Below are 55,647 nucleotides of genomic sequence, written 5' to 3'. Positions count from 1 at the left end.
GAGCGCCACGGTCAGCGAGGAACCCTCCGGACCGTGACCCCCCGAGTACCTTCCAGCACGTCCAAAGGAGCACTCAGTGACGACCCACCGAAAGCCACGAACCAGTGATGCCGGCCGCAGGGCCGCGCGTCTGGGCATCCTGGCCACCGCGTGCATGGCGGGCTTCGCCACCGCGAGCCCGGCCGGCGCGACATCGACCCAGGCGAACATCGCCCACATCGGCATCGCGATCGACGAAGCCAACGCGAAGGCCACCCCCAGGCACCGTGTCGACTACGACGACGAGTTCGCGATCCGCGAGCTCGGATCGGTCATCGGCGCCGGTGCCGTCAACAGGGCGGTCGCCCGCTCCGTCGGCTGCTCGATCGACAACCCGTGCCGGTCGGTCGCCCTGTCCTTCCAGGTCGTCACCACGACCGGCACCCTGGCGCACCTCAACGCCAAGAACACCAGCCGCGCCGTCAACGACCACTGCGAGGGCTGCCAGACGTTCGCCGGCGCCTACCAGTTCGTCGTCTCCACCCCGTACTCGTTCACCCTCAGTCGTTCGACCAGGGACCAGCTGGCCGTACTCGAAGGGCGGCTGGACGAGCTGGAGCGCAGCCGCGACTCGATCGACGTCGTCAAGAGCCGTGCCGACGACCTCGCCGCCGACGTCGTGAGCCTGCTCAAGGACGCGCTGGCAGCCGCACCGCGCGGTGCGGCGGTGGAACCGCTGCAGAGCTTCCGGCCCTCCGTGACCCTGCGGCGTCACATCGACTAGGCCGCGGACACGCCTGTAGCGAACCTTCGCCCGTCTCCCGGCTCGGGGAGCTCCTCCTCTCCCCGGGCCGGGGCGGACCCTTCTCCAGTCCTCACGGAGGGATGAACAGCCATGCGTTACCCACCTGAGCTGCGCCGCCAGGCCCTCGACCTGCTCGCCGTGGGCGAGCCCGTGAAGAAGGTCGCCGTCGATCTCGGCCTCAAGGAGCGGACGATCTACCAGTGGCGGCGCCGATACCTGCCGCACCTGCGGAGGGGACGCTCCATCCCGCATGCCGGGGCAGAACTCAACGCCGCACGCAAACGCATCACCGAGCTGGAGATCGAGCTCGCCGTCCTCAGGCGCGCGACCGATCTGCTGTGTGACGCGGTGTCCCCAAAAGAAGATTCGAGGCAGTACATGTGATCGCTCAGGGCGGTCTGCCCGTGCGGATCGCCACCAGGGTCCTCGGGGTGACCGAGTCCGGGTACTTCACCTGGCGCTCCCGCCCTCCCTCCGCACGGTCCTTCCGCCACGCCTGGCTCACCGAGGTCATCACCGTCATCCACTCCGCCTCGGGCGGCACCTATGGATATCGACGCATTCACGACGAACTGACGCTGACATACGGCATCACGATCAGCCACGGAACAGTGCAACTCCTCATGCGCAGGGCCGGTCTCCAAGGCCTCTCAGGTGATCGGCGGCGCTCGTCCGACGCGTCGTGAGCCCGAACCTTCGAGCTCCGTTACGCGAACGAGAGAGTGATCGGAGCTCAGCCATGGAATTTCCGACGTTTCCCACGCCACCACTGCCCATCGCCGCGTTCCTGCGCCCTTATCTGCGCGTGGGGGAGGACCTGCCGGCGACGCAGGCGCACCAGGTGATGCTGCACTGCGCGCTGGACGCCGCGTGCATCCCCGTGCGGCTGCCCGACACCAACGCCGTCGCCCGGATCGCCGAGCTCGACTACCAGACGGTGAGCGTCGTGATCGGCTGGCTGCGGACCCTGAGGGAGCGGTGAGCGGCGGACGGCGCGGACAAGGCCCCGGTCAGTCGGAGCCGGATCCGGATCCGGCGCCCGAGCCGTTTCCGGGACCGGAGCCGGGGACGGCGTCGGCGTCGCGCAGGAGGGATTCGATGAGCGCGGTGACGTGCCGGCGGTCGGCCACGGACAGCCGCTGAACGCTGGCGATGAGGGTGGCGACCTCGGGGTCGGCGGCGGCGGTGTCGGCCGGCTCCTCGAAGTACAGATGGATCCCGCAGGCCTCGGCTGCGGCCCTGCGCACGGAGTCCAGCGGCAACTCGAGGCCGCGCGCCAGGCCCTCCAGCGTGCTCTGCTGCGGCATACGGGTCACTCGCTCCGCAGTCGCCAGGTGATGGACGGTGGAACGCGGAATACCGCCGCGTCGCGCCACGTCGCCGTAGGACCAGCCCTGCTGCTCCAGCCGGCTCTTCACCAATTCCTGCAGTGCGTTGGCCACGGACGGTTTCTTCCTCGCTAGCGATGCGTTGACGCGTACGGGTGATGCCGAGTCTATGTCGGCGGGCGGGTGGTACTTCCAGACCAATCTTGTGAAAGAGCCTGTATGCCCACTCTGACCGAAGATCTTGCCCTCCTCCTGCTCAACGAGTCCGGCCGGAGCACCGTCGACCTGGGACGCCGCCGCTGTGCGGTGGGCGGCGCGATCCTGCTGGACCTGGTGCGGGCCGACCGGATCGCCATCGAATCTCCCGCGGCCGTGTCACCCGACGTCAGGCCCGTCGTACACGACAGTGCGCCCACCGGGGACCCGGTGCTCGACAAGGCCCTCGAGACACTCGCGGGCCGGCAGACGAGGCTGGCCTGCGTGGCGGAGACGATCGGCCGCGACTGCTGGCCGCCGCTGCTGGAGCGCCTGGTCGGACGCGGGCTGCTGCGGCAGGAGGAGGGACGGCTCCTCGGTCTCGTCCGCACCCATGCCTGGCCCCTCGTCGATCACGCGTACAAGAGCGAGGCGGTAGGGCGCATCCGCGGCGCGGTCATCCAGGGCCGGCAGCAGGACGAGCCGACCCTGCTCCTTGTCATGCTGCTGCACTCGGTCGGCGCGCTCGCGGCGGTGCTGCCGGACGAGGACCGGGGGACGGTGGAGGCGAGGGCCGGGCGGCTCGTCCGCAGCACCGTGACCGACAGCCCGTGGCACGAGGTGTTCCGGGGCCTGGACACGGCCCTCTTCACGGTACTTCTGGCGAGCTGACGCCCGGGCCGGCCCGCGCGGCCGGCCAGGCGCACACGAACCCATGCTTATGCCGTCGTAAGCACATCTCCGCGCCTTTTCAGTCACGGCTGAAACGCGACAATCGCGCGGCCAAACCTGCAAGCTCGGCAGAACAGGGCTCAATGGCCGGTTTCCGGCGCCTTACGACCGCCCGTCCGCCGGGCAAGTGCCTCGTGGGCAGGCCAGTGGCGTGTCGGGTCGGCACTGGTCGCACTCGCGCAGCTTCTCCCCACTGTGTATCAGCATGTGAACAAGATGCTTACCGCATCGCACAGTTGGGATCAAAATGCAACATGTAGTGTTTCAGCCAAAGTCGACAAACGATCTTGGCTGCGATGGGTCGACTTGTGGACCATATTCCCGTCGGCAGCCAGGGGACGGGGAACCACTGCCCGACGATTGATCCCCCGTCCCACCGGACGCGGGGGAAGGCGCGCGGAGAAGGGTTGTCGTGGAACGCTACTTCACCACCGAGAGACACGAGGAGCTACGACAGCGTGTGCGTGACTTCGCCGAACGCGAAGTGCGCCGCCGAATCGAGGAGATGGAGGCCCGGCGCGGGGTCTCCCACGAACTGTCCCGGCTGATAGCACGTCAGGGCTGGATCGGCGCGACCGTGGACGAGGCCTACGGCGGAATGGGTGCCGGGCACCTGGCCAAGACCATCATCATCGAAGAGCTGTCGCGCGTCAGCGGAGCGATGGGAGCGATGGTCCAGGCGTCGCAGCTGGGCACGGCCAAGATCATCCACTTCGGCAACGCCGTCCAACGACAGACCTGGCTGCCCCGCATCGCCGCCGGCGAATGCCTGCCGACGATCGCCGTCACCGAGCCGGAATCGGGCGGCCACGTCCTGGGCATGGGCAGCACCGCGGTCCGCGACGGCGACGACTACATCCTCAACGGCCGCAAGGTCTTCGTCGGCAACTCCCACGTCGGCGACCTGCACGGTGTCGTCGTCCGCACGGGTCCCGGTTCCAAGGGGCTTTCGGCCTTCCTCGTCGAGTCCCACCGCCCCGGCTTCTCGCTCGCCGAGCACCAGCCCGCCATGGGCCTTCACGGGTTCTCGTTCGGCGAGCTGATATTCGACAACTGCCGGGTTCCGGCGGCCAACCTGCTCGGCGCGGAAGGCCAGGGCCTGGCGGTCGCCTACAGTTCGTCGATCCTCTACGGGCGCCCCAACCTCACCGCGGTCAGCCTGGGCATCCACCAGGCCATCCTCGAAGAGACGACCGCCTTCTGCATCGAGCGCGAGAGATACGGCAAGCCGCTCGGCGAGCTCGGCACCATCAAACTCAAGCTGGGCAGGATGCAGTCACGGCTGATGACGGCCCGGCTGGCGGCCTACCACGCCGTGCACTCGCTGGACCACGGGCTTCCCTGCGACCCGGAGCTGATGAATGCCAAACTCCTCAACCACGAGTACGCCATCGAGTCGGCTCGCGACGCCATGGAGATCCACGCTGCGGCGGGCCTGTTCACCAACCGCCCCATCGAGCGGTATCTGCGCGACGCTCAGCACATCTACGCCCCGGCCGGAACCTCCGACGTCCAGCTGCTGAGGCTGGGCGAACTGGCCCTCGGCACGGCCAAGGGGCAGTGGTCCGAGCGCCTGTCCGACCTGGTGCGGACAACACCGGCGGAGCACCGCCAGGAGGAGCAGCTGGCGACGGCCGGCCGTTCCGTGTGAAACGCGAGGGAGCCACGGACACAGCGCCGTGCCCGCGGCTCCCGCAGTGGGATCAGGCGCCCTCCGCACAGGAAGGCACGCCTTCCTCAGTGGCCGTCCTCGATGTCGTGGATCCGGCGGACCAGTTGCTCCGCCATCGCCTTGATCGTCTCCACACCCTCCTGGCCCCACTCCCGGGTCTCCGTGTCCACCACGCAGATCGTTCCCAGCGTGATGCCGGTCCTCGTGTCGATCAGGGGCGTACCCAGGTAGGCGCGGATGCCCAGTTTGTCGATGACCGGGTTGCCCGCGAACCGGGGATAGGCGCAGACATCGCCCAGCGGCATGGCCTTGCGGCGCGTGACGACGTGCGGGCACCAGCCGTGGTCCTTCGGCATCTCCCGGCCGACCGGCTCCTGCTGCTGCGGCAGTTCCACGCCGCCCTGGTCGGGCTCCTGTGAGTAGAGCCCGGCGAAGAACTGGCGGTCCTCGTCGATGAAGTTGACCATGGCATAGGGAGCGCCCGTTATATGGGCCAGGTGCTTGGCGAACTCGTCGAACTCCGGGACCGGGGCGTCACCGATCCCGATCTCCCGCAGCCTGGCCACACGGGCGGCCGCCTGGGGATCCTGCGGGGTTGCGAGCCGATGGCTCGGGTCATAGGGGGCGTACGGTTCAGGGCTGGTCGACATGGGAGCTCCGTTCGACTGGAGTGTTCGGCTGAGCTGAGTCGGGGGGTCAGCGCAGGTAGGGCTCCGCCGCCGGGGTCGCGGGAACGGAGCTGCTGAGCACGTGCTGTACGAGTTCGACCAGCACGCGGGTGCCCGAGCTGGAGATCCGGGCGTCGCACATCACGATGGGCACGTTGCCCCTCAGATCGAGGGCGGCGCGCACCTCGTCGGGGCTGTAGCGGTACGCGTTGTCCCACTCGTTGACCGCCACGACGAACGGTATGGAGCGGCGCTCGAAGTAGTCGACGGCGGCGAAGCACTGGTCCAGCCTGCGGGTGTCGGCGAGCACCACGGCGCCGAGGGCCCCGTTCGACAGCTCGTCCCACATGAACCAGAACCGCTCCTGGCCGGGCGTGCCGAACAGATAGAGGACGGTGTTCTCGAGGGAGATCCGGCCGAAGTCCATCGCCACGGTGGTGGTCGACTTGTCCTCGACGCCGTCAAGGTTGTCGGTCGCCGCGCTGACGGCCGTCAGCAGCTCCTCGGTGCTCAGCGGGGTGATCTCGCTGACCGCTCCGACGAAGGTGGTCTTGCCCACCCCGAAACCACCCGCGATCAGGATCTTCAGGGCTGTGGGGAAGGGGTCAGAGCCGCTTGCGAAGCCCACGCAGCACCGCCTCCAGGGTCTCTCGGTCGGTTGGGATTGCGGCCTCGATGGCATGGGGCGCCTTCGTGATGAGCGCCTTGTGCTCAGCGAGGTCGCTGATCAGGACTTTCGTGATGACGGCCGGCTGCCCGATGTGGGCGGCCAGCTCGGCCACGGAGACGGGGACGGCACGGCACAGGTCGAGGATCTGGTCATGGTCGGGCCCGAGATACATCTTGGGCTTGCTGCCCGTGGCCACCACGAGGGTGAGAAGGTCGAAGTCCGCCGATGGCCGGGTGCGCCCGCCGCTGACGGTGTAGGGCCGTACTAACCGGCCGGCGTCTTCGTCCATCCACATCCCGTCCTGCGCGTCCGCCTCCTCAGAACCCCGCATCGAGAGGCACGTTCGTCGCTCGACGGGCGGGCGTGGCAAGGTGCGGGCGGGCCTTCTTGACCAGCATGCCCATCTCGTATCCCAGAACGTCGGGAAGGGTCTCGGGCCCCGCCAGGACGGCCAGGACGGCGCCGGACCCCGCCGAGGACACGAACAGCAGCGCGGTGTCGACCTCCACGACGACCTGGCGCACCTGGCCGCCGCCGCCGAACCGGCCCGCGACGCCCTTGCCTAGCGAAGACAGCCCGGAAGCGATGGCCGCAAGACTGTCGGCATCGTCATCGGTCAGTCCGACAGCGGCCTTCTTCAGTCCGTCGGAGGACAGCAGCAACGCGTGCCGCGTGCCTGGCACCGCGGTCAGCAGATTCTGCAGGAGCCAGTCGAGTTCCTGGCCGGTGGAACGGATATCGCTCATTGGTGACGATCTTCTCCTGTTAGTGAGGGGTGCCTGCGGCTAGCGAGAGTCGTCCGACGGAATCTCGCCCGCGTCCTCGGCACGGTGGAAGCCCCCCGTAAAAGCGGTCCAGTTGTGCAATGTGGGCTCCACGTCCTGCTCGTCCCCGGTCACAGCGGTGCCGAGATCCTCCCTGAGCTGCGGGACCAGGTGCTGCTGCGCGTGGCGCTTCGGCAGCTGCGGCCGCCCCTCCTGGGCCTCGACGTGGTACGCCGACCCGTAGTCGCGCGGCGGAGGCGGCTCGGCGGCCCGCGAGTGCTGCTGCGGTACGTGCGCCGACATGGTCACGGGCCGCACCTCGGGCAGCGGCTGCGCCATCGTCGCCGGGGGAGCGGGCAGCGGGTACGCCGCAGGCGCCGCCTGGACGGCGGAACGGTGGACGGGAACCGCCGCGGCGGGGCGGGGCACGTCGGCCGGCGCCTGACGCGGCGCCTCGTGCCGCTCGGGGGACTCGTCACCGAGCAGCCGGTGCGGGATCACGACGACGGCCTGGACGCCGCCGTAGATGTTCCGCCGCAGCTGTACCGCGATGCCGTGCCGGCGGGCCAGTTCGGCGACCACGAACAAGCCGATGCGGCCGTCCGCGAGAAGCTTGCTGATGTCGAACTCGTGAGGGTTGGCGAGCAGCGCGTTGAACCGAATCTGGTCCTCCTGCTGCATGCCGAGGCCACGGTCCTCGACCTCCACCGCCAGTCCGGCCGCGACCTTCTGGGAGCTCAGGAGAACGTTCGTGTGCGGCTTGGAGAACACCGTGGCGTTCTCGACGAGTTCGGCCAGCAGGTGGATGACGTCGGCGACGGCGTGACCGTGGACGGTTCCCTCGATCTCCGGCACGAGCTTGACCCGGGAGTACTGCTCGACCTCGGCGATCGAGGACCTGAGCACCTCCATGACGCTCACCGGCTTGCTCCACTGGCGGCGGGAGACGGCGCCGCCGAGCACCGCGAGGTTCTCCGCGTAGCGCCGGTTGCGGGTCAGCAGGTGGTCGACCTGGAACAGGCGCTTGAGCAGCTCGGGGTCCTCGACCTCGTGCTCGAGCTCGTCGATCTCGCCGATCGCGCGATGGACGAGGGACTGCAGCCGTCGGGCGAGATTGGCGAAGACCTCGGCCCTCTCCTTGCCCTCGTTCTCCGAGTGGAGCGCGGGGGGCTGCGCCACCTGTATGAGAGCCGCCGCGGCGTGTCCACGGAGGAGGGCGATCTCGTGCGCGAGACGGTCGACCGCGCTCGCTTCGGAGGAGGTGGGATGGGGGTAAGGAGGCTGCTCGGGCCGCTCACCGTGCTCCAGGCGGCGCACCATGTCCTGGAGGTCCGCCTGGCCACGGGCGGCGGACTGCTGCAGGGCCGCGTACCGGCGCGACGTGGCGCGGGTCTCGGCATTGGCGGCGACCACGGCGCCGGCCAGGCAGCTGCAGCCGAGCACGACGGCGGCGGCCAGCACGCCCCAGGTGGCGGCGTCGGCGGTTCCCTCCTGCAATCGCAGGACGATGACGACGACGGCGATGGAGACCACCGCGAGGGCGGCCACGGGGAGAACGGCAAGGCGAAGGAGACGGGAGCGGGTGGCGGGATCCAGCCCCGGGTCCTGGGCCGGAGACCTGCTGTGTCTCTTGCGTTGCCGTGCCGCGGCCGCGCCCGCCGGCTGACCGGCGGCCGGGCGTGCTGCATAGGTCGGTTCAGGCATCGGAGTCCTCTCGATCAGCCAGTACGGACACACACCGACGCACCGCAGGCTGCCCACCAATAGACGTACGTGGTGGGGCAGTTAAATGCGTCGATACCCTACGCCACTCTCATTCAGGTGGCGTAATCGCACCGACGTACCAGGTGCTTCGGAAATGCGCCGAACAACTGACTAAGCGAGTGCCCGCCGTTGTGTGTCACTGCATACGCAATAACGACCTGCGAGACAAGGTCTCCGGCAGCCTCAGAGGGGCTCGGGCAGCGGTGCCCGGCCGGCGCCGGAATGGATCTGTTGGATGAGGGTGGCGTAGGCGGCGATCATCCTGGTCCGGCTGAACCGCTCCCGGCTGAGGGCCAGGGCGGGGGCGAAGCGGCCGCCGTGCGCTGCCGCTTCGCCCCAGGCCAGGGCGATGGCGTCGGGGTCGGACGGGGTGAGGTACCCGTGCCCGGCCACGAGCGCGGCGCAGTCGCCGACATCGGTCGCGACCGGGACGGCGCCGCACATCATGCCCTCGATAAGACTCAGCGGTGCCGCCTCGCCGGAGGAGGAGGTCAGGGTCACCACGTCGGCGGCGGCGTACACGGCCTCCATGTCGCACCGCACCCCGAGCAGGGACATCCGCTCGGCCAGCCTCGGCTCGTCGCCGAAGGCGGCCGCGATGTCGGTACGCAGGCCGGGGTTGGCCGCGGTCATGCCCGCACCGCACATCAGGACGCGCCCGTCGGGCTCCCGCCGCAGCCAGGACCGGGCCGCACGCAGGAACAGCGGGACGTTCTTCATGGCGGCGTAGCGTGCCGCGAAGACGACGACGGGGGCGTCATCCGATATCCCGAGCGCCGCCCGCAGCCCGGCCCGGCGGTCCGGGTCCGGGCGGAAGCGCAGCAGGTCCACGCCGTTGGGTATGACATGCAGTAGCCCCGCCGGGACGCCTGCGGCCTCGTATGCCGCACGGGTCGACTCCGCGCAGCAGATCGCGGCGGCGATCCTGCCGTCGGCGACCGCCCGCCTGAGTTCGTCGAGGGCCGGCCCCTGGTTCTCCGGGTCGGAGCGGTGCAGGCACACCACGACGGGCCTGCGCGGCAGCCCCGCCTGGTTGAGCAGTTCGAGCGGCTGCTCCTTCAACGACAGGATGACGTCGGCGCCCGCCGTGGCCCTGGCCGTCGCGGCCAGCTCGGGCCCGGTGAACGCCCCCGGGCCGGCGCCGAGGCCCCGCCCCAGCGTGCCGACCTGCACTCCGGCCGCCGTCAGCGACCGATAGCAGGCGTCGTCCTGCATCCGCTGAGTGGTCGCCTCGCGGTGCATTTCGCCGTTGATACTCAGCACCGTATGGCGCTGCCCGCTCTCGTGGAGCCCCATCACGACATCGCTGTGGACGATCCGGGCTCCTCCGGAGAAGAAGCCTTCGTAGACCGACAGCACACGGAGTTCTTCCATCGCGTGCACCTTTTGCCTGTCCCGCATCACGGGAGCTGTTTTACGCCCGTGATCTGCGGGTTGCCCGCTATGAGGAGCCATGAAGCTTGCGCGTTTGTGAACTCGAAGTTTCGATTTCCGGCACGCGCGGTTACGTGACTCGGGGGTAGGCCCGCGTTACCGGGCGCCAGCCCCCAGGGGGTGCCGGCCTCAGCTCACCGGTCCGCGATCAAGCAAAGCGAAAGGGCGTCCTCGGAAACCGAGAACGCCCAGGTCAGCGACCTAATCGCTAGTGCGCCGCCAGGGACTCGAACCCCGGACCCGCTGATTAAGAGTCAGCTGCTCTAACCAACTGAGCTAGCGGCGCTTGCTGACGAAGAAAATACTACCTGGTCCCGAGGGGTGCTCATGACCACCCGCGGCGACGGAGAGCGCGGGCCTTCGGCAGGCCCGGCGCTCTCTTACCCCGACCCCTGGATCGCCGACTAGAGCGCCAGTGACAGCACCACCGGCGCCGCCTCCCGGTTGAGCGTGTCCGCCGCATGGCGCAAGCGGTAGGCGTGCTCGATCGGGAGGGAGAGCGCGAGGCAGCCGACGGCGGAGCCGGCCGTGACCGGGACGGCCGCGCAGACCGTGCCCACGGCGTATTCCTGCAGGTCGAGCACCGGCACCGTGGGCGGCTGGGCGTCGAGCCTGTTGAGCAGGACGCGCTCGTTGGTGATCGTCCGGGAGGTCAGCCGGGCCATCTTGTGACGGGACAGGTGATCGCGGCGGCCGTTCAGGTCGAGCTGGCCGAGCAGACTCTTGCCGATCGCGCTGGCGTGCGCGGCGGAGCGGAAGTCCACCCACTCGTTGACCTTGGGGGTGCGCGGGCCGTCGGCGTACTGCGTGATGCGGATCTCGCCGTCGACGTACCGGCTGAAGTAGACCGCCGCGCCGACGGAGTCGCGCAGCTTGTCCAGGGTGTTCTGGAGCTTGTCACGCAGGGCCTGGTCGCGGCCCTGTGCGGAGCTCAGCCTGGTCAGGGCGTCGCCCGCGGTGTACGCGCCGTCGGCCAGCCGCTCGATGTACCCTTCGCGGCGCAGCATTCGCAGCATCGGGGCGAGCCGCTCGGTGGGCAGCCCCGTGTCCCGTGCGAGCTCGGCGGTGGTCACTCCGCCGCCTCGCCGGGAGATGATCTCCAGGAGACGCAAGGTGTGCTGCACCGAGTGGTGCGGCACGGTCGGTTCGTGCTTCAGCGCCACGGCTTCCCCCTGCTATGGGCCGGTTCCGGACAGCTGGGCCGCATACCACGATAGCCGTCAAAGGGCCCTCGCGGACCGTTTGTTGACGAGATAGGTGGCGCGTTCCATGCCTCTCAGCAGGAACGCGCCACCCTGGCATATGCCAGGGTCATTCCCCGGCGCCACTGCCTCGGAGATTGCCGTTCGCGATCATGAAGCGTCAGAGGACCGCGCTGAGAAATTCCCTCGTCCTCTCCTGCTCCGGATCACCGAAGATCTTTTCGGGTGCCCCGGATTCGACGACTCGCCCGGAGTCGAACATCAACACCTGGTCCGATATATCCCGCGCGAAGTTCATCTCGTGGGTGACGCAGAGCATGGTGATGTCCGTGGTGCGCGCGATGTCGCGCAGGACGTCCAGAACTCCGGCGACGAGCTCCGGGTCGAGGGCGGAGGTCACCTCGTCCAGAAGCAGGATCTCCGGGCGCATCGCCAGGGCGCGGGCGATCGCCACCCGCTGCTGCTGGCCGCCGGAGAGCTGCGTCGGATGCGCGGTGATCTTCTCCTGCAGTCCGACCAGTTCCAGGAGTTCTGTGGCGCGGTCCTCGGCCTCGGCGCGGTCAAGCCCGAGGACGTTGACCGGCGCCTCGGTGATGTTCTGCAGCACGTTCATGTTGGGGAACAGGTTGAACTGCTGGAAGACCATTCCGATCTTCTTGCGGATCTCACGCTGGTACTTCTCGTTGGCGGGCTTGAGCGTGCCGTCCTGGGTGACCATGTGGGAGAGCGGCTGACCGGCCACCCGGATGACGCCCTCACTGGCCTTCTCCAGCGTCATCAGCAGACGCAGGATGGTGGTCTTGCCGGAGCCGCTGGGGCCGATCAGGGTGACGTGCCGTCCGCGCTGCACGGTGAAGTCGAGGTGGTCAAGGACGACGTGGTCGCCGTATCGCTTGACCACCTGGTCGAACTCCACCAGGTGCCCCGGCGGCGCGACGGCCGGGCTCACGCCCGCCGCGCTGTCCTCGGGATTCGTCTTCTGCAGGGGGTCAGTGGCCAAGGCGCTTCTCCAGCTTTCTCATCAGAAGCGAGGTCGGGTAGCTCGCCAGCAGGAAGATCAGGCCCGCGAGCGTGAATGTCTCGGCGTACGCGAAGTGGAACGCTCCGTACTCCCGGGCCTGGGCGACCATCTCCATGACCGTGATGACGGCCAGGAACGGGGTCTCCTTGAACATGGAAATCGCGTAGTTGCCCAGTGCGGGCAGTACATTGCGCACCGCCTGCGGCAGGATCACGGCCCCCCACGTCCGTCGCTGCGACATGGACAGCGCCCGGCATGCCTCCCACTGGCCCTTCGGTACGGCGTCGATGCCCGCCCGGTACACCTCTGCGAGGTACGAGGCGTAGTGGATGCCCAGCACGGCGATGCCGATGGTGAGGGGACTGAATGAGGGGAACACGGCGTAGGCGCCGACGAGCTGCACCAGCATCGGTGTCGACCGTACGAACTCGGTGACCGCCCGCACCGGCATGGTCACCAGCGGGGTCGGTGCACGTCCGGTCATCGCGACGACCAGTCCGAGCACGGCGGCCACCAGGGTGCCGAGAACCGTCGCCAGCAGGGTCGTCCGGAAGCCGTCCCACAGCAGTGGCAGCGACTCGCGGACGGCGTCCCAGTTCCAGTCGTAGTTCATCGGGTGCCTCCGGCCATCTCGGACCGCTGCGCTGTCTCGGCGCTGCGGCTGCGCAGCAGGCTGCGGGCGCCCTCGTGTCGGCCGAGCCGCGACTTGGTGTGGCGTTCCAGCGCGTTCATCAGCAGGGTCAGTGCGTAGGCGAGCACGAAGTACATGAGCAGCAGGGTCAGGTACGCGGCTGACGACGAGCCCGTGCGGTCACGCATCTGCTGGATCACCGTCGTCAGGTCGGCCGCCGAGATCAGCCACAGCAGCGGCGTGCACTTGAGCAGCTGGATCAGCAGATTCGTGAAGGGCGGGATCATCTGCACCCAGGCCTGGGGAAGGATCACCCGGCGCATTCGCTGTAGCGGCGTCATGTTCAGCGCGACGGCCGCCTCCCACTGCGCCCTCGGTACGGCGTTCAGGGCGCCGCGCACGATCTCGGAGCCGTACGCGCCGTAGTTCAGGCCGAACGCAACCACACCGCAGAACAGTGGGGTCAGCTGGTAGCCGGTCATCAGCGGGAACGCGTAGTAGAGCCAGAACAGCTGGACGTACAGCGAGGTGCCGCGGAAGAACTCCACGATCACCCGCGACGCCCCCCGCACGAGCACGGGCCGGCTGTTCGCCATGAAGCCGAACACAAAGGACAGGGCGAGGGCGACGGCCGAACCGAGGAGTGTGGCCGTGAGCGTCACCCCGAGCCCCGACCAGACCTGTGACAGATGGTTGATGAAATAGGAGAAGAAATCACCCATGCGGAGGCGTCCCCGTCAGCCCTTGCACAGGTCGGCGGTCTTCAGGTCCGCCGGCGGGAGCTCGGACTTGCCGAAGCCGTACTTACCGATGAGCTGCACGTAGCGGTCCGGGTCCGAGGTGATCTTCTTCAGCTCCTTGTCGAAGGCGTCCACCAGCTCCTCGTCGCCCTTGCGGAAGACGGCGCCGCCCGGGCTGTACTGCTTCTTGCCGTCGATCACGGGCACGAACGGCTCGGTGACCTCCACACCGGTGTTGGTCTTGGCGAGCCACTTCAGCGAGATGCCGGTCAGCAGGAAGGCCTCGATCCGGCCGGACTTGACCGCGTCCGCGCCGTCCTGTGGCTTCTGCAGCGTCTTGATCTTGCTGCCGGATACCCCGGCTGCGGTGGCGTAGCTCTTCTCCACGGCGCCTGACATCACACCGATCGTGACGCCGGCCTTCATGGCCGATGCCAGGTCGGAGAGGTTCTCGGGGTTGCCCTTCTTCACCATCATCGCGGTGGGCGAGATGAACTCCGGCTCCGAGAACAGCGCGGCCTGGCAGCGCTCCGGAATGATGGCCATACCAGCGCTGATCACGTCGTACTTGCCGGCTTGCAGGCCGGGGATCAGGCCGTCCCACTCGGAGAACGTCGGACGCAGCTCGTCGACGCCCAGGGCTTTGAAGATCTCCTTGTGGAGGGTCGGGGCCTCGCCCTTGAGCTGCCCGTTCTCCTCGTACCCGTAGGGGGCTTCGTTCGCATAGGCCACCTTCACGTAGCCCTGCTTCCTCAGCTGCTGGAGCTTCCCGCCCTTGCTGTTGCTGCCACTGGCGCTCTCCGTCTTGCTGCACGCTGTGAGGAGTCCAGGGACGGTGAGCAGACTGCCGACAGCCGCAGTTCTGGTGAGGAAACCCCTGCGGGACAGGTTCGGGAACTCGGTCATGGGCGTGCAACCTCCATGTAAGCCCTGCCAGATGTAGCCAGTGGAGGCGCCTGCCCGATGTCGGTGTCCTATGCGGCCAGACCAGTTGATGTAATACAACGGTGATCTGACGGTGACCTTTTCGTTTCCCGGTTGCGGGGGAATGGGTCCCCCTGCTGCCGGGGAGTGTGGTGGCATGACCGATCGTTATCTGGAGCTCTCCCTCGCCAAGCGAGGTGTCCGATGCACCGCGAAGCTGCTCGACGACCGGGCCCCGGTCACGTGTGCGGCGGTGTGGGACGCGCTGCCGCTCGGCAGCGACGTCTACCACGCGAAGTACGCCAGGAACGAGATCTACGCCCTCTTTTCGGCCTTCGCCGCCCAGGAACCCCCACTCGAGAACCCGACGGTGACCCCCATCCCCGGCGACCTCTGCTACTTCTCCTTCTCCGGCACGGAACTGGGCACGCAGGCCTACGGGTACGAGCCCGGCGCCGGTGTCCGCCCCGGCTCGACAGTCGTCGACCTGGCTCTGTTCTACGAGCGGAACAATCTGCTGCTCAACGGGGATGTGGGGTGGGTGCCGGGGATTGTCTGGGGTCAGGTCGTGGACGGTCTGGATCGGATGGCGGAGGCGTGCAACGACTTGTGGCGGGCCGGGGCGTTGGGGGAGACGCTCAGCTTTCGGCGGGCGTAGGCCTCCACTGCAGCTCGGCCCACACCGTTTTGCGGGGGATCGGGCCTGGTGTGACGCCCCAGCGGTCGGCGAGGGCTTCGCTCGGCCGTGGGCCGTTCAACAGCGGTGGCGAATGGTCGCCCGGTCTCCGATCCCAGGCAGCTCCGTATCCTTCGTGGCGTACGCGTCGGAAAACTGAGCCCCTCTAAAAGGCGGGCCGCGCCACCCCCGCCGCCCCTGCCTCGTACAGCGCGTGCGCGGCCCGTAGGACGAGGTCGTCCCGGTGGCGGGCCGCCACCAGCTGCAGCCCCACCGGTAGCCCGGCACCGTCCAGGCCCACCGGGACCGACGCCGCGGGCTGCTGCGTCAGATTGAAGGGGTACGTGAACGGAGTCCACCCCGTCCACCGCCGGTGGCCGGACCGCGCCGGTACCTCCGCCCCCGCTTCGAAGGCGGTCAGCGGCAGCGTCGGGGTCACCAGCAGGTCGTGCGTCTCGTGGAAGCGGCCCATCCGGCGGCCCAGGTCCATCCGTACGTCCACTGCCGCCAGATAGTCGAGCGCGCTGTAGCGGGCCCCGTACCCGCAGATCTCCCGCAGCCCAGGATCCAGCAACTCCCGCTCGGCGGCGGAGAGTTTCTGTGCCACCCGTGCCGCCCCGCTGAACCACAGGGTGTGGAACGCCTCCACCGGCTCGGTGAAGTCGGGGTCCGTCTCCTCCACGTACGCCCCCAGTTCCGCGAGCCGCTCCACCGCGCGGCGTACCGCGGCCGCCACGCCCGGCTGGACCGCGACCTGGCCGCCCAGCGACGGGGAGTACGCGATGCGCAGGCCTCGCACCCCGCCGTCCAGCGCGTCCCGGAAGCCGACCGAGGCCGGCCCCAGGTGGGACCAGTCGCGCGCGTCCGGGGCGCCGATCACGTCCATCATCAGCGCCGCGTCCGCCGCGTCCCTGGTCATCGGCCCGACGTGCGACAGCGTCCCGAAGGCGCTCGCCGGGTACAGCGGCACCCGCCCGTATGTCGGCTTCAGCCCGAAGATCCCGCAGAACGCGGCGGGGATACGGACGCTGCCGCCCCCGTCCGTGCCCAGCGACAGCGGCCCCGCGCCGAGCGCCACGGCCACCGCGCTGCCGCCGCTGGAGCCGCCCGCGGTGCGCGAGGTGTCGTACGGGTTGCGGGTGACGCCGGAGAGGGGTGAGTCCGTGACGCCCTTCCAGCCGAACTCGGGGGTGGTCGTCTTGCCCAGGAAGACCGCGCCGTGCTCGCGCAGCCGTGCCACCGACGGTGCGTCCTCGTCCCACGCGCCCTCGGGGCGGACGGTTCGCGAGCCCCGAAGCGTGGGGCCGCCGCGCAGCAGCAGGATGTCCTTCACCGAGACGGGTACGCCGTCCACGAGACCGGCCGGTTCGCCGCGTCCCCAGCGCCCCGCGGACTCCTCGGCCCGTGCGAGCGCGTCGTCCGCGTCCACGCGTACGAAAGCGTTGACCGCCGGCTCCGTCTCCCCGATGCGGCGCAGTGCCGCGCGGGTGGCGTCGACGGGGCTGAATTCCCCCTTGCGGTAACCGTCGATGAGCTGTGTCGCGGTCAGTTCGGTGAGCTCGGTCATTCGCTCTCCCTGGTTGGCGCGTTGGCGACGGGCAGTGCGTGACTGGCGTGACTAGGGGCAGTGCGCGATCAAGCCGGTGCGCGTGATCAGCGCCCCGGTACATACCCACGTTTTTTGTCGACCACGTTGAGCAGCGGCCTCCCCGCCTCCCACCGCTCGTACAGCTCGACGAACTGCGCCCCGAGCTGGTCCCGCCAGCCCACCGTGTCGCCGCTCATGTGCGGCGAGACGATCAGGCCGGGGGCCTCCCACAGCGGGCTGTCCGGCGGCAGGGGCTCGTGTTCGAACACGTCGAGGGCGGCGCCCGCGATCCACCGCTTCGACAGCGCCTGCGCCAGGTCCTTCTCGACGACGAGTGCCCCGCGGCCCACGTTGATGAACCGCGCCGACGGCTGCATCACGCCGAACCGCCGCTCGTCGAACATGCCGCGCGTCTCGTCCGTGAGCGGCGCCGCGCACACCACCCAGTCGGCGCGCGCCATCAGCCGGTCCAGGTCCTCCGGGCCGTGGATACCGGTCCGCGGTGCCCGGCCCACCAGAGCCGTGATCACGCCGAGCGCCTTCAGCGTCCTCTCGATCGTCCGGCCGATCGGGCCGGAGCCGACCACGCACGCGCGCGTGCCCGCCACCCGCTGCGTCTCGCGGTGGCGCCATGTGCGCTCCCGCTGCAGGTCCCACGTCCGCGGCAGATCCTTGGCCATGGCCAGGACGAGAGCTGCCACGTACTCGGCGATCGGCTGGTCGAAGATGCCGCGCGCGTTCGTCACGACGGTGTCGGACGCGACGAGTTCCGGGCAGAGAACGTGGTCCACGCCCGCGCTCGCGGTGTGCACCCAGCGCGGCCGCGGTCCGTCGCCGGGCCAGGCGCGGCGTACCGCGTCCGATGCGAAGTCCCACACCAACAGCACGTCCGCGTCCGGAAGTTGGGCGGCCAGCGAGGCCTCGTCGGCATGGACGACCCGGGCGCGTCCCGTCAGCCGTCCCAGCCGCGGCGGTGGCTCGGCGTCCAGAACAAGAAGGGTTACTTCGGACATCGGGGGGAAACCGTTTCGCAATGCCGGTCCGCTTCTCTCGATGGATTGCCTGTGCCGGTCAGGGCGGTCAGGGCGGTCATGGCGGTCATGGCCGTGACCGGAGTCGGTCGGAGATGTGCGGTCGATGATCGGTCTGTCGTCGGAGACGTACGGTCTGAGGTGTGCGGATTGACCACGCTGGCACCCGAACCTACCGTCGTCAACACAGTCCCGACGTCCCGGCGTGCGCCGGCTCCCGCTTCTCCTCCCGGCCGACGGCCCTCGCGGCCCCCGGCCAGGCGCTTCTTCCGCACAACTGCTCACCTTCAGTGAACAGGGGCCTGGTCATGGACGTCTCCTTCCTCGGTGGACCCCACCCGCAGCGCGGTGTCGGTGTCGTCGCCCCCTTCGACTTCGCACTCGACCGCGAGCTGTGGCGCTGGGTCCCGGACGACGTCTCGCTGCATCTCACCCGCACGCCGTATGTGCCCGTCGAGGTCAGTCTCGACCTGGCGCGACTGGTCAGCGAGCACGAGACGCTCGACGAGGCGGTCCGGGCGCTGAGCGCCGCCGAGCCGGAGGTCCTTGCCTACGCCTGCACGTCGGGCAGTTTCGTGGGCGGCATCGCGGGTGAGCGTGCCATGTGCGAGGCGATGACCCGCGCCACGGCCGACGAGCGGCTCCCCGCGCTGACCACATCGGGTGCGCTGCTCGAGGCCCTGGACGAGCTGGACGCCCGGCGGATCGCCCTGGTCACCCCGTACACGGTGTCGGTCACCAGGGCCTTGGAGGAGTATCTGGCGGAAGCGGGCGTACACGTGACCGGCCGCGCCTGCCTCGGCCTGACCCGGCACATCTGGAAGGTGCCGTACCGCGACGTCGTCGCCATGGCGAGGCATGCTGTACGGGGAGCGGCGGACGCCCTCTTCATCAGCTGTACGAATCTGCCCACGTACGACGTGATCCCTCAGCTGGAGGCCGAGCTCCGGATACCGGTGATCTCGGCCAATCAGGTGACGATGTGGTCGGCGCTGCGCCGTCTGGGTACGCGGGCGGTGGGGCCGTATCAGGCGCTGATCGATCCCGGCGCGAGGCCGGGCGCGGCGCAGCTCGACCCCCCTGCCCTGCCCGACGGACCTCCCCCCTTGCCCTGACGCCAGGGGGCTTCCCAGCGAAGGAGGCTGGACGTGACCGCACTCGGATTCCTGTACCCGGGCCACTCCGCCGAGGACGACTACCCGCGCATCGAGCAGCTGCTGGGCAGCGACATCCGGCTCGCGGTGATCCACACGGACATCGGCGAGGACGCCCACCGCGTCGACGCGCTGCTTGAGATGGGGTCGCCGGAGCGGCTCGCGGCCGGGGTCGAGGAGCTGCGGCTGGCCGGCGCCGAGGCGGTGGTGTGGGCGTGCACCAGCGGCAGCTTCGTGCACGGCTGGGAGGGCGCCCAGGAACAGGTGCGGTCGCTGGCCATGGCGGCGGGCCTGCCCGCGTCCAGCACCTCGTTCGCGTTCGCCCACGCCGTACGGGAGGTGGGTGCGGGGCGCGTCGCGATCGCGGCGACGTACCCGGACGACGTGGCCGCGCTGTTCGCCGCGTTCCTGAAGGCCTCCGGCACGGAGGTCGTCTCCGTGCGGGGGAGCGGCATCATGACGGCGGCCGAGGTCGGCACGTGGGGGCGCGACGAGGTCAGGGAGCTGGCCCGGAGCGGCGACCATCCGGACGCGGAGGCCGTCCTGCTCCCCGACACGGCCCTCCACACGGCGGCCCACATCCACGACCTGGAACAGGAGCTCGGCAAGCCCCTGCTCACCGCCAACCAGGTCACGGTCTGGGAGGCCCTGCGCCTGGTCTCGCGACGCGTGAACGCGCCGCGGCTCGGCGCACTCTTCACGAAGGAGCCGATCGTGCAGGTGAAGGGGTAGGGCTGGAGGGAATAACCGGAGTCCCCCTCCTGTTGGCACATCGCGCGCAATGCGACGTACGAACCAGGAGGCACCCCCACCGTGTCAGTGGACGAACCCAACGAGGGACCCAGCACCGGACCCGACGAGATCCGCGGCAAGGCCCAGGGCACCGCAACCGTGCCCCTGTCCGTACTGGACCTGGTGACCGTCGGTGCGGGCCGCACCGCCACCGACGCCCTGCGCACCAGCGTCGAGATGTCACGCCTCGCGGAGAGCCGCGGATTCCACCGCTACTGGGTGGCCGAGCACCACTCCATGCCCGGCGTCGCCTCGTCGTCGCCCGCCGTGATCCTCGCCCATCTGGCGGCCCACACGGACCGGATCCGCCTCGGCTCGGGCGGTGTCATGCTCCCGAACCACGCGCCTCTCGTCATCGCCGAGCAGTTCGGCACGCTGGAGGCGATGGCCCCGGGCCGCATCGACCTGGGGCTCGGCCGCGCACCAGGCACGGACGGTGCGACCGCCGCCGCCTTGCGCCGCACGGACCGGCCGCACGAGGGCGCCGACGACTTCCCGCAGCAACTCGCGGAGCTGACCCGCTTCCTGGACGACGACTTCCCGGACGGCCACCGGTACACCCGTATCCACGCCGTCCCCGGGCCGGTCCAGTCGACGTCTCCCGGCGGCGTGCAGTCCCCGCACCGGCCGCCGATCTGGCTGCTCGGCTCCTCCGGGTTCAGCGCCCGGCTGGCCGGAGTCCTCGGCCTGCCGTTCGCCTTCGCGCACCACTTCTCGGCCCAGAACACCCTGCCGGCGCTCGATCTGTACCGCGACTCCTTCCAGCCGTCCGAGGTGCTGGACGCCCCGTACGCCCTGATCGGCGTCTCGGCGCTGGCCACGGACGACGAGAAAGAGGCCCGCCGCCAGGTGCTGGCCGCGGCCCTGAACATGGTCCGGCTGCGCACCGGCCGCCCCGGCCTGGTCCCGACCCCGGAGGAGGCCGAGTCGTACCCCTTCAACTCCCTGGAACGCGAGTTCATCGACGGCTGGAACGCGAACGTCGTCCACGGCACCGCCGACCAGGTCCGCGCCGGCCTCGACGACCTCCAGAAGCGCACGGGCGCCGACGAGCTGATGATCACGGCGAACGCGCACGGCGGCGACGTGCGGGTGCGCTCGTACGAACTGATCGCGGACGCGTACGGGATGCCGCGCGCCTGAGCGGACCCTGTGCCCACGTGGCGGGGGCGCCCGCATGGCAGGGTGCCCCCTTCGCCTGTCAGGCCCCGGCGCCGGTCAGCAGCTCCGAGATGCGGTCCGGCGTCACGGGGCGGGAGTACAGCCACCCCTGCCCCGTATCGCACCCGATACGCCGCAACCGGGTCGCCTGACCGGAGGTCTCCACGCACTCCGCGGTGACCGTCAGCCCCAGCCGGTGGGCGAGCTGCACCAGAGCCTCGACGATGACCTCGTCGGCGGGGTTGGGATGCGTCCCGTCCTCGTACCGGAACCCCCGTACGAACGAGCCGTCCAGCTTGAGCACCGACACGGGCAGCCGGCTGAGATACGCGAGGTTCGAGTACCCGGTGCCGAAGTCGTCGATGGCGATCCGCACGCCCATGTCGCTCAGGGCCTGGAGGGCCTGCAGCGGCCGCCCCGCGGAGCCCATCACGGCGGACTCGGTGAGCTCCAGCTGCAGCAGACGCGGGGCGAGGCCCGTGTCCGCGAGGATGGCCGCGACGTCGCCGACCAGGTCGGAGTCCCAGACCTGGCGCACCGCCACATTGACGCTCACGAAGACCGGCTCCACGCCCGGGTGGTCCAGCTGCCACTGCCGGGCCTGGCGGCAGGCGGTGCGCAGCACCCAACGGCCGAGCTGGACGATCGAGCCGTCCTCCTCCGCCAGTCCGATGAACCGATTCGGCGTCAACGTTCCGAACTGCGGGTGATGCCAGCGCACCAGCGCCTCGACTCCGTGCAGCCCCCCGTCCTCCATGCCCACCAACGGCTGGTACTCCAGGGCGAACTCACCGCGGTCGACGGCGGGCCGCAGCGTGGACGACAGCGCCTGGCGGGTCATCCGGTGGGCGTTGCGCTCGGGGTCGAAGAGCGTCCAGCGGGCCTTGCCGTCCGCCTTGGCCCAGTACAGCGTGGTGTCCGCGGCCTGCATCAGCCCCGTCGCGCTGGTGTCCGCGGCCCGCCGCTCGACGACACCGATGGACGCCGACACGGACAGCCGCTGCCCCGACAGGTCGAACGGCTCCTGCAGGGCCTGCAGCACGGACTCGGCCAGCTCCGCGAGCTGTTCCGTGCCCGTCGAGTCCTCCACCAGCAGCGCGAACTCGTCGCCGCCGAGCCGTGCGACGAGGGGAGTGGCGGCCCGGGTGTGACCGGCCTGGTCCGCGCAGCGCGTGAGCCGTTCCGCGACGGCCGCAAGCAGCCGGTCGCCGACCCGGTGGCCCAGTGTGTCGTTGACCGCCTTGAACCCGTCGAGGTCGAGATAGCACAGCCCGATCCGCCCGGTGCCGTCCTCGTACGGCCCCGTATCCAGGGCCGCCGCCAGGCGCTCGAAGAACAGGGTCCGGTTGGGCAGCCTGGTCACCGGGTCGTGCATCTGCAGATGGCGCAGCCGCGCCTGGAGTTCTCGGCGGACGCTGATGTCCCGGACCGAGAGCAGCACCGCGTCCTCGCCGCCGTCGTCCGGCAGCGGAGCGACCGTGATCTGGGCCCATACCGAGTGCCCGTCGGGATGTTTGAGGCGGCGGGTGCAACGCAACTTGGCCTGCCGGCCGCGCAGGACGTCGCGGTACGCATGCCAGGTGCGGGTGTCGGACGCCAGGTCCACCAGGTCCGCGGCGGTCTGCCCGGCCAGTGCCTCGGGGTCCCCGCCGTAGAGGGCGGCGAGTGCTTCGTTGGCGTAGCGGACGAGTCCCTCGCGGTCGACGACGGCCATGGCGAGCGGGGCGGCGGCGAAGGCGGTCTGCACGGCGCCGGGCTCGTCGTGCACGACGTCAGGGCCGGACCCCAGGCCGTCGCGGCCGAGCGGGGTTGCGCGACGCTCCGTGACGGCCGGCCGGATGAGATCCGCCTCGGGCGCCGGGTCTTCGGACGTTCCGCTCACCGTTCGCTCCCGCAGTGCAGTCCATCTCGGTCAGGGCCACGGGGCGCTCCCCAAGCCGTTCCTGCTGCGGGGAAAAGGCGGTCACCGACTGGGGATGGACCGCCTGAGCCCCGTCCGCGCAGGAAATCGTGCCGATCATAGAGGCCGGCCGCCGGCCCGTTCCAGCCTCGATCCGGCGATACGCCGCACCCCTGCACGACGCCAGATCGTTTTTGCCCAGGCCGGGCCAGGGTTCCTTCGACGGATGACCGCTTGTGACATTGCGTGAACATCCGGGGTGTCGTAGGGCTCACCCGAGTGGTTCAGATAAACAGGGCGAACATCAACAAATCAACCCAGTCTGGGTGGGGTCTCCTGAATTCCCACCCGGAGGTCGACTTGCCGCGTCAGCTCCCCCTCGGGGTGCTCCTGCGCCTCCCCGGGGCTCTGGCATCGGCTGCCGCCGCGGGCCCCCGGGCGCTGCGGCGCGGGGGCGACCGAGGTCGGCTGCGCAGCACCACGGCCGCCTTCACCTCGCTGACCGCCCTTGCCGCGACCTCCCTGGTGGCCGGCCCCGTGTCCGCCCAGCCCCTCGGCGGGCCGTGTGCCCTGGAGCGCACGTCGGCGCACCACTCGGAGGGGCTCGACACCTGGAACTCGTCCTATCCGCGCCCGACCGGCACCCTCGACGCGGTGATGATCTTCCTCTCCTTCCCGGACTCCAGACCCCGCGTCACCCCGGCGGCGCTGGCCGCCGACTACTTCCCCGCCACCAGCCGCTTCTTCACCCATGCCTCGTACGGCAAGTTCACGCTGCGCCCGCACCCGCAGCCCACGTGGATCGAGATGCCGCACACCTCCACCTCGTACGCCATAAAGCGCGACTGGAGCGCGTCACGGCGCAGCGCCTATCTGCGCGACGCGGTGAACGCGGCCAATCCGCATGTCGACTTCAGCAAGTACGACATCGTGTACCTGATCGCGGACCCGGATGCGCCGGGCGTCGACTCGGACGCCACGAAGGTGGTGAACTTCGAGCGCCCGCTGAGGGCCGACGGCGCGGACATCAGACGCGTGGTGACGGTCTTCGAGCACCATCCGCCGGACCGCAACGTGCTCGCCCACGAGACGGGACACGTCTTCGACCTGCCGGATCTCTACCACCGCCCGTCCGACGGCAAGGGCGACTGGGACACGTACGTCGGCGACTGGGACGTCATGGGCAGCCAGTTCGGGCTCGACCCGGACCTCTTCGGCTGGCACAAGTGGAAGCTCGGCTGGCTGGAGCCGCGGCAGGTCGCGTGCGTGCAGGGGCTCGGCATCACGCGGCTGACCCTGGAGCCGCTCGGGGAGGGACCAGAACCCAAAGGCGCGCTGCCCGGCCAGCCGTTCGGCTCCGGAGGCGGCACCAAGCTCGCGGTGGTCCGCACCGGCCGCACCAGCGCGCTCGCCTTCGAGGCCCGCGGACCGGCCGGCAACGACGAGGCGAGCTGCACCGAGGGCATCCTCGTCTACCGCGTCCGCAGCACCACGGCGTCCGGCGGCGGCCCGATCGAGGTCGTGGACGCCCATCCGCACTCGGACTCGTGCTGGGGCGACTCGGTCTATCCGGAACTGGCGGACGCGCCGGTGCGGCTGGGGGAGACGTTCACGGTGCCGGGCGCGAAGGTGCGGCTTGCGGCGGAGGGCCGGACGCCGTCGGGGGCGTGGACGGTGGAGATCGCGACGGGCTGAGGCGAGTGGCTACGGGGGTGGCCCGAGTGACCGAGGGGGCATACGTGAAAGGCCCCTCGCTCTCACGAGGGGCCTTTCACCGTCTGTGCGCCGCCAGGGACTCGAACCCCGGACCCGCTGATTAAGAGTCAGCTGCTCTAACCAACTGAGCTAGCGGCGCCTGCTGACGTCGTAGACCTTAGCACCCTGGTCGGCGGGAGGAAAAATCGATAAGCGCGGGGCCGTCCCGGGCCCCCGCCCGTCCCCCGTCGCAACCCCCGGCCGGGCCTTTTCGGGCCGCGCGGCGGTGTCGCGGGCCGCTCGAACAACGGCCCAGAGGACGACCTCCGGTCCGGGCAGCCACGGGTGCAGGGTGTCGGGCGCCACAAGCCAGCGGGAGTCGGGCCGGCCCGAGGCGGCCGGTCCGGGGACCAGCGGTGGCACGGTCACCGCGTCCCCGCGGCCGTGGCACAGCAGCGGCGGGACGGCGCGGCACCGGCCGGCCCACTCCTCCCAGGCCAGCAGCGAGGGAAGCCGCTGGGCCGTCCCCGGCGCGGCGAACAGCAGCATGCGTCCGCGGTACGCGGCGACCGGCCCCGATCCCGGCCCCTCGTCCCACAGCCGGTCCAGCATGCGGCGCCCGAAGATCGCGGGGACGTTCACGACGTCGAACCGGGTACCGCAGGGCACCACGATCGGGACACCGGCCTGCTCCCGCCACAACGCGAGGGTGCCCCGTGGATCGCTGCCCGCTGAGGCGAGCCAGGACGCTCCTTCGAAGGTGACGTCCGAGACGTCGAACTGCTCGTGGACGGACACGGCCAGAGGAAGCTGGTTGCTGCTCATGGCATATGTGTGTACCCGTAGTGAGCGTGATGTTTCGGTTAGTTGCCGGAAACCGGGCCGGGAGCGGGACGAAAGGAGTACCCTGCCCCGGGGCATATGCCGGTAGATCGTGCTCGGGCCTCTTGCCCAACCGGGCGCCCGGGCGGCGGGCTCAGGCCTCGTCGTCAGTGCCGCGCAGCAGATCGCGCCCGTACTCGACCATCTTCTTCGCGTAGTCCTCCGTCCACTCGGCGCGGGCGGCGATGTCGGCGGGCGTCAGGCGGTCGAAGCGGCGCGGGTCCGCGAGCTGCGCGGCGGCTATCGCCTGGTACTCGACGGCCCGGTCCGTCGCGGCACGGAAGGCGAGCGTCAGCTCGGTGGCTCGGGACAGCAGCTCCCGCGGATCCTCGATCGACTCCAGGTCGAAGAAGTGCTCCGGGTCGGCGGCCGCCTCCGCAGGCTCGAAGAGCAGCGGTGCGGGGCGCAGCCGCGGCTCGGTACGGGGCCGCTCGGGCTCCGCCATGGTTCTCCTCCTCGTATCCGTGGCCCATGGGGGCCACGTTCCATTGTCCCGTGCCGCGCAAGTAGGCCTGCGGCCTAGGGCGCGGGGGTCCCTCTCCTGGTGCCCCCCTAGTACGCGACGCCCCGTACGTCGCGGGCTGTGCTTACCCTCCCGAGCTACCGCTGGAAGGTGCCCCAGCCCTGCGGAACGATTGCCCACAACGGTGCGGCCGAGGCGCGCACCCCCTACGGCCGCCACGCCACCCGATGTTCGGCCAGGTGGCCCAGCACCGCATGGTTCGCCTCCCACCCGTCCGGAAACTTCACCGTCACGCCCAGCTGCACCGGCTCCGTGGACGGATGGTCGTCGAGCAGCTCGGCAACCCCCGCCCGGCACACCACGATGCACGCGTGCCGATGCCGGGAGGCCAGCACGCACAACCGGCCCGTCTCCAGATGGAACGCCGTCGCGTCCGGCCGCCCCGACAGCGGATGCAGCACGACGGTCACGTCGAACTCCCGCCCCTGCAGCCGGTTCGCGGTGTCCACGGTGACGTCCGCGACCCCCAGCTCCACGAGCGCGGAGCGCACGGCCGCCGCCTGGTCGCGGTGCGCCGTCCCGACCGCGATGCGGTCGGCCGTCAGCGGCACCGGATCGGGCGACCGCTCGGACACGGCCGCACCCCCGCGGTCCAGCAGCCGCCGCACCACCCGAGCCACGGCCCGCACCGCCTCGGGATCCGTCCGCGGCGTATGCCGGGCCGGCAGCTCCAGCAGCCCCCACCCCGCCTCGGCGGCCTCGTCGATGACCCGGTCAGGACCCGAACCGTCCGACGCCACGGCGAAGCTCAGCCGCCGGTCGCCGTGCCCGGTGCCGCTGCGGAACGACGTGTACGGATAGAAGGCGTCCGACACCAGCGGCGCCGCCGACGCGGGCAGCCGCCACGACACGGGCAGCCGGTGCTGCGGCAGCTCCGGGTTGTGCGCGAGCAACGTCGTCACGGCGGACGCCGAGGGGTCGTACGACAGACCCGCCCACTGCTCCGACCCGACGATCGCGAACGGATCCAACTGCCCCGGATCACCCACGAACAGGGCCCGCTCGAAGAGCCCGGCCACGGCGAGCAGCGCGTCGGACCGCATCTGGTACGCCTCGTCGACGATGGCGTACCGCCAGGGTTCGACGGCTTTGACGTGCGCCCACTTGGCGGCGGTCGAGATGACGACGTCGAGCCCGGCGAGGTCGGCGGCCTTGGCGGACTTGCGGACGTTCGCCAGACCGTCGAGGGCCTTGTCGTACGGATCGGCATCGCTGCTGTGCAGCCGCCCCACGGGGAGGTCGGGGTCCTTCTCGGCGAGTCGCAGCACCAGGTCGTCGACCTGGGCGTTGGTCTGGGCGACCACCATCAACGGGCGTCCTGCGGCGGCCAGTTCCAGCGCGGCCCGCACCACGAGGGTGGATTTCCCGGCACCAGGCGGAGAGTCCACGACGACACCGCGGTACGCGCCGTGCATCGTGTCCCGCAGGATCGCGTCGGTGGCCCGGGCAGCCGCGGCGGCGGGATCGGCGTGGGAGCCGGCCGGGGCCCCCACGGAGAGGCGGGCGTCGGCGGTCACAGGACATCCTCCTCGGTCACCGGATCCGGAGATTCCGCGACGGCGGCGGCGTCACCCGGCGGCCCGCCGTGCGTCCACGGCGTCTCCTCCGGCTCCGGCAGAGACGGGCCGCCCCGCTGGTCGTGCTCGAACAGCGTGAAGCACAGCCGGTCGCCCTTCTCCGGCACCGAACCGGGCTCGGGCTCCCTGCCCCGCCCCATCTTGTCGAGTATGCGGAGCACGATCGCCACTCCGCCGCCGCTGCCCACCTCGCCCTCGACCCCCTCGTCGTATCCGGCGAACTCCGCGGTCTGCGGCTTGCCGTCCAGCGAGCGGTACACCTTGGTGCGCTCGCCGAGGTGGGGGCGGTCGTCGGTCCGGACGGTGACCAGGGGCCGCGGACCGGGCCGCTTGCTCTCGCTGTACGCCATGACGACGTCCGTCACCTCGCCCGCGAAGGCCTCTCCGGCGAGCCGCCGCCCGGCCATCACGAGCGCGTCGTCGAGCGCCTCCTGCGCCTCCAGCCGGGCCTGTTCGCGCTCGCGCGCGGCCAGCTTGTTCGCGGCCGTGACCGCGTCGTCGCGCCGCGGCTGGGGCGGCTCACCGGCGGCGACCCGGTCCCGGTGGCCGGTGAAGGACCAGCGGTCGCGGGTCCAGCGGTCGGCGACATGTGCGGCCTCGGGCAGCGCACGCAGGAGGCCGACACCGCGCCACACGGCGTCCCACGTGGGCAGGGTCTGGCTCTCGACCAGGGCACGGATCTGCCGCTCGGCCCCGGTGAGTTCGCCGAGCCGGACGTCCGCCTCGATGCCGTCCTCAGCGGCGGCCAGGGCGGTACGCGCGCGGTCGTAGCGCTCCATCGCGGGGGCCAGCAGCTTGTTGTCGAACGCCGGGTCGGTGGCCGGGCCCGCGGGCGGGCACACCAGCTGCCCCTGGGTGTCCCGCGCCAGCTCGGCCCGCAGCGCGGCCTCCGCGCCGGACTCGCCCCCGGGCGGGTCGATCCAGGCGAGCAGCGCGCCGAGGTGCTGGTCCTCCAGGCTGCTCTGCCCGGTCGCCCAGTGCCGCGACAACAGCTCGGTCATGGCGGGCAGCAGCGAGGAACCCGGTACGCGGGCGCGCTCCGCGAAGTGCGTCAGCCAGCGGCCGAGCAGCGGTACGCGCGCCGGGGCCGGGTAGGGCGCCTCGGGGTCCTGCTCGGCGGTGCGCCGGAAACGCATGGAGCGCCCGAGCAGCCGTACGAAATCGACGCCCGCCCGGCTCGGCACGATCAGCTGCGGTGCGTCCGAGCACAGGTCGACCTCGACCTTGACGCGCTTTCCGGTCTCCGGGTCGGTCTCGGTGCGCTCGGCGGCCTCGACGCCGGCCGCGTACTCGTCGATGTAGGGCAGGACGATGTCGGCGAGCTCCGCGAGGAAGGCGAACCGCAGGTCGCGGTCGCGCGGCTGCGGGACGACGAGCAGGCGGGGCGCGTCGCGGTCCGTACCGACGAGCGCACCGAGCGGCGCGCCCGCCTCACCCGCGGTGGTGAGCGGCACGAGGACGAGCGGACGCTCGGACAGATGCCGGTGCCGGACGGTGGCCGCGGGCTGGGCGCGCCCGGTGCTCATGGCCTCGAGCCGGGCGAGCGTGGCGATCAGCGACACGGGGCCTCCTTGCCGGGCGGCGCCGGCCGGGCGCCTTGGACAGGCTGGGTCGTCGCCTGCCGCGGGGCTCTGTCCTGGGCGGGAGTGAGCGACGTCAGCACGGGGCACCCTCCAAGGCCTCCGCCCGCAGGGCGGCCGCTCTGCGCAGGGCTGCCACCGCCGGGTCCGCAGGGTCGCCGGCCGTGCCGTGGGCGGCTGCGAGTACGGCGTCGGCCGTGGTCAGGGCGCCCAGCTCGCCGCGCACCGACCGGCCGAGGGCCGTCACGGCACCCTCGGCGCGGGCCCGGTCGCGGCAGTGGAAGGCCAGTTCGCAGGCGGACAGGCACTCCGGTGCGTATGCCGCGGGGACGCATTCGACCGAGGAGCGCAGCTCGTCGGCGGGCCGCTCCACGTCGAAGCTCGTGCCCTCGGGCAGGGCCTCCGCGATGTCCTCGATGCGGGTGAGCCGGGTCAGCTGGCGGCGGGTCACCGACAGCTGCTTGCGGACGTCCACGGCGGACGCGGTCGGCAGGTTCGAGAAGTCCTTGGGGCAGACCAGCAGGACGCGGTGGCGCACGGGCGGCACCGGGTCCATGCGGGCGGCCACCTGCTCCAGCGCCAGCACGTACACGGCGGACTGGCGGGCGGCCGCCCCGACCTTCGCCGCGTCCGCCGAGCCGTCGACCACGGGGAACGACTTGATCTCGACGACCGTCCAGCTGCCGTCGGGGTGCACCACCACCGCGTCCGGCTCGAGGAAGGCGGGGGAGCCCGCGACGTCCAGCGCGAGCATGGGGTGGTCGAGCAGGGTCCACGCACCGGCGCCGGTCGCCTCGCGCAGCGCCAGCGACGTACGCGCCGCGCGTCCTTCCGGGCCCGCCGCCGACAGATCCGGGGTGCGCGTGCCACCCGGCTCGGGTGGCTCGGCGGAGGCGTCCAGCCGCTCGTGCACCAGGCGCAGCAGCACGGCGCCGCCGTCGGCCTTGACGCGCGCCTCGAAGGCGTTGCCCCGGACGAACGCGAATTGCGACTGCCCGAAGGAGGAGGGGGAGCCCAGGGCACTCGCCAGCGCCGCCTTGTCCACCCCCGCGCCGTCCAGCAGCGCGCGCCGCTTGCAGCCGGGGTTGGCCGCGAGCGCGGCCAGGGCGCGCGCGTCGAGCGGCTGCGGCGGCCGGGCGGGGCCGCGCAGCTCAGCGAGCCGGTGCCGGAGCGCCGTCCTCCGTGTCGGCGGGGCTGGCACTCGGCTCTCTGCTCGGCTTGCGCTGTCCGGGAATTCGCTCACCCGCCGAAGTCTGGCATCCGGCACTGACAATCGGGGAACCTGCGCCCTGGGAGGCGCCCGGGACAGCGGCCCCGACGGGCTCGCGGTACGCCCCCAGCCGGGTCCGCACGAGGCCCGCGAGCCGCATCACGGGCTGGGCGAGGAGCAGCCCGACGCCCATCACAGCCGCTCCCGCGACCGCGTCGAGCAAGTAGTGGTTCGCGGTGCCCATCACCACGAGGGTGGTGATCAGCGGATACGCCACCCCGGCCACCTTGGTGAGCCGGTTGCCGCCGTACCGCCACAGCATCACGCCGCACCACAGCGCCCATCCGACGTGCAGGCTCGGCATCGCCGCGTACTGGTTGGTCATGCCGCCCAGGCCGCGCGGCGCGCTCGCCTCGCCGCCCCACCAGCCGTACGAGCTGTAGCGGGCCATCGTGTCGACGAAGCCGTGGCCCGCCGCCAGCAGCCTTGGCGGGCAGGTCGGCAGCAGCGTGAAGCCGACGAGCCCTATGAGTGTGGAGGTCATCAGCCAGGTGCGCGCGGCGCGGTAGTGGACCGCACGGGCACGGAAGATCCACACCAGGATCGCGGGCGTGACCAGATAGTGCAGCGACGCGTACCAGAAGTCCGCGGGCACACCGAGCCAAGGCTCCGCCGTGAAGAGACGGTTGAGCGGGTGTTCGGCGTTGAGGTGCAGGGCCTTTTCGATGCGGAGTATCGCGAGGCCGTGGTCGACGGCGGTCGACACGTCACCGCGGGCGAGCAGCCGGCCCGCCGAGTACGCGCCGTACACCAGCATGATCAGGGGAAGTTCGGTCCACCAGCGTGGCCGGCTCGCGCCAGGCGTCCTCGCGCCCGGTGCGTCGGTCTGCCCCATCCGATGGTCTCCCTCCCCGCCCACAGCGGCCCACTGCAACCCGCCCACTTTACGGTGTATGTGAACCGTGTACGCGAAGGGTTGCCGACCGGGACGCTTCCTGATCTTCAAGACGCAGAGATCGCTGCGAGGGTTGCTCGCACGAGGTCCGGCCCGCTGATCCGTACCCGTGCGCGGCCGTTCGTACCTGTGCGCGATGATTGAGGGGCGGGTGGACCCTGTCCTTGTCCCGAAAAATCAGCTCAATCCGCCCGCTCTGTCCTGTTCGATCTCGGAAAGGCCCTCCATGGCACCGCGCATCCTGCTGGCCCGGCACGGACAGACCGAATGGTCACTGGCCGGGAAGCACACCGGCAGGACGGACATCCCGCTCCTGGAGGAGGGCCGACGGGGCGCCAAGCTGCTCGGCGAACGTCTGCACCGCGCCCCGCTCGACGGGCTCCCGGACGCCGAGGTGCGCACCAGCCCGCTGGTACGCGCGCGTGAGACGTGCGAACTGGCCGGCTTCGGTGACCGAGCCACCACCTGGGACGCGCTTCTGGAGTGGGACTACGGCGCGTACGAGGGCATGACGCCCGCCGAGATTCAGGCGATCAGGCCCGGCTGGCTGATCTGGCGCGACGCGGTGCCCGAGGGCGAGACCCTCGCGCAGATGACCGCCCGTGCGGACGAGGTCGTCGCGTGGGCCAGGTCGGCCGACCGTGACGTGCTGGTCTTCGCGCACGGCCACATCCTGCGATCCATCGGGGCACGATGGCTCGGCCTCGACCTCGCCTTCGCGGCACGCATCCGCCTCAATCCCACGTCGCTGTCCGTGCTGGGATGGGCGTACGGGGAACCGGCGATCGAGTCGTGGAACGACAGCGGGCACCTGGCTCTCGCGGGGGAGTGAGCCGGGACTCCGCATACTCCCGACGCCCCGACGCCCCGACGCCCCGACGCCCCGACGCCCCCGTCACGCCGAGCGCGACAGCTCGCCGTGGCGCTCCAGGAACGTCGAGACGCCCCGCGCCCTGCGATGCGGGGCGAGCACGCGAGCCGTCGTCGCGAGCATCGACAGGACGCGGGACGACTGGACCTCGTTCAGCAGGTCCAGTACGTGCAGGCCCGCCGCCGACGCCTCGTCCGGGTGGCCCGCCCGGGCCAGATCGTCGGCCAGTTCCGCCGTGTACAGCGCGGTGTTGCGGGCGAAGTGCGGGTCCTGCAGCGCGGTCGCGCGGCGTGCATGGCGGGCCGCGCGGGTCCAGTCGCCCAGCGCCGACCAGCACTGCGCCTCGAGCCCTTCCAGCTCGGCCGCGCCGTAGAAGCTCATCCACTCCGGGTCGGCGTTCGAGGGGCCGCAGTCGAACAGGGCCTGGGCACGGGCGAGCGACCGCTCGCAGCCGCTGCGGTCGCCGAGCCCCGCCCAGCCCCCCGCCTCCCGCAGCGCGAGCAGCGACAGCAGGCGCGGCGACGCCAGATTGCGGGCCACGCGCTGCGCCGCCTGAGCCGCGCGCACCGCCTCGCGGGGACGGCCCGCGTCCCGGGCGAGGAACGCCGTGTTGCAGAAGGCGTGCGCCTCCAGGGCTGCGTCGCCGGACATCCGCGCGGTCGCCAGAGCCTCCGCGTAGTGCGAGCGTGCGTCCTCGAAACGCCCGGAGTCGTGCGCCAACCAGCCGACCGAGATGGCGAGCTCGCCCGCCCCCGCCTGCAGTCGCTGTGCGGTCGCCTGCCGGGCGGTGCCCTCGTCGAGCAGGGCGTAGGCGGCGCGCAGCGGTGCCGCGGCGCGGCGGTAGAGGCCGTCGGCGCCATGCCGGTCGTCGAGCAGCCGGATCTTGCGTACGGCCTCCTCGACCGCGTTCGCCTCGGCGTGCCCGACGCTGCGGACCGGCCGGCCGGCTGCCGTGGCGGCGACGCCGTCCCTGGCGAGCCCTAAGGGTGCGAAGGTGACGGTGGCCACCGTGGCCGTACCGCCCGTCATGAATGCGCGACGCTGCACGTCGCTCTCCTTGTGGTTCTCGTTCTGGTGGTGCGGGATTTCGTCGTATGGGATGCCGCGGTGCCGGAGCTCCTCGTGCCTGCTCTTGCGGTGCTCGGCCGTGGGTGCCGCCGCCGGGGCTTCAGACCGGGCCCGCGCCCGGCCGCGTACCTCGGAGCGAGAGGCGAACCCCAGGTCCGCGAGCGAGCGGCCGGGGAACATGTGCAGGAACACCCGCTCGTAGGCGTAGTTGGGGCAGCGGATCTCGCCCGCCTCGACCCGCCCGATGTACCGCGCGTCACAGCTGACCCGCTCGCCGATCTCGCGAGCGGCTCGCCGTACGGCTGCGGCGAACTCGCCCGGTGAGCGCTGCCCCCGCAACTCGCGGAAGGCGCGATTCGGTTGGAGATCCCGTCGGGGGGACGGTGACGACGAGGTCGCGGGTGACGACTCCATGGCCGGGCCCTCTCATACGCATCGTGCCGGACTCCGGGGGGAGTTGTACTCCGGGGCCGTACGTCTGCCGCCCCTGTTGCCCCGTGTTCCGGCGGGGCAAGAACGTACCCCTTGTGACGGCACCGCCACGCACAGTTTGAGCACAAACCGGATAACTCATACGGGATCTGCCATGAACTGCCATCCTTTGCGGCGGTGTCGTGCCGTAGCCGTTGACGCCGCACGGACGTTGGACGATGCGGAGAGGGAGCTGCCCGGTCCCGGAACCGCGTGGCACCGAACCGAGTGACTCGAGCGTGGAGGGGTTCCGTGGTGGAGGCCGGAATGGAGAACAACGCACACGCACCGTGTCCGTCGCTGTCGACCGCACAGCACAGGCCGACTCCGGAGGGCAGCGCACCGGCGCGCGGGATCGAGCCCGGAGGCCCTTCCCGGGGGCCGAGGGCACGCGAAGAAGACTCCTGCGACCTGGTCACCGTGCCCGCCCGCCAGGGCCTGGAGGCGGTCGACATCCTCCGCCGCGGCGCCTCGGAGGCCGTCGGTCCCGTGCTGCACGACGGGGGCTGCGACGTGCTCGGCTTCCTAGTGCCGCCCGGCACCGCGGACGCCTGGGACGTTCCCGGCAGCGCCTGCACCCAGACCTTCGGCCGCGGCATCGCCACCGCACCCGTACCGCCCATCGAGGGCACCCGCTGGCTGCTGCCGCCCGCCGTGGCGCAGTCGGCCGATTCGGTGCATCCGGCCGACGCGGAGGTCACGGCGCAGGTCACGGACCCGGAGGTGCTCCGTGAGGCGCTGGACGAGGCGGCGCGGATGATCGCCGCGGCGGACAACTGCCGCTGAGCGCTCCGCTGGGCCGGGGCCGCTCAGCGGCACCGGTGCGCCCTCACACCCCAGGCACCCGATAATGAGCAGGTGGCGAGGGTGAAGGACAAGAAGGCGAGGGGCAGGCGGGACGCCGTGGCGGCCGTCGTGGCCGAGGTCGACGGCGGGCTCGCCGAGCTGATACCCGACCGGGAGCGCGTGCGGGCCTGGACGCTGCTCGTCGACGGGGCGCCGCAGTCGCACGTCGATCTCGACGACCCCGGGTACCTCGCCTTCGAGTACCAGCGCAGGCTCGGCCACGTCATCGATCTGGTCACGCCGCCGGGAAAGCCGGTGCAGGCCGTGCATCTCGGCGGGGGCGCCTTCACCCTCGCCCGGTACGTCGCCGCCACCCGCCCCCGCTCCACCCAGCAGATCGCCGAGCGCGACGCGGCCCTCGTGCAACTCGTCCGCCGTGAACTTCCGTTGGACCCCGGCGCCCGTATCCGTGTGCGCTCCGCCGACGCCCGCGCCGTGCTCGCCAAGATCCCCGACGGCTGGGCCGACGTGGTGATCGCAGACGTGTTCAGCGGCGCCCGAACCCCCGCGCACCTCACCAGCACCGAGTTCCTGCACGAGGTGCGCAGGGTCCTCGGACCGGGCGGCTGGTACGCCGCCAATCTCGCCGACGGCCCGCCGCTCGCCCATCTGCGCGGCCAGATCGCGACGGCCGCGGCCGTCTTCCCCGAGCTGGCACTGGTCGCCGACCCGACGGTGCTGCGCGGCAAGCGTTTCGGAAACGCCGTCCTCGTCGCCTCCGGCCTGCCCCTGCCCGTCGCCGAACTGACCCGGCGCGCCGCAGGCGACCCACACCCCGGACGGGTCGAGCACGGGCGGGCCCTGGCCGACTTCACCGGGGGAGCTGCCGCGGTGACGGACGCCAGCGCCGTCGCGTCACCTGCGCCGCCGCCGTCCGTCTTCCGCTGAGCGAAGGACGGCGCAGTCCCGCGGCAGCCCGAGGCGCCCCAGCAGGGTGGCCCCGTGCCTGGCATGAGGTGTGCGGCGCGGCGCCCCCCGACGCCGCGCCGCACTCTCCTCCCATCCCCCGGTCTGTGTACCCCCGCCGTCTCGCGGGGGTCCTGGCCTACGCTCCGGCGCCCGGCTCGGCAGGCGGCAGCGCCCCCGTCTTCGCCACCTCGCCGTACCACCGGGCGCTCGACTTCGGGGTGCGCTCCAGCGTCGTGTAGTCCACGTACACCGTGCCGAACCGCTTCTCGTAGCCGTATGCCCACTCGAAGTTGTCCATCAACGACCAGAGGTAGTAGCCGCGGACGTCGGCGCCGTCGGTGATGGCCTGGCGTACCGCGGAGAGGTGGCCGTGCAGATAGGCGATGCGCTCGGGGTCGTGGACGCGGCCGTCGGGGTCCGGCTTGTCGTCGTAGGCCGCGCCGTTCTCGGTGATGTAGATCGGCAGGCCCGGCGCCTCGCGGGTGTAGCGCATGATCAGGTCGTGCAGACCGGTGGGGTCGATGGTCCAGCCCATCTCCGTGCGGTCGCCGGGGGTCTGGTGGAACGCCACGTCGTCGGCGGCCGGCCAGGGGGAGGCCTCGCTGACGCCGTGGCCGTCCGCGCGCGGCCCGGAGGGGGCGTTCTCGGCGGCCGACACCAGGGTGGGCGTGTAGTAGTTGAGGCCGAGCGCGTCCAGCGGCTGGTGGATCGTCGCGAGGTCGCCCTGCCGGACGTACGACCAGTCCGTGAGCCGGGCCGTGTCGGCGAACAGGGTCTCCGGGTAGGCGCCGTGCAGCATCGGGCCGTGGAAGATCCCGTTGGCGAGGTTGTCGATGCGCCGCTTGGCGTCCAGGTCCTCGGGCGCGTCCGAGAACGCCCTGAGCACCGAGGAGTTGAGGCTCACCGCGACGCTGTTGCGGGCGGGCATCACGCTGCGCAGCGCGGACGTGCCCAGGCCGTGGGCCAGGTTGAGGTGGTGGGCGGCACGCAGGGAGGCAGCCGGGTCCGTGCGCCCGGGGGCGTGCACCCCGGAGCAGTAGCCGAGGAAGGCGCTGCACCACGGCTCGTTGAGCGTGATCCATTGCTCGACCCGGTCGCCGAGGGCTTCGCCCACGATCTCCGCGTACTCGGCGAAACGGTACGCCGTCTCGCGCTCAGGCCAGCCGCCCGCGTCCTCCAGCTCCTGGGGCAGGTCCCAGTGGTAGAGGGTGACGGCCGGCTTGATGCCGTGCGCGAGCAGCTCGTCGACGAGGCGCCGGTAGAAGTCCAGGCCGCGCTGGACGGCGGGACCGCGACCGGTCGGCTGCACACGCGGCCAGGACACCGAGAAGCGGTACGCGGTGAGGCCGAGCTCCGCCATGAGGGCGACGTCGTCGCGGTAGCGGTGGTAGTGGTCGACAGCGTTGTCACCGGTGTCGCCGCCGCTCACCTTGCCCGGGGTGTGGCAGAAGGTGTCCCAGATCGAGGGGGTGCGGCCGTCTTCCCGCACCGCTCCTTCGATCTGGTACGCCGAGGTGGCGGCTCCCCAGAGGAAGGCGGGCGGGAAGGACAGGTGATCAGGCATGGAAGCGCTCCCATGGGAAGGTCGTGTGAGACCGGACGGAAGGGATGGAGGAAGGGAACCGGAAGGAATCCGGGGGAGGGGGGTTCTTGGGGGTGGGGCTTGGCGGAGGAGGGGGAGGCGGAAGACAGGTGAACTGAACAACGTGAACATGGCAGGGGCGAGCGGGCCGGGGCGACGGGTGACCCGACGTCAGTGACACGGGCGCCCGTTTCGTTCGCGAGGCGGTCCGTGACGGAGGCCGGTCGTACGGGGGCCGGTCCGTGACGGAAGCCGGCCGTACGGGGGCCGGTCCGTGACGGAAGCCGGCCCCGTACGGACGTCAGCCCTTGATGGCGCCCTGCATGATGCCGCCGACGATCTGCTTGCCGAACAGGAGGAAGGCGATCAGCAGCGGCAGCGTGCCGAGCAGCGCGCCCGCCATGATCACCGCCTGGTCCGGGACGTAGCCGGTGCCGAGGGAGTTCAGCGCGACCTGCACGGTCGGGTTCTGCTGGGTGAGCGCGATGATCGGCCAGAGGAAGTCGTTCCAGGCCATCACGAAGGTCAGCAGCCCGAGGACCGCCATCGCCGGCCGTGCCGCCGGGAAGACGACGTGCCACACGACGCGCAGGCTGGTCGCGCCGTCGACGCGCGCCGCCTCGATCAGCTCCGTGGGCAGCGCCTGCAGCAGGTACTGCCGCATGAAGAACGTGCCGAAGGCGGTGCACAGCGTCGGCAGGATGACGGTCTGCAGCTGGTTGGACCAGCCGAGGTCACTCATCCACAGGTACAGCGGTACGACGGCCAACTGCGGCGGGATCATCATCGTGCCGATGGTCAGCAGCAGCAGGAGACCGGAGAACCTGAACCGCAGCTTGGCGAAGGCGAACCCGGCGAGCGTGGAGAACAGGACCGTGCCGATCGTGATGGTCCCGGCGACGATCGTGGAGTTGAGCATCGCGGTGCCGAGCGCGGCCTGGTCCCACGCGGCCTCGAGGTTCTTGAACAGGTTCCCGCCGAACCACAGCGGTGGCGGTGTCTGCGCGAGCCGCTCGTTGTTGCGCGAGGCCGCGATGGCCGTCCACACCAGCGGAGCCAGCGAGACCAGCGCGAAGACGATCAGGACGGCATAGGTGACCGGACCTGCGTGCAGCTGCTTGCCCGCGCCGAGCACCCGGCGGCGTCCGGAGCCCCGGCCCCCCTCGCCCTTCACTTTCGTCTGGGGGAGCGTCAGTTCACTTGTGGTCATTGGGACTTCCTCAGCCGTCGGGTGATCAGCAAGTTGATCGCGGCGACGATCAGCAGGATCAGGAACATCGACCAGGCGATCGCGGACGCCTTGCCGAGGTTGCCGATGATCCAGCCCTGGTCGTACATGTACAGGCCGAGCGTCTGGTACTGGTGCTCGGAGCCGCCCTTCGAGCCGCTGAGCCCGCCGAACAGGAGCACCTCACCGAACAGCTGCGTCGCGCCGATCGTGGAGACGACCACCGTGAACAGGATCGTCGGCCGGAGCATCGGGATCGTCACATGGCGGAACTGCTGCCAGCGGCCCGCGCCGTCGAGTGCCGCCGACTCGTAGAGGTCGGCGGGGATCGCCTGCATCGCCGCGAGGTAGATCAGCGCGTTGTAGCCGGTCCACCGCCAGATCACGATCGAGGAGACGGCGAACTGCGAACCCCAGGTGGACTCACGCCAGTTGACCGGGTCGACCCCGACGAAGTGGAGCAGCCAGTTGATCATGCCGCCGTCCCAGGAGTACAGCAGCGTGAAGACGAGGGTCGCCGCCGCCACCGAGGTGGCGTACGGGGTGAGCATCACGACCCGCCAGACGGTCGAGCCGCGCAGGCGGTAGTTGAGCAGGTGGGCGAGCCCGATCGCCATGAGCAGCTGGGGCACCGTCGAGATCAGGCCGATGGTGAAGGTGTTCTTCAGGGCGTTCCAGAAGAAGTCCGAGGACAACAGGTTCGTGTAGTTGTCCAGGCCCGCCCAGGTCTGGTGGTCCAGGGCGGACAGCTGCACGTTGTGCAGCGAGTACCAGGCCGTGTACAGCAGCGGTACGAGCGAGAAGGCCCCGAAGATGATGAAGAAGGGGGCGATGAACGCGTACGGCGACGCCTTCATGTCCCAGCGGTACAGCCGCCTGCGCCAGGAGTTCGGGTCCGGGGGCGGCGTACCGCGACCGTGAGCGCCCCGGGCCGCGCCCGGCTGTGTGCCGGGCGCGGCGTCGGCGCTCGACGCAGAATGCGCGAGAGCCTGATCGGAGCTGGTCACTGGCCGAGCACGTCCTTGATCTCCTTGGTGGCCGCGTCCCAGCCCTGGGCCGGGGTCTTGCCCTTCTGCTCGACCTGCAGGATGCCGACGTCGGTGAGCGCGGTGAGGATCGGCTGGTCCTTGACGCCGAAGATCTGCGTCGGGATGGTCTTCGCCGAGTCGGAGAAGATCTGGGTGAGCGGCGCGCCGGAGAAGTACGCGGTGGTGTCGGCCAGCGGCTTCAGGCTCGCGTACGCCGACGGGGTGGAGGGGAAGCTCGCCTGCTTGGCGAAGACCTTCGCCTGCTGCTCGGGCGCGGTCAGCCACTTCGCGAGCGCGATGGCCTCCTTCTGGTGCTTGCTCGCCGTCGGTACGCCGATGAACGAACCGCCCCAGTTGGACGCGGTCGGCGCCGCCGCCACGTCCCACTTGCCCTTGCCGGAGTCACCGGACTTCTGCTCGATGTTGCCGAGCATCCACGCGGGGCAGGCCAGCGTCGCGAACGTGCCGTTGGCGAGGGCCTGGTCCCACGGCTTGTCGAACTGCTTCAGCTTCGACGACATGTCGCTGGTCGCCACGTCCATGGCGGCGTCCCAGGCCTTCTTCACGCCCTTGGACTTGTCCCAGATGACGTTGCCGTCCTTGTCGTAGTACCGCTCGCTCTGGCCGCCGATCACCGCGTTGTAGATGGAGGAGGCGGAGTCGACGTACTTGGTGCCGCTCGGCGCCTTCTTCATGTACTCCTTGCCGAGGTCGACGTACTTGGACCAGTCGCCCTTCCACTGCTCGGCGAGCTTGGTGCGGTCCGTCTCCAGGCCGGCCTTCTCGAACAGGTCCTTGCGGTAGCAGATGGCCATCGGGCCGACGTCGGTGCCGAGCCCGATCGTCTTGCCGTCCTTGGTGGTGGCCTGCGCCACCTTCCAGTCCAGCCACTGGGACTTGTCGACCTCTTTGCCGAGGTCGACGAACTTGTCGGCCTGCGTCTGCACGGCCTCGGTGATGTTGCCGACCTCGATCGCCTGGACGTCGTCGGTACCCGAACCGGCCTGCAGACGGGTGAGCGTCTTGGGCCAGTACACGTCGGTGCGGGTGGTGACGTTCTCCTTGATGTTGATGTCCGGGTGCAGCTTCATGTACTCGTCGTACAGACCGGCCTGCTTGTAGCCGAAGGTGCCGAAGGTGCCGACCGTGAGCGTGATGTTGCCCTTCGCGTTGCCTCCGCTGCCTCCCGAAGAGTCCGACGAACCGTCGTCCGAGTCCTCGGCGCAGCCGGCCAGCAGCCCCGTAGCGAGTGCGGCCACGGCCGCGAGGGCCACCATTCGGTGGGACCCGCGGGTACTCGTGCGCATGTGCGTCCTCCTGTTGCCCTGACGTGTCGACCCCCCGGCCAACTGCACTGTTGGGCCCGTTAGTTCACGCTGCGGCTCGGGCGGGGAACGTGCGGGATGTGTAGGTGCTCAGTGTTGTGGGAGCGCTCCCACAAGTGATGTGTTGAAGGGTCGTCGCTCGGCGCGGGGGTGTCAAGGGACCGGACGGCGAGATATGTCTTCAGTTATCGGGCTGTTAGGTATCGGACTGCCGGGCGCCTGGGCGCCGTGAGCCGGGCGTCCGAGGCCGGGTCGCGGGCCCCTGGTCGGAGATCGTCTGCCCGGTCGCAGGCCGGGCTGTTAGATTCCTGGCCTGGCACGGTGAACGGGAGGCGGCAATGGCAGCGCACGGAGCGCGGAGCCGGGGTGGCCGGCGTCCGACTCTGGAAGAGGTCGCCGCGCGCGCGGGCGTCGGCCGCGGCACGGTCTCCCGGGTGATCAACGGGTCGCCCCGAGTCAGCGACGCGACCCGCGAGGCGGTCGAGGCCGCCGTCGCGGAGCTCGGTTATGTGCCGAACACGGCGGCACGGGCGCTCGCCGCCAACCGTACCGACGCCATCGCCCTGGTGGTGCCCGAACCCGAGACGCGGTTCTTCGCGGAGCCGTACTTCTCGGAGGTGCTGCGCGGTGTCGGCTCACAGCTCGCCGAGACCGAGATGCAGCTGCTGCTGATCTTCGCGGGCAGCGACCGGGAGCGCCGGAGGCTGGCCCAGTACCTGGCCGCGCATCGGGTGGACGGGGTGCTGCTGGTCTCCGTGCACGCCGACGACCCGCTGCCCGACATGCTGGCGCAGTTGGAGATCCCGGCCGTGATCAGCGGCCCGCGGTCCGTCGATGAGAGCCTGCCGTCGGTCGACTCGGACAACTACGCCGGGGCGCGCTCGGCCGTCGAGCACCTGCTGGCGCGCGGCCGCTCGGTGATAGGAACCATCACCGGGCCTCTCGACGTCTACGGTGCGCGGCGCCGTGTCGACGGCTATCGGGACGGACTGCGGGACGCGGGCCTCGAGGTGGACGAGGACCTGATCGTGGCGGGCGACTTCACCGAGGAGGGCGGCCGCCGCGCGATGGAGGAGCTGCTGCGGCGGCGTCCCGGCCTGGACGCGGTGTTCGCGGGCTCCGACGTGATGGCGGCCGGCGCGCGCCAGGTGCTGCGCGAGGCGGGCCGCCGCATCCCCGACGACGTGGCCCTGGTCGGCTTCGACGACTCGGCGATCGCCCGGCATATGGATCCGCCGCTGACGAGTGTGCGGCAGCCGGTCGAGGAGATGGGCCGGGCGATGATCGATCTCCTGCTCGCCGAGATCGCGGACCCCCGCCCGGCCGCGTCCCGGGGCCTGGACCGCCAGCAGGTCGTCCTGCCGACGAAGCTGGTGGAGCGGGCCTCGTCCTGAGCGGCGCGCCAGGACGGCGTGCAGGGGCGCGTGGAAGAGCAAGGTGCCCGCGCGGGTGTGCTCTTGATCAGGTGTTCGCTTTAGGCGCCGAATGGATCAACCGGAGTCTGATATGTCGGTGATCTACGGTTTTCGCCATGACTGTTCGCATCAGATTCACAAATGGCGAATGTCTTGAATACGCTGATCAGGGCGGCGGAACCTCCGCCTACTGCTACGCGACGGGCGCGAACGGCACCCTGCTGGTGTACGAGCGCAGCGGAACCGGGCGCCCGGCCAGGGAAGGCCAGCCCCTCGCCGTGTACAGCCCGTCGGCGTGGTTCAGCGTGAGCGGTGCGCCCTGGGCCGGTCTCCAGGGGACCGGGTCGCCGGGCTCGTACCTTCTGGCCCGCTGCAATGTGCTCCCGCGCTGACTCGGGCACGGGCCGATTCCGCACCGTCCTTTCCAGGGTGCGGAGCATGGGCCTGGCATGTGCTGTCGTGACGACCGTGGTCCCGGTTCTGGTTGTGGGACCGGCTGCCGTACCGGCCCAGGCGGCGCCGCTGCCCGGCGGTCTGGGCCCGTGCGTCCCGGGTGACTGCCCCGACCCGTTTCCGCCGGTCAACAACGGCCCGTTCGCGGGCCGGGACAACGGCGTCAACGTCCTCGTCGGAGACGACTTCCGGGTGCGCGGCCAGGTGGCCGAGGCGGAGGGGCGGATCGTCGTCCTGGACGACTTCGACATGGCAAAGGGTTCGGGCGGCAGCGCCACCTACAACGTCGGGATCGCGGGTGTGGGGTCCCGCGTGCCGCCCGAGGACGGCGCGGACTTCCTGGCCACCGGCGGCGACATCACCGTCGCCGCCGGACAGACGCTGCTCGCCGACGGCGGAGTCGTCCGGCACGCGGGCACGGTTACCGGTCATGTCACCGGCAGCGTCGTCAGAGACGCGAACGCCGTCACTCCGTACGTGCCGCTGCGCGACGAACTCACGAACGCCAGCCAGTGCTATGCGTGGGTGGACGGTGCACCCCGGCCGGAGACGGGCACGGTCGTCCACACATCGGCGCAGACCACCTTCATCGGGGACGGCGTGTCCTCGCTCCAGGTGTTCGACGTCGACTTCGATCTGACCGGCATCGCAGGCGCCCAGCAGGCCATTGCCTTCACAAACATCCCGGACGACGCGACGATCCTGGTGAACGTCTTCGGAGACGAGCGGACCATCAGTACCTTCAGCGGCGGCCTCGACGACACGGACCCGTGGAACGCCCTGCGCGACCGGCTGCTGTGGAACTTTCCCGACGCCGAGACCGTGAACCTGCAGGGGAACGGGAAGTTCCAGGGCAGCGTGCTGGTGGGCGAGCAGTCCTCGCTGACCACGGTCTCGATGCCCAGCATCAACGGCCGGTTCTTCGCCATGGGCTCCCTGCTCCACACCAGTGCGCCCGGCGGCGGAGGCGAGGAGTTCCACGCCTACCCGTTCAACGGGGACCTGCCGGACTGCTCGGACGTCCTGCTCACCGGAAAGGTGCGGGTACGCAAGACGGATGCCGCGACCGGCGCCCCGCTGCCCGGCGCCAGCTTCGAGCTGTGGCGCGAGACCAACGGCACCGCGGGCCTCCAGACGGGCGGGCCCACGCCGGACGAGCAGGTCGGCGACGTCTGCACCACCGACGCCACGGGCGAGTGCCGCCAGACGGTCGACTTCGGCACCTATTACTGGCGCGAGACGGCCGCGCCGGAGGGCTACACATCTGCCGGCCCCGATGTCCTCGGGCCGCTGGAGCTCACCGCGGACAACGCCGAGGACGGAGTCGAGGTGGTCGCGGAGAACACGCGTGTCCCGCAGCCGCCGCCCGTCACCGGCACGATCCGGGTGCGGAAGACGGACGCCAAGAACGGCCGCCCGCTGGCGGGCGCCGTCTTCGAGCTGTGGCGCGAGACCAACGGTGTGCGCGGGCTGCAGACCTCCGGCCGGCGCCCGGACACCCGGTTCGGGGCGGGGTGCGCCACCGACGGCGCGGGCGGCTGTTCCTTCACCGGTCTGCGGCTCGGCGCGTACTACCTGCGCGAGACCGCCGTCCCCGAGGGCTATGTGCTGCCGCGCACTCCGGTGAGCGGTCCGCACGCCCTCACCCGCCGGAACGCCGCGCAGGGCATCACGGTCCGGCTCGGCAACCGCCGGGGCGAGCCGGGCAAGGGCAAGTAGGCGGGAGGCCCATGGGCAGTACGAGACCGCACGCGGGACCAGCCGTGCGCTGGGCTCTGCCCGCTGTGTCCCGCCTGACCGTGCTCGTGGCCGCCGCGGCCCTGGCCCTGTCCACGGCCGCGGCGGCGCAGGCCGCGGCACCCGGCGCCCCACCGGCCTGTACGGCGCCGACAGGCCCGTATCAGCGCCAGCTGGAGCAGTACCTGAAGCGGCCTGTGGACGGTGTCCAGTCCCCGGCGGACTGTGCGGCGATCCGCGGGTTCCAGGCCGGGCACCGCATCAGCCCCGCCCGTGGCTACGCGGACCTGGCCACGTACCGGACGCTCCTCGCCCTCCAGGCCCGGCCCCAGCCCGACGCCGCCGGCGCCTGCCCGGTCCGCCCCTACCGGGTGACCTGTGTCGATCTGACCCGGCAGCTGCTGTGGGTGCAGGTGGCAAGGAAGGTGCGCTTCGGCCCGGTGCCCATCCGTACGGGGCGCGACAGCCAGGAGACCAGACCGGGCTGGCACCGGATCTACTGGCGCCACCGCGACCACAGATCCACGCTCTACGGCAATGCGCCCATGCCGTACTCCCAGTTCTTCGACAGGGGGCAGGCCCTGCACGGTCACCCCGGCTCCCTTTACGACGGCGGCGGGTCGGCCGGGTGCGTCAACCTCTCCCTCGCGGATGCGAAGGCCCTGTGGAACCTGCTGCGCACGGGCGACCGCATCTATGTGTGGGGCACCAAACCGGGAACCGCGGGCTGAACACGCGCCCCGGCCTGCTCGCGCACTCGCACACGAAGAAGGCCCGACCTGCTCTCGCAGGTCGGGCCTTGATCAATCAGGGTGAGTGACGGGACTCGAACCCGCGACATCCTGGACCACAACCAGGTGCTCTACCAGCTGAGCTACACCCACCACGACCGGTGGTTCTCCGTGAGGATTCCCTGACCGGCCGAGAAAAAGTGTACAGGGTTCTGAGCGGTGCTCGCGCCAGCCTTTCCCGGCGCCCTACTGCCGGGGGGTGGCAGGGGCCCCTTCGGCGGGCAGGACGTGCCGGAGCGCGATGGTCTTCGCGGTCTCCGAGTCCGGCCCGGGCTGGGGCACGAAGATCGCCTCACGGTAGTAGCGCAGCTCGGCGATGGACTCGCGGATGTCGGCGAGCGCCCGGTGGTTGCCGTTCTTCTCGGGACTGTTGAAGTACGCCCGCGGATACCAGCGGCGGGCCAGCTCCTTCACCGAGGACACGTCGACGATCCGGTAGTGGAGGTACTCCTCCACGAGCGGCATGTCCCGCAGCAGGAAGCCGCGGTCGGTGCCGACCGAGTTTCCGCACAGTGGGGCCTTCCCGGGTTCCTTGACGTGCTCACGTACGTAGGCCAGGACCTGCTCCTCGGCGTCGGCGAGCGTCGTGCCGCCCGCCAGCTCGTCGAGGAGGCCCGAGGTGGTGTGCATCTGCCGCACCACCTCGGGCATGGTCTCCAGCGCCGCGTCCGGCGGGCGGATCACGATGTCCACCCCTTCGCCGAGCACGTTCAGCTCAGAGTCGGTGACCAGGGCGGCCACCTCGATGAGCGCGTCGTTCGCCAGCGAGAGCCCGGTCATCTCGCAGTCGATCCACACCATGCGATCGTTCATGTGTCTTACCCTACGGCGCGCTCCGCGGGCCGGGCAGACTCGGGCGAGCGGATGCGTACGTATCCGAGCTGGGCTTGCCCGTCTCCGCGGGTCCCTGCTCGGCCGGTCCCAGGCCGTTCCCCGCGGCGGTGCGCCTGGTCTGCGGCGGCATCGGGGTCTCGGCAGCGGCGGAGGTCCCGGCGTCCGCGGGCTTCTCGGCCCCCGGCCTGCGGGCCCGGTACGCGGCCCGGTAGGCGGCCGGGGACGAGCCGAGCTGGCGCCGGAAGTGGCCGCGCAGCGCCACGGGCGAACGGAAGCCGCAGCGGCCCGCGACCTCGTCGACCGAGTAGTCGGAGGTCTCGAGCAGCCGCTGCGCCTGCAGCACGCGCTGGGTGATCAGCCACTGCAGGGGAGCGCTCCCGGTGAGCGAGCGGAACCTGCGGTCGAAGGTCCGACGGCTCATGTACGCGCGCGCGGCCAGGGTCTCCACGTCGAACTGCTCGTGGAGGTGCTCAAGCGCCCAGGCGACGACCTCGGCGAGCGGGTCGGCGCCGATCTCCTCCGGTAAAGACCGGTCGAGGTAGCGCTCCTGGCCGCCGCTGCGGCGCGGCGGTACGACCAGGCGGCGGGCCAGCGCGCCCGCGGCCTCGTTGCCGTGGTCCGTGCGCACGATGTGCAGGCACAGGTCGATGCCGGCCGCCGTGCCCGCGGAGGTGAGCACGTCGCCGTCGTCGACGAAGAGCTCCCGCGGGTCCACGTGGACGGACGGGTAGCGCTTGGCCAGCGTCGGCGCGTACATCCAGTGCGTCGTCGCCGGGCGGCCGTCCAGGAGGCCGGCGGCGGCCAGCACGAACGCCCCGGTGCACAGCCCGACGATGCGGGCTCCCTCCTCGTGGGCCCGGCGCAGCGCCTCCAGGGCATCCTCGGGCGGCGGCGAGGTGATCGACCTCCAGGCCGGCACCACCACGGTGCCCGCCCGCGAGATCGCCTCCAGGCCGTACGGCGCGGTGAGTTCGAGACCGCCCGTCGTGCGCAGCGGTCCCTCCTCGCCGGCGCACACCAGCAGGCGGTAGCGGGGCACTCCGGCGTCCTGGCGGTCGATCCCGAACACCGAAAGCGGAATGGAACTCTCAAAGATGGGTCCGCCGCTGAACAGCAGCACCGCGACGATCTCCTTGCGGCGGCGCCCGGAGAGCTTCCGGGCTGCACCCTCCGGTGCGGCAGTGGAGTCGTGGCTCATGCTGCTAAGCCCCCCTCGGTGGTCGCGGCTCCTTGTTCGTGTCGGGCTTGTCGCTCCTGCACGTTTCCCCTCGGTCCTGCACGTGTCCCCCGCCGTAAGACAGTCATGATCGAATCTACTGTGTCCCGTGGTGCCGGCGTGACCAGTTCTACATCCGCCGCTATGTCGACATGGCAACTTGGCGTGAAGCATTCGATCACGAAGCGTTGCATTCCGGGAGCGGGCAGGGAAGTGTGCACAGGCTCCATGGCCGGTCCCCGTAGGGTGCGGAGCCCCTCCGGGGGGCTTTCGGCCCTGGTGGAAAGGGGGTTGGGGAGTGGTTCGGCCAAGGAGGGTCGGTGTGGGCGAAGTTGGCCGAAAAGTGGTGGGGGCGCGTGCGGCTGACCGGAAGTTCACCGGCGTGTTTTGGCCTGTGTGAGGAGCGCGGTGGTGCGCCCCCTGGGCCCACCCTCCCCCATGGCGGTAGCTGGGGGAGGAACGACTCCCGCAACCAGATGGACGCCTGTCCGCCACATGACGGACAAGCGGCTGTACGGGACAGCAACCATTGCCATACGGGCGCGGCTCATGCATGCTCCGGGGAACGCCGTCGCGAGGTCGGCGTGGTCTGGGCAGGAGAGGAGTGCCGCCGTACCCTTGGGGGTATGGGGTTGGGAAGATGATTCCCGGACACAGCTCCGGCGCCAACCACCGTCCCGCCTCGCACATCCTTGACAGCCGACCCTCCCAAGAGGACTCCCTTCGCCGAGACACCCATGGCCGGTCACGAATTCTTCGATCCCGCGGACCGCAAGAGGCAGGTCGCCGATCACACGGTCGATCCCCTCGCGGCAGAGGAAACACGACACCCCTGCGATCCCGCCTTCAAGCACGGCGTCGTCGTCGGCTTCGACGGTTCGACCTCGAGCGAGCGGGCCCTTGCGTATGCGATCGGCATGGCCCGTCGCTCCGGCTCCGGCCTGATCATCGTGCACGTCGCCAACCGGCTGCCGACCACGGTGTGGGCCGGCTGCGAGCCCCCGGTCTTCGTCGACGTCCCGGACCACCGCACCGAGGTGCTCGGCCTCGAGCTCGCCTGTGCGGACTATCTCGCCGAGGTGCCCTGGATCCTCGTCGAGCGCGGCGGCGACATCTGCCACGAGCTCGAAGAGGTCGGCCAGGAGTACGAGGCGGACGCGATCGTCGTCGGCTCCACGCACGGCATCGTCGGCCGCATCTTCGGCTCCGTGGCGGGACGGCTTGCGAAGCGCGCACAGCGCCCCGTCATCGTCATTCCGTAACTTCCCTTCGTCCCAGGTGGGATGCGGCGCGAGCGGTGTCAACCTCCGCTCGTCCGCTGGGAAATCCACTCATGCGCAGAGGTGATTTGTGCCCTTGTGAAGGGTACATACCGGTCGCCGGGCCCACACCGCATCGGGCCGGCGTCACGCAGCACAACTGCACATGAAGGGAGCCCGTTGTGGACAATGACGTCTCTTCGGGAAGCAGCATCTCGACTCTCGGCCATCTCGCCCTCGGTCTCACCCTGTTGGCCTTCGGCCTCGGACATGCCGATGTGATCGACGGCGTGACGGCGTCCGACGCCGTGTCCCTGGCCACCTATGTGGGCGGCGTCGCCCTCTTCGTCGCGGGCCTGCTGGCCTTCCGCGACCGCGACGCGGCCACCGGCACGGCGTTCTCGGTCCTCGGCGCACTCTGGTTCACCTGGGGACTCACGGCAGGCGACCGGGTCTCCGACAACGCGGCGGGGCTGTTCATGCTTCTGTTCGCGCTCGTCGCGCTGAGCCTGACGCTGGGTGCCGCGGGCGGCGGCAAGCTCACCCAGGGCATGTACGGGCTGTTCTTCGTCTCCCTCCTCCTGCTCGCCATCGCGGCCTTCGCGGGCAATGACGCCCTCGCCAAGGCCGGCGGCTGGTTCGCCGTGGTGGCGGGCGCAGCCGCCTGGTACGGGGCGACGGCGGCCCTGGCCCACTGGCCCACATCGCTTCCGCGGCGCGCTGCCGGCCGGGGGGTGACGGCCACCGGCTGAGGCAGCCGTAGGCCGGGGATCGGGCAGCCCCGGCTTCCCAAAAGGAACGACCCCCTGTGTGCTGGTGGCACACACAGGGGGTCGTTTCGCGGGTACGTGACTACTCCACCGTCACCGACTTGGCGAGGTTCCGCGGCTTGTCGATGTCCCGGCCCAGCGCCAACGCCGTGTGGTACGCGAGCAGTTGGAGCGGGATGCCCATGAGGATCGGGTCGAGCTCGTCCTCGTTCTTCGGGACCACGATGGTGCGGTCGGCCTTCTCCTGCTCCTGGTGCGCGACCGCGAGGATGGGGCCGCTGCGGGCCTTGATCTCCTCCAGCGCGGCGCGGTTCTTCTCCAGCAGGTCGTCGTCGGGGACGATCGCGACGGTCGGCAGCGCGGGCTCGATGAGCGCGAGCGGGCCGTGCTTCAACTCCGAGGCGGGGTAGGCCTCGGCGTGGATGTACGAGACCTCCTTGAGCTTCAGGGAGGCCTCACGGGCCACCGGGTAGCCGCGCACACGTCCGATGAACAGCATCGACTTGGCGTCGGCGTACTCGTCGGCCAGCTTCTTGATCTCCTCCTCCTGCTCGAGGATCTCGGCGAGCTGCGCGGGCAGCTTGCGCAGGCCCGCGATGATCCGCTTGCCGTCGGCCACCGACAGGTCGCGGGTGCGGCCGAGGTGCAGGGCGAGCAGCGCGAAGGCGACCGTCGTGTTGGTGAAGCACTTGGTGGAGACGACGCAGACCTCGGGGCCCGCGTGCACGTACATGCCGCCGTCGGCCTCGCGGGCGATGGCGGAGCCGACCACGTTCACGACGCCGAGGACACGGGCGCCCTTGCGCTTGAGCTCCTGCACGGCGGCCAGCACGTCGTACGTCTCACCGGACTGGGAGACCGCGATGTACAGGGTGTCGGGGTCGACGACCGCGTTGCGGTAGCGGAACTCGGAGGCCGGCTCGGCGTCGGCGGGGATACGGGCCAGCTCCTCGATCATCTGGGCGCCGATCATGCCCGCGTGGTACGAGGTGCCGCAGCCGAGGATCTTCACGCGGCGGATCTGGCGCGCCTCGCGGGCGTCGAGGTTGAGGCCGCCGAGGTGCACGGTGGAGAACCGGTCGTCGATACGACCGCGCAGCACCCGGTCCACGGCGTCGACCTGCTCGTGGATCTCCTTGTGCATGTACGTGTCGTGGCCGCCCATGTCGTACGACTCGGCCTCCCACTCGACGGTGGTCGGCGAGGAGGTCGTGCGGGTGCCCTCGGTGGTGTACGTGCGGAAGTCGTCGGCCTTCAGCGTCGCCATCTCGCCGTCGTCGAGGGTGACGATCTGGCGGGTGTGGGCGACGAGGGCGGCGACGTCCGATGCGACGAACATCTCCTTCTCGCCGATGCCGAGCACGACCGGGGAGCCGTTGCGGGCCACCACGATGCGGTCGGAGAAGTCGGCGTGCAGCACGGCGATGCCGTACGTGCCCTCGATCAGGCGCAGGGCGTCGCGGACCTTGTCCTCGAGCTTCTCGGCCTGGGAGCGGGCGATGAGGTGCGTCACGACCTCGGTGTCGGTCTCGGAGAGGAACTCCACACCGTCGGCGGTCAGCTTGGCGCGCAGCTCGGCGGCGTTGTCGATGATGCCGTTGTGGACGACGGCGACCTTGCCCTCGGCGTCCATGTGGGGGTGCGCGTTCTCGTCGGACGGGGCGCCGTGCGTGGCCCAGCGGGTGTGGGCGATGCCGACCGTGCCCTTGAAGCGGGCCGGGACCTTGGCCTCCAGGTCGCGGACGCGGCCCTTGGCCTTGACCATCTTCAGGCCGGCGGTCCTGGGAGCCGTCACGACGATGCCCGCCGAGTCGTATCCCCGGTACTCCAGCCGCTGCAGGCCCTCGAGCAGCAGCGGCGCCACGTCACGTTTCCCGATGTATCCGACGATTCCGCACATATAAGCCGTCCCTCTGTTTCCCCGTGGTCGATGTAGTTGTCGTCCGCGCGCCGATCGTGTGACGGTGTCAGCCGTAGACGATGCGCCGCAGCTGCCGGAGCGAGAGCTCCGGCGGTGCCACCGCGCGGTACTTCAGGTCCGCCCCGATCTGTTCGAAGATCGCCGCGTTCACCAGGCCCTGTGCCTGCAGCTCACGGTGGCGGCGACGAACGTATTCCTCGGTCGTCTCGTCGAAGTAGGCGAGCACGTCCTGGACCACGCGCAGCGCCTCGCCCCGGTTGAGGGGCGTGGACCGCGTCAGATGATCAACAAGTTCGTCGTGCACCCGGTAGATCTTGGGGTACTGGGGGCGGTTTCGCAAGAATTCTGCCCGATATCGGGCAGCGACATGTTGAAACTCTCATGGGTCGCTGTTCGCGCGCTGTCCATCCTGTGTCCTGCGCCACGTTTCCTATGAAGACGATGTTCAGGCGTCATGGACATTCCTCGTATGGGAGTACCCGAGAAGCTGGCCGAGCGTATGAGCATGGCCGAGCAGTATGAGTATCTGCGCGCCAAGTTCTCGCGGCGCTCGATGATCAGGGGCGGCGCCGTCACGCTGGGTGCCGTCGCGGGCGGCGCTTTCGTACCCGGCGCCACGGCCCAGGCCGCCGTCCCGACGCAGCGCACCGCCTCCGCCACCGAGACGGTCGACGGCGCCCTCGTCGCTCCCTTCGGCCGCCACCTGGCCTACGGCAACGACCCGCGCACGGAGATCACCGTCTCCTGGCAGGTCCCGGTCGCGGTGCAGAACCCCTTCATCCGGATCGGCGCCCAGCCCTGGGACCTCTCCCGCAAGATCGAGGCCGAGGTACGCACCCTGTACACCCCGGCCGGTGTCGGCGCGAGCGCCGACCACACGCAGTACTACCTGCACGCCAAGCTCACGAACCTGCGTCCGGGCAAGACGTACTACTACGGCGTCGGCCACGCGGGCTTCGACCCGGCCGAGCCGCACCTGCTCGGCACCCTCGGCACCTTCACCACCGCCCCCGCGGGCACCGAGCCCTTCACCTTCACGGCCTTCGGCGACCAGGGCGTCAGCTACCACGGTCTCGCCAACGACAGCCTGATCCTCGGCCAGAACCCGTCCTTCCACCTGCACGCCGGCGACATCGCCTACGCCGACCCGTCAGGCGCGGGCAAGACCGCCGACACCGGCTTCGACGCGCGCGTATGGGACCAGTTCCTGTACCAGACCGAGTCGGTCGCCAAGCAGATCCCGTGGATGGTGTCGTACGGCAACCACGACATGGAGGCCTGGTACTCGCCGAACGGCTACGGCGGCGAGGAAGCCCGCTTCACGCTCCCCGACAACGGCCCCGACAAGAAGAACCTGCCGGGCGTCTACTCCTTCGTCTACGGCAACACGGCGATCATCTCGCTGGACCCCAACGACGTCTCCTTCGAGATCCCGGCCAACCTCGGCATCTCCGGCGGTACCCAGACCACGTGGTTCGAGGCCCAGCTGAAGAAGTTCCGGGCGTCGGACGACATCGACTTCATCGTCGTCTTCTTCCACCACTGCGCCTACTGCACCTCCACCGCCCACGCCTCGGAGGGCGGTGTGCGCCAGGAGTGGGTGCCGCTGTTCGAGAAGTACACCGTCGACCTGGTGATCAACGGCCACAACCACCAGTACGAGCGCACGGACGTCATCAAGGGCAACGAGGTCGCCAAGAAGCTGCCGATCGGCGGTACGGCGTACCCCGAGACCGAGGGCGTCGTGTACGTGACGGCGGGTGCGGCGGGCCGCAGCCTGTACGCCTTCACCGCCCCGGACTCGTACGAGGGCCACGAGCACGAGGTGGACTCCGTGGCCTCGTTCATCAACCTCAAGGACGGCAAGCAGAACGAGACCGTCGCCTGGTCCCGGGTGCGCTACCTCAACTACTCCTTCCTGCGCGTGGACGTCGAGCCCGCGCCGAAGGGCCGCTACGCCAAGCTGACGGTCTCCGGCATCGCCGAGACCGGTGACCGCATCGACCACTTCACGGTGGCTCGCAAGGCCAAGTAGCCCGCGCGTGCAGCCTGGATTACGCGGCACACACATCCGCAGGCGGTCCTCACAAGTTCTTGAGGACCGCCTGTTTGGCCATGGTGAACTCGTCGTCCGTCAGCACACCGCCGCGGTGCAGCTCGCCGAGCTCGCGCAGGCGGCGCAGCAGGGCGTCATGGTCGTTCTCGGGGGCGGGTACGAGCTGCCTCGGGGCTTGCGGTCCGTCCTGCCGTACATCCGGGACGGGGGCCGCTGCCCCATGCGGGAGCCGGGCCTGTACGGCCGCCGCGACCAAGGCCATCAGCGGGTCCTTCTTGAAGCCCCACAACTCCACGGCGTTGGGGTCGTACTTCGGCGGGGCCTTCGTGGGGGCGTTCTTCACGGTGAAGCGGAGGCAGCCGTTCTCCAGGCCCACCGCGGGATGCCACTCCACGGCCGCGATGTCGGCCAGTGCCAGTGAACGGGGACCCGCGGCCGACTTGGCGTCCTCCGTCTTCCAGTTCCACTCCAGCCGGACGTACTCCCCGTCGAAGCTCGCCGTGCCGTCGCCCGCGGAGACCGACAGCGGTACGGACGGGCCCGGCAGCAGATACGAGCCGACGGCTCCCGACGGCACCTGCTCCAGCAGCAGCGCGTGGCGCACCTCGTCCACGAAGTATTCGGCGACGCCGTACCGGTCGGGTTCGACAGTCAGCTGGTAGGGATCGTCCGACGCCTCCGCGAGCCTGCCGCTCGTCGCCCGCAGCAAGGGATCGGCGCCGTCGCGGAGCCGCAGCCTCAGCCGCCCGGACTTCTTGCCCTGCCCGAAGGAAATACCCGCCAACGCCTGCAGCGGTACGGCGAGTTCACCCAGCGCTCTGCGGAGGAGGCCGACGCCCTTGTCGTGTCCCGGCACCAGCCGCAGTGTCTCTCCGTCGAAGGTCCACGTCCCGTCGCGCTGGATGATTTCCGCCATGGGGCGATTCTGGCATCCGGCCCCCGGCCGACTGGTCTATACCTCTCGACGGGTGCCCCGGAGGACCGTACTCCGGGGCACCCGCCCGTTCATGGGCCGTCAGAGGCCGGATACGGGGTCCTTCAGAGGCCCGCTATGGGGTTCTTCAGGTCGCCCACGAGCTGGAGCGCGCCCGACGGATCGGCCAGGTCCACCATCTGCTTGTTGTTGCGCAGCTGGAGCCGGTTGAGGCAGGACAGCGCGAACTCCGGGGCGAACATGTCGTACTGCCGGAACCTGTCGGCCAGCTGCGGCGCCGACTCCTGGTACTCGCGGGTGACGTCCGCGACCGTCCGCCAGAAGTCGTCCTCCTCCAGGATCCCCTCGGTGGCGAGGTTCGCCGCCAGGAAGCGGAAGAAGCAGTCGAAGACGTCCGTGAAGATCGACAGGAGCTTCTTGTCCTCCGGCACCTCGACGCGGATCCGCTGGACCTCGGGCGGCAGCACCGCGTCCGGGTCCATGACCGCGATCTCCTCGGCGATGTCCTTGTAGATCGCGCGCTGGACCACGCCGTCCTTCAGGACGAGGATCACGTTCTCGCCGTGCGGCATGAAGACCAGGTCGTGGGCGTAGAAGCTGTGCAGCAGCGGGGTGTAGTACGCCCGCAGATAGCGGCGCAGCCACTGCGTGGGAGCCAGCCCCGACTGCTCGATCAGCGCACCGGCGAAGGACGCGCCCGCGTGGTCCACGTGCACGAGCGAGGCCATGGTCGCGAGTGACTCGCCCTCCTGGAGGGACGGTACCGGGCTCTCCCGCCACAGGGCGGCGAGCATCTTGCGGTACGGCGAGTAGCGGTCCGTGGCGGCCTCGTACTCGAGGTGGCGGTAGCCGACCGCCGCCCGCTCGCGGATGATCGACAGGCCCGTCGACTTCAGCGCCGGGTCGTTCTCGATCAGCTGGGCGAGCCAGTCGTTGATCGCCGGGGTCGCCTCCATGTACGCGGCCGAGAGGCCGCGCATGAAGCCCATGTTGAGGACGGACAGGGCCGTCTTCACGTAGTGCTTCCCGGGGTGCGACGTGTTGAAGAAGGTCCGGATGGACTGCTGGGCCAGGTACTCGTCGTCGCCCTCGCCCAGGCAGACCAGGTTCCCCCGGGCGACCTCGGCGGCGAAGGTGACGGTGAGCTTGTTCCACCACTGCCAGGGGTGGACGGGTATGAACAGGTAGTCCTCCGGGGCGAGCCCCTGGTCGCGCAGGATGCCGTGGAACCGCTCGACGGTCGCCTCGCCCAGCTCCTGCCGTACGAACGACTCGTACTCGATCCCGACACCCGCCGTGAACGCCGCCCGCGAGCGGTGCGCGGCCAGCCACACCAGCCGGACCGGGCTCGCGGTCTCGGGGGCGTACGACAGGTACTCGTGGATGCCGAAGCCGAGCCGCCCGTTGTTGGCGACGAAGCAGGGGTGGCCCTCGGTCATACCGGTCTCGACGGCCTGGAAGCCGGAGCGGGCCAGCTCGGCCGACGGGATCTGCGGCTTGGTGAGCTTGTAGCAGGTGCCGGAGAGGGTGGAGGAGATCTCCTCCAGATAGACGGGCAGGATCTCGTCGCTCAGGCCCAGTGTCTTCTTCAGCTCGATGAAGAAGTCCAGGGCGGCGAGCGGGAGTTCGGTTCCATCGCGGTGGCGTGTGATGGATTCGGCATCGACCTGCCAATGGTCG

54 protein-coding genes and 3 tRNA genes (2 of these 57 running past the window's edge) are annotated in these 55,647 nt (G+C 70.4%); 22 read left to right on the top strand and 35 right to left on the bottom strand.

Annotated features, from left to right (window positions below; all coding sequences use genetic code 11):
* The 5 genes from ACWD4J_RS09890 to ACWD4J_RS09870 form a co-directional block, all read left to right on the top strand.
* Positions 1 to 37, top strand: the final stretch of a protein-coding gene (locus ACWD4J_RS09890) for a M50 family metallopeptidase (RefSeq protein ID WP_451394817.1). Its footprint begins 1,853 nt before the window's first position; the window shows 37 of its 1,890 coding nt (coding positions 1,854-1,890); its start codon lies off the left edge, out of view; its stop codon occupies positions 35 to 37.
* Positions 38 to 76: 39 nt separating this feature from the next.
* On the top strand, positions 77 to 763 hold the full coding sequence (locus ACWD4J_RS09885; RefSeq protein ID WP_451394816.1) for a hypothetical protein: 687 nt from the start codon (positions 77 to 79) through the stop codon (positions 761 to 763).
* A 111-nt stretch (positions 764 to 874) separates the two neighbouring features.
* Positions 875 to 1,168, top strand: coding sequence for a transposase (locus ACWD4J_RS09880; protein WP_451394815.1), 294 nt, complete (start codon positions 875 to 877; stop codon positions 1,166 to 1,168).
* The gene (locus ACWD4J_RS09875; RefSeq protein WP_451394814.1) at positions 1,165 to 1,470 is read left to right on the top strand and encodes an IS3 family transposase; all 306 of its coding nucleotides are present in this window, start codon (positions 1,165 to 1,167) and stop codon (positions 1,468 to 1,470) included. Before ACWD4J_RS09880 ends, ACWD4J_RS09875 begins: the two co-directional genes overlap by 4 nt.
* Before the next feature lie 53 nt (positions 1,471 to 1,523).
* Entirely contained in the window at positions 1,524 to 1,766 is a 243-nt protein-coding gene (locus ACWD4J_RS09870) for a hypothetical protein (RefSeq protein ID WP_451394813.1), read from the top strand.
* Between the two features lie 28 nt (positions 1,767 to 1,794).
* On the opposite strand, the gene ACWD4J_RS09865 is transcribed toward ACWD4J_RS09870, so the two are convergent.
* A complete protein-coding gene (locus ACWD4J_RS09865) occupies positions 1,795 to 2,226 on the bottom strand; it encodes a helix-turn-helix domain-containing protein (RefSeq protein ID WP_451394812.1) in 432 nt (143 codons plus the stop codon).
* A gap of 105 nt (positions 2,227 to 2,331) precedes the next feature.
* Here ACWD4J_RS09865 and ACWD4J_RS09860 point away from each other — a divergent pair, with 105 nt between their 5' ends.
* Both ACWD4J_RS09860 and ACWD4J_RS09855 read left to right on the top strand, forming a co-directional pair.
* Positions 2,332 to 2,979 carry a GOLPH3/VPS74 family protein gene (locus ACWD4J_RS09860; RefSeq protein WP_451394811.1) on the top strand — a complete coding sequence of 216 codons (648 nt, stop codon included), beginning with the start codon at positions 2,332 to 2,334 and terminating at the stop codon, positions 2,977 to 2,979.
* Positions 2,980 to 3,451: 472 nt separating this feature from the next.
* On the top strand, positions 3,452 to 4,690 hold the full coding sequence (locus tag ACWD4J_RS09855; protein WP_451394810.1) for an acyl-CoA dehydrogenase family protein: 1,239 nt from the start codon (positions 3,452 to 3,454) through the stop codon (positions 4,688 to 4,690).
* Between the two features lie 86 nt (positions 4,691 to 4,776).
* Here ACWD4J_RS09855 and ACWD4J_RS09850 read toward each other — a convergent pair whose 3' ends face one another.
* The 12 genes from ACWD4J_RS09850 to ehuB all read right to left on the bottom strand — a co-directional run bounded on the left by ACWD4J_RS09850 (position 4,777) and on the right by ehuB (position 14,511).
* Positions 4,777 to 5,361 (bottom strand): GAF domain-containing protein, encoded by a 585-nt coding sequence (locus ACWD4J_RS09850; RefSeq protein WP_451394809.1) that lies wholly within the window; start codon positions 5,359 to 5,361, stop codon positions 4,777 to 4,779.
* A 46-nt stretch (positions 5,362 to 5,407) separates the two neighbouring features.
* Positions 5,408 to 6,007 (bottom strand): GTP-binding protein, encoded by a 600-nt coding sequence (locus ACWD4J_RS09845; protein ID WP_451394808.1) that lies wholly within the window; start codon positions 6,005 to 6,007, stop codon positions 5,408 to 5,410.
* On the bottom strand, positions 5,985 to 6,344 hold the full coding sequence (locus ACWD4J_RS09840) for a DUF742 domain-containing protein (protein WP_451394977.1): 360 nt from the start codon (positions 6,342 to 6,344) through the stop codon (positions 5,985 to 5,987). Before ACWD4J_RS09840 ends, ACWD4J_RS09845 begins: the two co-directional genes overlap by 23 nt.
* Before the next feature lie 22 nt (positions 6,345 to 6,366).
* Positions 6,367 to 6,795: a roadblock/LC7 domain-containing protein gene (locus tag ACWD4J_RS09835; RefSeq protein WP_451394807.1), complete on the bottom strand. Its 429-nt coding sequence runs from the start codon at positions 6,793 to 6,795 to the stop codon at positions 6,367 to 6,369.
* Between the two features lie 39 nt (positions 6,796 to 6,834).
* Entirely contained in the window at positions 6,835 to 8,517 is a 1,683-nt protein-coding gene (locus ACWD4J_RS09830) for a sensor histidine kinase (RefSeq protein WP_451394806.1), read from the bottom strand.
* 243 nt (positions 8,518 to 8,760) lie between these two features.
* The gene (locus tag ACWD4J_RS09825) at positions 8,761 to 9,936 is read right to left on the bottom strand and encodes a glycosyltransferase (RefSeq protein ID WP_451394976.1); all 1,176 of its coding nucleotides are present in this window, start codon (positions 9,934 to 9,936) and stop codon (positions 8,761 to 8,763) included.
* A gap of 287 nt (positions 9,937 to 10,223) precedes the next feature.
* Positions 10,224 to 10,297 (bottom strand) — tRNA-Lys (locus tag ACWD4J_RS09820).
* Positions 10,298 to 10,415: 118 nt separating this feature from the next.
* On the bottom strand, positions 10,416 to 11,174 hold the full coding sequence (locus ACWD4J_RS09815; protein ID WP_451394805.1) for an IclR family transcriptional regulator: 759 nt from the start codon (positions 11,172 to 11,174) through the stop codon (positions 10,416 to 10,418).
* 199 nt (positions 11,175 to 11,373) lie between these two features.
* The gene (gene ehuA / locus ACWD4J_RS09810) at positions 11,374 to 12,213 is read right to left on the bottom strand and encodes an ectoine/hydroxyectoine ABC transporter ATP-binding protein EhuA (protein WP_451394804.1); all 840 of its coding nucleotides are present in this window, start codon (positions 12,211 to 12,213) and stop codon (positions 11,374 to 11,376) included.
* Positions 12,203 to 12,847, bottom strand: a complete 645-nt coding sequence (gene ehuD / locus ACWD4J_RS09805; RefSeq protein ID WP_451394803.1) for an ectoine/hydroxyectoine ABC transporter permease subunit EhuD — start codon at positions 12,845 to 12,847, stop codon at positions 12,203 to 12,205. The genes ehuA and ehuD overlap by 11 nt, the downstream gene beginning before the upstream one ends.
* Positions 12,844 to 13,587 carry an ectoine/hydroxyectoine ABC transporter permease subunit EhuC gene (ehuC, locus tag ACWD4J_RS09800; RefSeq protein WP_451394802.1) on the bottom strand — a complete coding sequence of 248 codons (744 nt, stop codon included), beginning with the start codon at positions 13,585 to 13,587 and terminating at the stop codon, positions 12,844 to 12,846. Before ehuC ends, ehuD begins: the two co-directional genes overlap by 4 nt.
* 15 nt (positions 13,588 to 13,602) lie before the next feature.
* A complete protein-coding gene (ehuB, locus tag ACWD4J_RS09795) occupies positions 13,603 to 14,511 on the bottom strand; it encodes an ectoine/hydroxyectoine ABC transporter substrate-binding protein EhuB (RefSeq protein ID WP_451394801.1) in 909 nt (302 codons plus the stop codon).
* Positions 14,512 to 14,686: 175 nt separating this feature from the next.
* Between ehuB and ACWD4J_RS09790 the strand changes: the two genes are divergently transcribed.
* Entirely contained in the window at positions 14,687 to 15,187 is a 501-nt protein-coding gene (locus ACWD4J_RS09790; RefSeq protein ID WP_451394800.1) for a DUF3830 family protein, read from the top strand.
* Positions 15,188 to 15,371: 184 nt separating this feature from the next.
* Here the strand turns inward: ACWD4J_RS09790 and ACWD4J_RS09785 are convergent, their stop codons facing one another.
* Both ACWD4J_RS09785 and ACWD4J_RS09780 read right to left on the bottom strand, forming a co-directional pair.
* A complete protein-coding gene (locus ACWD4J_RS09785) occupies positions 15,372 to 16,772 on the bottom strand; it encodes an amidase (protein WP_451394799.1) in 1,401 nt (466 codons plus the stop codon).
* 86 nt (positions 16,773 to 16,858) lie between these two features.
* Positions 16,859 to 17,806 (bottom strand): D-2-hydroxyacid dehydrogenase, encoded by a 948-nt coding sequence (locus tag ACWD4J_RS09780; protein WP_451394798.1) that lies wholly within the window; start codon positions 17,804 to 17,806, stop codon positions 16,859 to 16,861.
* Between the two features lie 326 nt (positions 17,807 to 18,132).
* On the opposite strand from ACWD4J_RS09780, the gene ACWD4J_RS09775 reads away from it, so the two are divergent.
* The 3 genes from ACWD4J_RS09775 to ACWD4J_RS09765 all read left to right on the top strand — a co-directional run bounded on the left by ACWD4J_RS09775 (position 18,133) and on the right by ACWD4J_RS09765 (position 20,913).
* A complete protein-coding gene (locus tag ACWD4J_RS09775; protein ID WP_451394797.1) occupies positions 18,133 to 18,939 on the top strand; it encodes a maleate cis-trans isomerase family protein in 807 nt (268 codons plus the stop codon).
* Positions 18,940 to 18,972: 33 nt separating this feature from the next.
* Positions 18,973 to 19,710, top strand: coding sequence for a maleate cis-trans isomerase family protein (locus ACWD4J_RS09770; RefSeq protein ID WP_451394796.1), 738 nt, complete (start codon positions 18,973 to 18,975; stop codon positions 19,708 to 19,710).
* A gap of 81 nt (positions 19,711 to 19,791) precedes the next feature.
* Positions 19,792 to 20,913 carry an LLM class flavin-dependent oxidoreductase gene (locus ACWD4J_RS09765; RefSeq protein ID WP_451394795.1) on the top strand — a complete coding sequence of 374 codons (1,122 nt, stop codon included), beginning with the start codon at positions 19,792 to 19,794 and terminating at the stop codon, positions 20,911 to 20,913.
* A gap of 58 nt (positions 20,914 to 20,971) precedes the next feature.
* Here the strand turns inward: ACWD4J_RS09765 and ACWD4J_RS09760 are convergent, their stop codons facing one another.
* Complete coding sequence (locus ACWD4J_RS09760; RefSeq protein ID WP_451394794.1) at positions 20,972 to 22,813, bottom strand: putative bifunctional diguanylate cyclase/phosphodiesterase; 1,842 nt, start codon at positions 22,811 to 22,813, stop codon at positions 20,972 to 20,974.
* 426 nt (positions 22,814 to 23,239) lie between these two features.
* On the opposite strand from ACWD4J_RS09760, the gene ACWD4J_RS09755 reads away from it, so the two are divergent.
* Entirely contained in the window at positions 23,240 to 24,526 is a 1,287-nt protein-coding gene (locus tag ACWD4J_RS09755; RefSeq protein ID WP_451394975.1) for a M6 family metalloprotease domain-containing protein, read from the top strand.
* Between the two features lie 86 nt (positions 24,527 to 24,612).
* Here ACWD4J_RS09755 and ACWD4J_RS09750 read toward each other — a convergent pair.
* The 7 genes from ACWD4J_RS09750 to ACWD4J_RS09720 all read right to left on the bottom strand — a co-directional run bounded on the left by ACWD4J_RS09750 (position 24,613) and on the right by ACWD4J_RS09720 (position 31,193).
* Positions 24,613 to 24,686 (bottom strand) — tRNA-Lys (locus ACWD4J_RS09750).
* Positions 24,677 to 25,351, bottom strand: coding sequence for a hypothetical protein (locus ACWD4J_RS09745; RefSeq protein WP_451394793.1), 675 nt, complete (start codon positions 25,349 to 25,351; stop codon positions 24,677 to 24,679). Before ACWD4J_RS09745 ends, ACWD4J_RS09750 begins: the two co-directional genes overlap by 10 nt.
* A 151-nt stretch (positions 25,352 to 25,502) precedes the next feature.
* On the bottom strand, positions 25,503 to 25,853 hold the full coding sequence (locus tag ACWD4J_RS09740; protein ID WP_451394792.1) for a hypothetical protein: 351 nt from the start codon (positions 25,851 to 25,853) through the stop codon (positions 25,503 to 25,505).
* 224 nt (positions 25,854 to 26,077) lie between these two features.
* Positions 26,078 to 27,448, bottom strand: a complete 1,371-nt coding sequence (locus tag ACWD4J_RS09735; RefSeq protein WP_451394791.1) for an AAA domain-containing protein — start codon at positions 27,446 to 27,448, stop codon at positions 26,078 to 26,080.
* Positions 27,445 to 29,070: a hypothetical protein gene (locus ACWD4J_RS09730; protein ID WP_451394790.1), complete on the bottom strand. Its 1,626-nt coding sequence runs from the start codon at positions 29,068 to 29,070 to the stop codon at positions 27,445 to 27,447. Before ACWD4J_RS09730 ends, ACWD4J_RS09735 begins: the two co-directional genes overlap by 4 nt.
* A gap of 94 nt (positions 29,071 to 29,164) precedes the next feature.
* Positions 29,165 to 30,289, bottom strand: a complete 1,125-nt coding sequence (locus ACWD4J_RS09725) for a hypothetical protein (RefSeq protein ID WP_451394789.1) — start codon at positions 30,287 to 30,289, stop codon at positions 29,165 to 29,167.
* Positions 30,240 to 31,193, bottom strand: a complete 954-nt coding sequence (locus tag ACWD4J_RS09720; protein ID WP_451394788.1) for a phosphatase PAP2 family protein — start codon at positions 31,191 to 31,193, stop codon at positions 30,240 to 30,242. The genes ACWD4J_RS09725 and ACWD4J_RS09720 overlap by 50 nt, the downstream gene beginning before the upstream one ends.
* 286 nt (positions 31,194 to 31,479) lie before the next feature.
* Here ACWD4J_RS09720 and ACWD4J_RS09715 point away from each other — a divergent pair, with 286 nt between their 5' ends.
* Positions 31,480 to 32,085 carry a histidine phosphatase family protein gene (locus ACWD4J_RS09715; RefSeq protein WP_451394787.1) on the top strand — a complete coding sequence of 202 codons (606 nt, stop codon included), beginning with the start codon at positions 31,480 to 31,482 and terminating at the stop codon, positions 32,083 to 32,085.
* Between the two features lie 63 nt (positions 32,086 to 32,148).
* Here ACWD4J_RS09715 and ACWD4J_RS09710 read toward each other — a convergent pair whose 3' ends face one another.
* Positions 32,149 to 33,606 (bottom strand): hypothetical protein, encoded by a 1,458-nt coding sequence (locus ACWD4J_RS09710; protein WP_451394786.1) that lies wholly within the window; start codon positions 33,604 to 33,606, stop codon positions 32,149 to 32,151.
* Positions 33,607 to 33,930: 324 nt separating this feature from the next.
* Between ACWD4J_RS09710 and ACWD4J_RS09705 the strand changes: the two genes are divergently transcribed.
* Entirely contained in the window at positions 33,931 to 34,449 is a 519-nt protein-coding gene (locus ACWD4J_RS09705; RefSeq protein WP_451394785.1) for a hypothetical protein, read from the top strand.
* A gap of 81 nt (positions 34,450 to 34,530) precedes the next feature.
* Positions 34,531 to 35,397 (top strand): spermidine synthase, encoded by an 867-nt coding sequence (locus ACWD4J_RS09700; protein ID WP_451394974.1) that lies wholly within the window; start codon positions 34,531 to 34,533, stop codon positions 35,395 to 35,397.
* A 157-nt stretch (positions 35,398 to 35,554) separates the two neighbouring features.
* On the opposite strand, the gene ACWD4J_RS09695 is transcribed toward ACWD4J_RS09700, so the two are convergent.
* The 4 genes from ACWD4J_RS09695 to ACWD4J_RS09680 form a co-directional block, all read right to left on the bottom strand.
* Positions 35,555 to 36,982, bottom strand: coding sequence for a GH1 family beta-glucosidase (locus ACWD4J_RS09695; protein WP_451394784.1), 1,428 nt, complete (start codon positions 36,980 to 36,982; stop codon positions 35,555 to 35,557).
* A 319-nt stretch (positions 36,983 to 37,301) separates the two neighbouring features.
* Complete coding sequence (locus ACWD4J_RS09690; protein ID WP_451394783.1) at positions 37,302 to 38,210, bottom strand: carbohydrate ABC transporter permease; 909 nt, start codon at positions 38,208 to 38,210, stop codon at positions 37,302 to 37,304.
* Positions 38,207 to 39,235, bottom strand: a complete 1,029-nt coding sequence (locus tag ACWD4J_RS09685; RefSeq protein WP_451394782.1) for a carbohydrate ABC transporter permease — start codon at positions 39,233 to 39,235, stop codon at positions 38,207 to 38,209. The genes ACWD4J_RS09690 and ACWD4J_RS09685 overlap by 4 nt, the downstream gene beginning before the upstream one ends.
* A complete protein-coding gene (locus tag ACWD4J_RS09680; RefSeq protein ID WP_451394781.1) occupies positions 39,232 to 40,563 on the bottom strand; it encodes an ABC transporter substrate-binding protein in 1,332 nt (443 codons plus the stop codon). Before ACWD4J_RS09680 ends, ACWD4J_RS09685 begins: the two co-directional genes overlap by 4 nt.
* Before the next feature lie 356 nt (positions 40,564 to 40,919).
* On the opposite strand from ACWD4J_RS09680, the gene ACWD4J_RS09675 reads away from it, so the two are divergent.
* From ACWD4J_RS09675 to ACWD4J_RS09660, 4 genes are all read left to right on the top strand, one after another.
* Positions 40,920 to 41,975, top strand: a complete 1,056-nt coding sequence (locus ACWD4J_RS09675; RefSeq protein WP_451394780.1) for a LacI family DNA-binding transcriptional regulator — start codon at positions 40,920 to 40,922, stop codon at positions 41,973 to 41,975.
* Between the two features lie 137 nt (positions 41,976 to 42,112).
* Positions 42,113 to 42,388, top strand: a complete 276-nt coding sequence (locus ACWD4J_RS09670; RefSeq protein ID WP_451394779.1) for a hypothetical protein — start codon at positions 42,113 to 42,115, stop codon at positions 42,386 to 42,388.
* 67 nt (positions 42,389 to 42,455) lie between these two features.
* Positions 42,456 to 44,168, top strand: a complete 1,713-nt coding sequence (locus ACWD4J_RS09665; protein WP_451394778.1) for a choice-of-anchor A family protein — start codon at positions 42,456 to 42,458, stop codon at positions 44,166 to 44,168.
* Positions 44,169 to 44,179: 11 nt separating this feature from the next.
* A complete protein-coding gene (locus ACWD4J_RS09660; protein ID WP_451394777.1) occupies positions 44,180 to 44,917 on the top strand; it encodes a L,D-transpeptidase family protein in 738 nt (245 codons plus the stop codon).
* Between the two features lie 80 nt (positions 44,918 to 44,997).
* Here ACWD4J_RS09660 and ACWD4J_RS09655 read toward each other — a convergent pair.
* From ACWD4J_RS09655 to ACWD4J_RS09645, 3 genes are all read right to left on the bottom strand, one after another.
* Positions 44,998 to 45,070: transfer RNA gene (locus ACWD4J_RS09655), tRNA-His, on the bottom strand.
* Positions 45,071 to 45,163: 93 nt separating this feature from the next.
* Positions 45,164 to 45,790, bottom strand: a complete 627-nt coding sequence (gene orn / locus ACWD4J_RS09650; protein WP_451394776.1) for an oligoribonuclease — start codon at positions 45,788 to 45,790, stop codon at positions 45,164 to 45,166.
* 10 nt (positions 45,791 to 45,800) lie between these two features.
* Positions 45,801 to 47,009, bottom strand: a complete 1,209-nt coding sequence (locus ACWD4J_RS09645) for a helix-turn-helix domain-containing protein (RefSeq protein ID WP_451394775.1) — start codon at positions 47,007 to 47,009, stop codon at positions 45,801 to 45,803.
* Positions 47,010 to 47,764: 755 nt separating this feature from the next.
* Between ACWD4J_RS09645 and ACWD4J_RS09640 the strand changes: the two genes are divergently transcribed.
* Both ACWD4J_RS09640 and ACWD4J_RS09635 read left to right on the top strand, forming a co-directional pair.
* Complete coding sequence (locus tag ACWD4J_RS09640; protein WP_451394774.1) at positions 47,765 to 48,289, top strand: universal stress protein; 525 nt, start codon at positions 47,765 to 47,767, stop codon at positions 48,287 to 48,289.
* Between the two features lie 179 nt (positions 48,290 to 48,468).
* Complete coding sequence (locus ACWD4J_RS09635) at positions 48,469 to 49,038, top strand: GPR1/FUN34/YaaH family transporter (protein WP_451394773.1); 570 nt, start codon at positions 48,469 to 48,471, stop codon at positions 49,036 to 49,038.
* Positions 49,039 to 49,138: 100 nt separating this feature from the next.
* Here the strand turns inward: ACWD4J_RS09635 and glmS are convergent, their stop codons facing one another.
* On the bottom strand, positions 49,139 to 50,956 hold the full coding sequence (gene glmS, locus ACWD4J_RS09630) for a glutamine--fructose-6-phosphate transaminase (isomerizing) (RefSeq protein WP_451394772.1): 1,818 nt from the start codon (positions 50,954 to 50,956) through the stop codon (positions 49,139 to 49,141).
* Between the two features lie 67 nt (positions 50,957 to 51,023).
* Positions 51,024 to 51,281 carry a hypothetical protein gene (locus ACWD4J_RS09625; protein ID WP_451394973.1) on the bottom strand — a complete coding sequence of 86 codons (258 nt, stop codon included), beginning with the start codon at positions 51,279 to 51,281 and terminating at the stop codon, positions 51,024 to 51,026.
* Between the two features lie 165 nt (positions 51,282 to 51,446).
* Between ACWD4J_RS09625 and ACWD4J_RS09620 the strand changes: the two genes are divergently transcribed.
* Positions 51,447 to 53,012, top strand: a complete 1,566-nt coding sequence (locus tag ACWD4J_RS09620) for a purple acid phosphatase family protein (protein ID WP_451394771.1) — start codon at positions 51,447 to 51,449, stop codon at positions 53,010 to 53,012.
* Positions 53,013 to 53,061: 49 nt separating this feature from the next.
* On the opposite strand, the gene ACWD4J_RS09615 is transcribed toward ACWD4J_RS09620, so the two are convergent.
* Both ACWD4J_RS09615 and ACWD4J_RS09610 read right to left on the bottom strand, forming a co-directional pair.
* Complete coding sequence (locus tag ACWD4J_RS09615) at positions 53,062 to 53,949, bottom strand: DUF4429 domain-containing protein (RefSeq protein WP_451394770.1); 888 nt, start codon at positions 53,947 to 53,949, stop codon at positions 53,062 to 53,064.
* A 122-nt stretch (positions 53,950 to 54,071) separates the two neighbouring features.
* On the bottom strand, positions 54,072 to 55,647 hold the 3' portion of the coding sequence (locus ACWD4J_RS09610; RefSeq protein WP_451394769.1) for an IucA/IucC family protein. Its footprint extends 194 nt past the window's final position; only the last 1,576 of its 1,770 coding nucleotides appear in the window; its start codon lies off the right edge, out of view — the gene reads right to left on this strand; its stop codon occupies positions 54,072 to 54,074.

Source organism: Streptomyces sp. NPDC002577 (assembly GCF_053594815.1).
The sequence above is the reverse complement of the archived record's forward strand: the minus strand, read 5'-3'. Positions and strand labels throughout refer to the sequence as shown.

Excerpts from the sequence above, each read along its gene's own strand:
- ACWD4J_RS09860 (WP_451394811.1), top strand. The coding sequence starts at position 2,332 with ATGCCCACTCTGACCGAAGATCTTGCCCTCCTCCTGCTCAACGAGTCC.
- ACWD4J_RS09790 (WP_451394800.1), top strand. The coding sequence starts at position 14,687 with ATGACCGATCGTTATCTGGAGCTCTCCCTCGCCAAGCGAGGTGTCCGA.
- ehuD (WP_451394803.1), bottom strand. The coding sequence starts at position 12,847 with ATGAACTACGACTGGAACTGGGACGCCGTCCGCGAGTCGCTGCCACTG.
- ACWD4J_RS09835 (WP_451394807.1), bottom strand. The coding sequence starts at position 6,795 with ATGAGCGATATCCGTTCCACCGGCCAGGAACTCGACTGGCTCCTGCAG.
- ACWD4J_RS09745 (WP_451394793.1), bottom strand. The coding sequence starts at position 25,351 with ATGAGCAGCAACCAGCTTCCTCTGGCCGTGTCCGTCCACGAGCAGTTC.
- orn (WP_451394776.1), bottom strand. The coding sequence starts at position 45,790 with ATGAACGATCGCATGGTGTGGATCGACTGCGAGATGACCGGGCTCTCG.
- ACWD4J_RS09675 (WP_451394780.1), top strand. The coding sequence starts at position 40,920 with ATGGCAGCGCACGGAGCGCGGAGCCGGGGTGGCCGGCGTCCGACTCTG.
- ACWD4J_RS09840 (WP_451394977.1), bottom strand. The coding sequence starts at position 6,344 with ATGTGGATGGACGAAGACGCCGGCCGGTTAGTACGGCCCTACACCGTC.
- ACWD4J_RS09850 (WP_451394809.1), bottom strand. The coding sequence starts at position 5,361 with ATGTCGACCAGCCCTGAACCGTACGCCCCCTATGACCCGAGCCATCGG.
- ACWD4J_RS09720 (WP_451394788.1), bottom strand. The coding sequence starts at position 31,193 with ATGGGGCAGACCGACGCACCGGGCGCGAGGACGCCTGGCGCGAGCCGG.
- ACWD4J_RS09780 (WP_451394798.1), bottom strand. The coding sequence starts at position 17,806 with ATGTCCGAAGTAACCCTTCTTGTTCTGGACGCCGAGCCACCGCCGCGG.
- ACWD4J_RS09615 (WP_451394770.1), bottom strand. The coding sequence starts at position 53,949 with ATGGCGGAAATCATCCAGCGCGACGGGACGTGGACCTTCGACGGAGAG.
- ACWD4J_RS09870 (WP_451394813.1), top strand. The coding sequence starts at position 1,524 with ATGGAATTTCCGACGTTTCCCACGCCACCACTGCCCATCGCCGCGTTC.
- ACWD4J_RS09785 (WP_451394799.1), bottom strand. The coding sequence starts at position 16,772 with ATGACCGAGCTCACCGAACTGACCGCGACACAGCTCATCGACGGTTAC.
- ACWD4J_RS09830 (WP_451394806.1), bottom strand. The coding sequence starts at position 8,517 with ATGCCTGAACCGACCTATGCAGCACGCCCGGCCGCCGGTCAGCCGGCG.
- ACWD4J_RS09620 (WP_451394771.1), top strand. The coding sequence starts at position 51,447 with ATGGGAGTACCCGAGAAGCTGGCCGAGCGTATGAGCATGGCCGAGCAG.
- ACWD4J_RS09710 (WP_451394786.1), bottom strand. The coding sequence starts at position 33,606 with ATGGAGTCGTCACCCGCGACCTCGTCGTCACCGTCCCCCCGACGGGAT.
- ACWD4J_RS09670 (WP_451394779.1), top strand. The coding sequence starts at position 42,113 with ATGACTGTTCGCATCAGATTCACAAATGGCGAATGTCTTGAATACGCT.
- ACWD4J_RS09680 (WP_451394781.1), bottom strand. The coding sequence starts at position 40,563 with ATGCGCACGAGTACCCGCGGGTCCCACCGAATGGTGGCCCTCGCGGCC.
- glmS (WP_451394772.1), bottom strand. The coding sequence starts at position 50,956 with ATGTGCGGAATCGTCGGATACATCGGGAAACGTGACGTGGCGCCGCTG.
- ehuB (WP_451394801.1), bottom strand. The coding sequence starts at position 14,511 with ATGACCGAGTTCCCGAACCTGTCCCGCAGGGGTTTCCTCACCAGAACT.
- ACWD4J_RS09695 (WP_451394784.1), bottom strand. The coding sequence starts at position 36,982 with ATGCCTGATCACCTGTCCTTCCCGCCCGCCTTCCTCTGGGGAGCCGCC.
- ACWD4J_RS09690 (WP_451394783.1), bottom strand. The coding sequence starts at position 38,210 with ATGACCACAAGTGAACTGACGCTCCCCCAGACGAAAGTGAAGGGCGAG.
- ACWD4J_RS09645 (WP_451394775.1), bottom strand. The coding sequence starts at position 47,009 with ATGAGCCACGACTCCACTGCCGCACCGGAGGGTGCAGCCCGGAAGCTC.
- ehuC (WP_451394802.1), bottom strand. The coding sequence starts at position 13,587 with ATGGGTGATTTCTTCTCCTATTTCATCAACCATCTGTCACAGGTCTGG.
- ACWD4J_RS09715 (WP_451394787.1), top strand. The coding sequence starts at position 31,480 with ATGGCACCGCGCATCCTGCTGGCCCGGCACGGACAGACCGAATGGTCA.
- ACWD4J_RS09775 (WP_451394797.1), top strand. The coding sequence starts at position 18,133 with ATGGACGTCTCCTTCCTCGGTGGACCCCACCCGCAGCGCGGTGTCGGT.
- ACWD4J_RS09660 (WP_451394777.1), top strand. The coding sequence starts at position 44,180 with ATGGGCAGTACGAGACCGCACGCGGGACCAGCCGTGCGCTGGGCTCTG.
- ACWD4J_RS09740 (WP_451394792.1), bottom strand. The coding sequence starts at position 25,853 with ATGGCGGAGCCCGAGCGGCCCCGTACCGAGCCGCGGCTGCGCCCCGCA.
- ACWD4J_RS09640 (WP_451394774.1), top strand. The coding sequence starts at position 47,765 with ATGGCCGGTCACGAATTCTTCGATCCCGCGGACCGCAAGAGGCAGGTC.
- ACWD4J_RS09880 (WP_451394815.1), top strand. The coding sequence starts at position 875 with ATGCGTTACCCACCTGAGCTGCGCCGCCAGGCCCTCGACCTGCTCGCC.
- ACWD4J_RS09705 (WP_451394785.1), top strand. The coding sequence starts at position 33,931 with ATGGAGAACAACGCACACGCACCGTGTCCGTCGCTGTCGACCGCACAG.